A 57,671-nucleotide genomic window follows, 5' to 3' on the forward strand; every position below is an offset into this window, starting at 1 on the left:
CGAGCGGCTTCGATCGTCACGTCAAATTTAGATCTGAGCGAATGGGGCGACGCGTTTCCCGACAACCGCATCCTGGGCGCCGCGACGCTGGACCGGCTACGCCACGGCGCCTATCGCGTCGTGATCGAGGGCGAGAGCTTCCGCAAGCCCAAACCGATGCCGGCGAGCAGTGAAAACGCGGTTGCCAAATCGGGCAAAAAACGGCATTCTTGAAGCCGTTCGAATCTGCGCTTTACCCCCGTTTCTGCTGGCTCCATTACGCCGCCCATCCCCGGCTCGATTACGCCGCCCCGTGACAGGCGTGAGATTCGTCAACGATGCGCGCAAGCCGTAATACTCTCTCGCGAACCTGTAGACCAGATACGGAGCCGCTGACCCAAGTATCGCGCCAGCGATCGCTCTCACAGGGTCATGCGGGAACCAGTAAAGAAAATCCGTTAACAGACCAGCAAGCAGCAAGCCAAGGAAACCGTCGGCACCAACCAGTAGCGTGCTCAAAAGCCGTATGCCGGAAGGAAGGAATATCCAGTTGATGCCCCGTACAAACGACGTATGCGCAAACACCTCCTGATTGATCCAGAGTGACGCCACAAACGCTATCAGGGTTGCCGCGATCGACCAGAAATGTATACGTAAGCTCAACATTACGATGAACTCCCTTTCCCTTCGGACTATGACTGGCCAATCATAGCGCCCGCGTGTGGTTCTGCGAAATGCATCTTCAACAGTCTATGCGCAAACTGAAGGTTAGTGCCCGGGTCGCTATGCTGACCGCTGCGAATCTCGCGACGCGTGAAGTCATCGCAACCAGAGACAACATCAGGGGAGTTGCGCGAGAGGAGGGGCATCATCGCGGATGGCATGGTTATCATCATGCCGGTGATTACGCAGTCCGCAGGGTTCTATCATGATGGTATTCGCGGCCACAGCATGCTGCGTGTCGTTGGAGGAAACAGGTACGCCGCGTGCTGTCATGCATGCGTAATGGCTTCGAATCTGGGGCACAAATGGAAATCGATACCATAGGATGGTTCCCATTGGACGACTATGCGCCGGCCCGTGAGGGCTGGTACGAAGTCAGGCTCACGACCGGAGATACGGCATTCTCCCGCTTTATCGACGGACATTGGACGGAGCAACCCGTGGTTCCGTTCACGCACTGGCGTGGTCTGAGTGCGGATCCGGGGGACTCGGCCGACAGCGAGCACATGGACGCGCAGGCTGCCGCCGCACAGGGCGTACGAGCGGTGTGGAACGCGTTTTTCCCCGTAGTGGGGGATACGCATCCACTCAAGAAATAGCTGCTGTCACTTGCCCATGCAGCAGAGCCGTCATTTGGGCGAAATCGATGCATGGCGCACGAACAGCCTGAATTTCCAGAGAATGATCCGATCTGGGCAGAAGCAGGGTGCTCGAAGCAAGCATCCGCGCGAGGAGACGCGCGCAGGGAAAGAAGAATCCTCAAGATCTTCCTCTATGGTGCGACGAACTGATCTTACCCCCGGGGGGGGTGAAGGGGAACCTTGAGCGTCATTCGTTGTAGACGCACCTTCTACTCGCATTACGAATTGCGTCGTTCACGTTGCCGAAACTCAGAAGGTGTCAGGGAGAATCGCCGCCGGAAGATCTTTGCGAGACGATCCCCGTTTGTCCAGCCGCAACTTTTCGCGATTCTGTCGATTGAGAAATCGGTCTCTGCCAGCATGCGCGAGGTCAGATCAAGTCGTGCCTGCAGCAGGTACTCGGAAGGCGTGACGCCTATCTCCTGCTTGAAGCATCGAAGGAAATTGCGCTCGCTCATAGCCGAGATGTTGACCGCGTCGCTTACAGATATCGGCCGATTGCAGTTCTCCTTAAGCCAGCGAGCGGATGCACGGACCTTCTCAATTGCAGTGTCAGCTCGCGCGTCAGCTATTAGAGGGGTAAGCGTTGCAAAACCATTTCCAGAGAGCTTGCGTGAGATGTCTCTCACTGCTTCCGGACCGAGATCCCATCCGATAAGCGCAAGAGCCGTCTTGGTCGGTTCATAGCGATTTCCCCGGCTGGTCGGAATTTTTGTGGGAGACGCATCAGAATCGAGTTGAAGCAGACCGCTGTGGTACGAGTCGGGACGGAGCTGCATCATGTCGATCAGATCCGCCGCCTTTCCAATTCCGGAAACGATTTTCGTTGCCGGAATGGTGACCCGAAGCCATTGTCGAACACGCTCGTCGCGCGTCACTTCGATCAAGTCGCTGCCGTCCGCGATAAATAGTGCATCAAAGCCCACACTTTTCGTCGTGTCGCATTCCTGTGTCCACACGTTGACAGAGGACGAGCACTCAACATCGCCACCCTGTGCGGAATATAGCTTGACGTCATAGAGTAATCCGCCATTGCATTGTTGCTTCGCGATTTCATTGGCGAGCTGAAAGATCTCAGGAACGACTCCGATCGAGAGTAGGGAAAAGCCTCTGTAGAGCAGCACGCCGATGCTTCTCGTGGCTCCGGATTTCGGCCCTCTCGCGCCAGAAACGACATTTCCCCTCTCAGCACCCCCGGCACCGATGTCGCCCATCTTCATCCCTCTACTGTTATCAGGTGCTTGAAATTGATATAACCTGTGACGATGACTTAATTTTCATCGCGATGCATCATACATGGGCTATTAAATTCGACGGATGCTTGGCCGATCAGACCAATATATTGGCGGTTTAAACCACATGCATTGCAACGGGTGCTATCTCGCTGGAATATCTACTGTCTGCACAACAGTGTGCCATGCGATGTGCATGACGAAACTGCATAGTTTTGGCGGAAACGGATAACGTATTGGCTGGTATGAATCACGTGCCTCGGTGGATTTCATGGCATAGTCAGAGAAGAATCGGAAAAGTTGGAATCGTAGAAGACCATCAGGAACACACAGAGAAAAAGGATGTCCTTTCGCCTTGGGAATACTGGCCTTCGTGACGTTAAAGTATTCGAGCCCCAGATTGAAGCCCGATCAACAGGCGCGTTCTTTAGAAGCTTTGATCAGGACTGGTTCAATGCGAACGTCTCCTACGGGTATCTTTTCACTCATGATGAGCAGGCTGTTTGCCCCCATAATGCGTTGATCGGACTGACCTACCAGGTTCAAAATCCGCGCGGCGTTGTTTTGAGAGTGCTCTCCGGCGAAATATACGCCGTGGCTCTCGATCTGCGTCGGACGTCAGTTGCTTTTGGGCGATGGACGGGCGAGTCCCTGTCAGCATCAAACTGTCGCCAGCTCTGGATACCGCCAGGATTCGCGCATGGGTACATCGTTCGATCAGACGTCGCGGAGGTGCTTTCAAAGGCATCCTCGGCGCGTCTGCCTGATTCGGAGCGCACGATTTGCTGGGATGACGCAGATCTCAACATCGATTGGCGTATTGCGGGATTGCCTGTCACAGACAGGAGGCAGCGCAATTGTGTTGACTTTAATGTTGCGGAGTACTTTTAGCACAATGAGTCCGCAGCGCGTGACGACCGATCGGTACAAAGGCGTGTTTAAGCTGCCAATTCCTGGACGGTGCGTTCCCGTTGGAAAGCGATCGTTAAGCGATCACTCATCCATGACTACAAGCTCTACGATATGAGCCATTCAATCGATATCGCGAAAATAGCCAACCATGACTCGCGATCGGGTGCAGGCGCGTGTCCTGAAGTCGCACGCGACGCGCAGTTCGATAAATTCAGCGCTGTAGAGGTCTCTTGCGCGGCACTCTTTGAGCGTTGGTGTACGGAGCGTAATGTGATTCCACTTGCGTATCTGATGCACGTATGGCCGATCGCTAGACCAACAGACCTGGAGATTCGACAGGTCGGCGACTCGATGGCGGAACTCTTGCGCGGACACGCAAACGTTCTCGACGTCGAGGACAAGATGCTGATTAATATTACACTCTTGTCGGTTCAAGCTGTGTTAGATATTTAACGTCGGTCAGGTATTAGAGGCACGCATGGCAGGAGGCTTTGACTAGGCGCTATCACGCGTCTCTGGGCGGCATACCATACCAAATCTCGGACCCGATTGAAGCGTGTACGTAAGAAATGATGTTTGATCAACCCCTTTCCCCGAAAGTTGCTCGATACCGGGGAGACCGAACGCAATGGAAATTTCAGGAAAAAACTCTTCCTTCAGCTTCCGTATTCCCGAAAATGAATTCGACGATTCAGTCTATGTGGCTCACTATTCGAGAGATCTCTACGTCTTGCTCTCTCGCATGGACTCGGAAGCGATGGTAGTCGCCTTCGAGATACCGAGAGTCAAACTGGCGAGGAGTCGTCGGTTGTCAAGTGAAGCACTTGTGAGAACCGCGATCGGACAGGGAATTAGGGATGGGGTGTTTGAGTCGGCCGGTAGCTCATGGCGGGAGTTCGACCTGGACTCGCCAACATGGACTGGTGATCTCCTGGCAAGCGACCTTCCATAGCCGTCACGGCACTTCTAGGCGAACGCGCCGTGCTGTATGGAATCACATCATTTGACTGCTCGGAGCACGCATCGCGTAGCACGGACCGCTGCTCAGCGCATGCAAGGGAGCGAGAGACGCTCCTTCGGAGAGCGGCTTGTTCACGTGGACGTCCGCTCCGCATTCCAGACCTGAGTTAATTACACCGCACGCGGTCTGAGCCGAAGTGAGCAAGACGATAGGCCCGACGAATTCGCGTCGGGCGAGATATCGCAGTGTTTCATATCGTCTGCGGTCCGGTTCACTCCAATCAAGCAGGAAGAGGTCAATTGAAACGTCTTCAAGCAAGCGTCGCAGCCCTTCATCACTCCTCGTCCCGAAACATAGGTGCCCCACGGAAGAAAGTATTTGAAGGGTATGGTCAAGTTCGCCAATGTCTGGCTCGAGGATTGCAATTATCTTGGCAGACGTTGATAGCCGGTGCGACTTTGTGGATAGTCGAAAGAGGGCATCTGGGTGGGGCCCGCTGTACCGGCATAGTGCAGGATTGATCAGTCGCACCGGACCCATGGCGCCCAGGCAGCTTTCACCCGCAAGCACACGGAAACGCTCCGTCAGGCGCCCCCAATGGGACTCACAAAACGAGGGTCCCGATTTCAACCACAACGCATAAGATAAGCGAAAATCCTCGAAACCGGTACGTCAATCTCTACCTGATTTCCGCCACTCTCCTGGCATTCGCGAGTGTCTTCATTTCCGCAAACGACGGGGGAATCTCCCGTTTCGCGTTGCACGGCACAGACCGGCGCCGAACCGGCATTTATGCTGGCGGGCCCCATCTGCCGCAGGATTCCGGCAAAAGGGATGCTACCCAACCGTATGACCGCGTCTGGTCCGATACTCCGTCGGTGTCGTGGAGAGATGTTTGCGGAACAGTTTCGCGAGCCGTCCGCCAGTGCCAAGCCCGCATCGTCGCGCAATCTTGTCGACGGGTAGGTCGGTATCGACCAGCAAGCGACAACTCATATTGATCCGCATGTGGAGCAGGTAGTCCGAGGGAGTGATGCCCATTTCGATCTTGAAGCGACGCAAAAAGTTGCGTTCGCTCATTGCGGCGACCTGTGCCGCGTCTTCTATCGTCACCTGGCGATCACCATTGGCTTCCAACCAATGTACGGATGCCTGGATGCGCAGGCTCACCCGGCCTGAGACATTCGTGCGGATCGCCGCGGTAGGACCGGTCCGCGGGTGACGCGGCATGACCTGGCTTGCCACCTCGCGTGCAAGATCGCTTCCGAGGTCCAGTTCGATCAGCAAGAGTGCCTCTCGCAGGAGGGCAGTGTTCGTGTCCGGGAACTCGTTTTCGATAAGGCAGTCCCGAGCGTTTGTTCGCATCGCGCAATCTAACGCGCTGCCAGCCCACTCGATTCCTGCCGCTTCTAGCAGCGCTCGGCCTTCCCCGATCGGAACGACAGCCTCGCAGCGCGAGCATTCAAGGCGCAGCCAACGTAACACGCGCTCATCGCGCAGCACGTGTCGCAGTGCAACTCCGCCAGCAATGAACAGCGTGTGAAATTTTCCGGCATGATGCCGATCCTCAACCCTGTCCGTCCAGACAGACACGGAGGATGAACTTTCGACACGCCCGCCGGTAATGGATAGCAGGGAAACATCGTATTCGGCATGTCCATTGCCGGCATAGTTCGCGTGTGCCAGCGCATTGGCTGACTGAAACAACTCAAGCACGGACGCCAGTCCGGAAAGCGAAAAGCCGCTACAGAGGAATGCTCCAATCTTCCTGGCTGTGCCCGGTTCGGGCGAGGCACAAAACTCCACGACGCGACTTCGTTGACCGCCACCTCCGCACTCCATCAGTACCCCGCTTTTCAATGGTCGTATTGGCTTACGTTGAGTCGAATACCCAAGCCAATGGAAAAAGAAGAAGAATCACCACACGTTCGTGAAGTGTCTGGCGGCATTCGCCGCATGCTGAACGCACTGCGCAGATTCAGAAATTATTTATGTATCTATTTTGAACTGAGATCGGATCATAAGCAATAAATATGCTATTCGCCACTATTGCTCGATATCTTTCGGGAAATGTGGACCACCCAACAGTCAAGGTGTTGAAATACCTTATTGCGAGTGAAGCGCGAAAAGTATCCAGAATCGCAAATATCGCGGCAACTCATTCCGGCCGCATGCGAGTGCGCTCGCTGTGGTCATCTGTTACCGGCACGACCACTTACACTTGCCGATGCGGTGGCAAGGCAGTTACAGGCTCTCTGGCATAGCGCTGAAAGCCACCTGTATGAGCTCATCAAGGGAAGTGTCCACCCGGGGGCGAAGCCACGCACACGCTCGGCACGTCCGTGAGCGCATGACGGGCTTCGGGCAGACTACGGAAGATCAGCAACGCTGGCTGGGCAAACGGGAACGGCCTTACATCATCGTTGAGGGGGCGGGTGTCTCTGCGGGAGCGCGTTCCTACCATCGGCGCTCACATGACGTGAGTGCCTGCGGCGAAAACCGATGGGAAGCTGTCGTTGCTCAAGGTGTGCAGGCACGTGAGTGAGTCCACGCCGCGTACCGGTTTTTCGAGCACTAGGCTTGCACCACACTGCATGCCGGAGTTGATCACGGAATCAGGAGTATGCGGTGCAACGCACAACACGACGGGTACACCGGGCGCGCACTGCGAGAGGTGGGTAAGCGTCTCGTAGCGCACACCGTCGGGATCCGTCCAGTCGATAAGAAACAGATCGACCGACACATCGTCAAGCACCCGCCGCACGCCGTCATCGCTCCCCACTCCGAAACACAAATGCCCGGAGGCAGAAAGCATTTCGAGGGTTCTGTCTAACTCTTCGACATCGGATTCAAGGATTGCGATTTTCATAGGTCATTGGCACCCACAGGTGAAACGTAAGGCGGTGTTTCATCAACCGCCACACGGACCCGCTTGATGATGCCCTTCCGGAAGGACCGCGCGCAATTGAATACCAGGGAGTCTACGCGATCTCGACCGTAAAAAGTGTCAGAATTAATAATTCCTGGGAATTGTCCTGGGGCACTCCCGAAAACCCTAAATTTTTATCTCCGGATGCCGATAGCACACCGATGCCCGTTTGTCGTAACAAGCAGGGTTCGCTATTTCTCATAATCTGGGAATGTCCGGCACCGAGCATCGCGGACAATCGAGCACGCGGGAACCTATTGCCCCTGCACCGATATTCCATGGGGCGCTCCTCTCCGTATTGAAGAAGACTCATCTCAGGTTTGCCGCGTTGTTGGAGAGGGGCGGTTTATCTGATGTCGCATCGGCATCCTTACGAATGTGGGCTGCCGGCTGCTGCTTCGCCGATTGTTCAATCTCGCGCGGCGTCAGCCGCTCGCCTCGAGTTGGGCGCGTTGACAGAGGCCGTCATTCGGTGGCATTGCAAGGCAAAGTGCGGCCGGATTGGATCGGGTAGCACAGAAAGGACCGCATGCGCTGCGGCTTGCTCCGCAACTGCCGTTCGCGCCCGAGCATGGGTTGTGGACTGATTTCGTTCCGATTACACGCGCTCGAAGCATTAACGAGCACTTGCTCCACGCCGGAACACTCCGGACTTTTCGCCTTCGCTGCCCGGATAACTGCGAAAACCTTCCGTGGCGCTCCTGCGCAGCGTTGGATTCGAATGCTGACGTCCGCTGCAGGAAGCTTTGACACAGCCTTCTCGCGGCGCTCTTGCCGCAGCATGTCCAGCCTCACTGCCATTTCGTCCGCGGCGCCACCACACGTGCTGCTCGCCGTGCAGCGCCACGAACGCCTCTTCCAGGCGCTGCATGCTGCCTTGGCTCGCGCCGGGCAACCCCGGCGCACTGCGCGATGCCGGCACTGAGTTTCGTGTGCCAGCGGCGGGCCGTATCGCAGGCCATGGCTACCTCGCGCTCAAGCCGCAGTTGCTTGATGTCGCGCAAACCGACTTGAGCCAACGATACAAGTGCACCGCGTAGTCGATGATTCGTCTCTGGGGACACGTGGCCGTGATAGCGCGCCCTGTCTTTCTTATTCCCGCCAGCCCCGGACAATGTGATAAAGCCACGATCGCTGGCCGCACATTAATTTGGAAATATGCTAATAGCATATCGCGGACTGCCTGGCTAAAAGGATAGCAGCATTGCATAAAATGCAGAAAGCATGTGTGTGACGATCGAAATTAAATGGAAGGGCATCAGTTAGCATTCGACAGGTAAAAAATACTGAAAATCTCCTCAAGGCCAACGCGAAGTAATCGCTAACACACTGTATTTAAATGCTTTTGCGTGATCTCGAAAACTTTGGCTTTCTTGTCGATTAGTTCTAGTCCGACAAGACGTGTAACTATTTCGCCACCGATGGCGGGAAATGACTGTAAGTTAGGTACGATAGTGCCTTCGAGGAATTCGGCTAAATGAAAGCCGAAAATAGGTCTAATATCGGGGTGTGCGATGGTGAATTTCGTTAGTCACAGTATTGCTCGCGGTGGCCACTCAGGCGAAGTTCCAGTTCCGGGGTTGAGAAAGAGGATAATTTTTCTTCTCTTCTCAGGATTCCGCCTCTCCGAGGTTGCGACGGTCCTTGAGGTATTCCATGCAGCCAATCGCAACTCCTTATCCCACGATGCGAGGAGCGTCCATCCGCTCTACGACGTTCATCTAACGTCCCTCGAGGGCGGGCGACTCGAGAGCTCATCGGCGGTGTCTGTCTGGACCGAAAGTCTCGAACAAACGGATGAGGGTGATCCAATTGATGCCCTGTTCATCGCCGGACCCGGAAACAGTGCGCTGTCCGGCAACGAGACGACGTTGGAACGCATCCGGATTGTCAGCAGCCAGGCCGCCAACCTGATCCCCATGTCAGACTCGAAGGTGCTGCTGACAATCGCCGGGGTTTCAGCTCAGTCGGGCCTGTGGGCCGCCGGCAGAAACGCCGACGACGGTATCGCGCGCAGGCCCGCTCACGCCTATATCGAGCCATTCAACGGGCCAGTCCAGCGTGCGCTACAACTCATCAGGCAAGACCTTGGGGCGACTATTCCGAGGGCGATTACCGATATCACGGTGCCCGGTCGTCAAGAAATCGGATTGATGTCAGCAGCGCGTGAGCGCGCGTCAAACAGTGCGAGCGAACGCATACTCGAGTCTGCCCGATGGATCGAAGAAAACGGCGAAAGATCAGTCTCGATTGCAGAGGTCGCGCAAATCGCAGCGATGAGCGAGCGCAACTTTCTGCGCCGGTTCAAGATCGAAATCGGCATAACCCCTTCCGAGTACCTCATGTACTCCAGATTGGAGCTCTGCTGCCAGCTGCTGGTCGAAACCGACTTGCCGGTTGAAAAGATTGCCCGCCGCTGCGGATTGAGTGGTGGTGGCTCTCTCTCAAAGCTTTTCCGAAAGCACTTTTCACTGACGCCAACTGAATACCGAGAGAAAAAGAAACTGGCGTGACGCAGCGACTCGCTTTGCGGGCGGTGTTGGTATGCGTCGCTTTTTTTGACGGTTCGCTGCAGCTTGTTGAATTTCCGGCTCGTCTCCGAGACCGATGCGCGCCGGGAGTCCGGTGAGGATTTTCGCACAGGAAAAGGTGCGGTCGATCGTCGTTCAACCTCCTGATCGCTTCCGGTCATGCTCCATATCCGAATGCTCCACACGGTACTCGGTTGGCGTGAGTTGAAGATGTTCGCGAAAGAGTTTCGATAGTCTGCCCCCGCCGTTTATCCCGCTGCGTCGCGCAATCTTTTCGACCGGAAGACGGGTCTGCGCAAGAAGCCGACATGCCATGTCGAGGCGGACTTTCAGTAGATACTCCGAAGGCTTCATTCCCACCTCCTGCTTAAACCGCCGCAGGAAATTACGACTGCTCATAGCGGCGATTTGCGCTACCTCGTCCAGCGAGATATCCCGATTGCCATTCGCACAGATCCAATGTGCTGCATCCTGAATCGGTTGACTGAGTGTCGCTGCGATGCCGCGTCGGATGTCATCCGTCAAACCCGGGCTGAACGGTGGATCTATGGACTTCGCAATTTGCGTGGCAATAACATCGCCGTGTTCGCCTTTGATGACCGCGAGCGCAGCCGAAATCGCACCGTCGGCGGAAATCACCTGAGTCTGGCGATTCTTGCAGGGATGACTGTTCAGGCTTGCAAGCGCGATATCGTGTGTCAATCTTCCCATCTGTGCGAGGGCAACGCTGCTCTCGCCAATCGCGACGAGCAGATCGCAGTTCTCCTGCACGCGATGCAACCACCTCGAAAATTGATTGTCTCGCAGTAAGTCGCGGATTCCACTACCACCGGAAAGCATAATCGCGCGGAACGAGTCCGCGGCAACGAGGCTCTCAACGCTATCCGTCCAGACACATACCGAAGACGAACTGGTTATCCTGCCGCCCGCCGAAGAGAGGAGTCGTACGTCGTACCGGACAGCGTGTGTCTCATGCCTCATCATGGCCGCGTTCAAGGCACGGAAAGCTTCGACAATGATAGCCATATCGGCCAGTGCAAATCGATCGCATAAGACAAGACCGATTTGCCTTTGCTCCCCACCTTGGTATTTGCCCGGCTGCAACGTCCCGGAATTCCCGATCAAAGGCCCCATCTTCATCCCATTTTATTGAAAATCTTTATGACCGATCCGACCTTCGGCCTCACGACCGGATCATCCTACTTAGCGAAAATTATCGAAACCCGACTGTGGCGAGATCAGTCGAAGTTTTGTCTGTTTTCGACAATTCAATCGCTATCGTCCCGTGGTCTAACATACCGACCGATAGCTTCGACTATAACTGCGCGAGTCGAACGTGCAAGTGGATGGAGCGATGCGGTCGTCGAGCGATATCCGACGTTTCAATCAGGAAAATGGCGGAATTGAAGAACGTTTTGGCGATGTGGGAGAAGTATTGCCGATGATATAGTCGCCCAGCATACGGAGACTATAAACTGGCCGGCTGTCCGACCTTTTCCTCTCCATAGACTGGATCGAGCCGGGAACGTATCGGAAGAGCCCTTCTGCCAAACCCAGAGTCATTCCAGGTGGACTGATTTCTATAGAGTCGTACATTCATAGGGTTGCAAGATGAAATACAAGATCGCTGCCGTAGCAGTTCTATCTGCTAATTTGACGACGGCAGCCCAGGCGCAAAGCAGCGTCACCCTGTATGGCCTGATCGACGCCGGCTTCACATATGTACGGGGCGGCGCCAATACGTGGCAGGTGAAGAGTGGAACGGTCAATGGCAGTCGCTGGGGGTTGCGTGGTTCGGAGGATCTTGGCGGTGGCCTGAAAGCAATCTTCACTCTGGAGAACGGCTTTAGTATCGCGAATGGTACTGCCGGGCAATCCGGGCGCATGTTCGGAAGACAAGCGTTTGTCGGTCTCGCGAGTGATCAGTATGGGGCAGTGACGATTGGCCGGCAGTACGATAGCGTGGTTGACTACCTCGCGCCTCTCTCAATCACAGGTAGCCAATACGGCGGCACGATCGCCGCGCATCCATTCGATAACGACAATCTGAACAACTCAGTCAGATTCAATAATACGGTCAAATACATCAGCCTCAACTACGCAGGATTCAAATTTGGCGCTACCTATTCATTCTCGAACAGCACGCAGTTCGCGAACAATCGGGCCTATAGCTTTGGCGCGTCCTACGCGTGGAGTGGCCTTACCGTCGCCGCCGGCTACCTCCAGTTAAACAACGATATTACCTCGACCGTGTTCGGGAATAGCGGGCCGAGTTCCAGCGCAAGCGGCGCACAGACCGGTGAGTGGACCTTCCTTGCTGGTCGGCAACGTACCTTCGGTGGTGGGTTGAGCTACGCATTTGGTCCGGTTGTCGCCGGCGTGGTCTACACGCAAACCAACCTGTCAGATGCGCTCGGCGGCGGAATCTCCTCGGGCCAATCCGGTGCGTCCGGCGGCATAGCTTTCCGGGCTAATAGTGCGCGCTTCCAGAATTTTGAAGGTAACGTGCGTTACGCGTTGTCGCCCGCTATTAGCTTCGCCGGGGCGTACACCTATACGCGTACTGACCTTGGCGGTGGCGTGAATCCGATCTACAACACCGTATCGGCGCAGGCAGACTATGCGCTGTCCAAACGCACCGATGTTTATCTGCAAGGAAACCTCCAGCACGTCAGCCGGAATTCCGGCCACGTGTCGGCTTATCTGAACGGACTGAGCGCGGACTCGAACACACAGAAGCAAGGCGCGGTCACGATCGGCATGCGCCATCGGTTCTAGACCTCGCAGTTTCTTCGAAAGATCAAGGCGCCTCCTGGCGCCTTTTTTATGTCACTCTGCTTCTCACCTGTCCGTCGTCGTTCTTTTGGCCTAAGTGATTTGCTACCGGAAATGAGAAATCGCGTCTTTGGATGAAAAGATAACGTAGTATCACGAACCAAATTTCGACGAATAGAATATATGCTGATATCGCAGATCAAGATTTACAGATGCGCATCAGACGGCCAATTCATTGGCGGGTTCAGACAGGGTTATTGCGCCATTCGAGAAAGAAGTTATGATGCGACGCAACGACGATGATTCACTTAGAGATATTTTTGAACCGAAAGATGAGCTGTCGGATCGATCAAGACTGACGATCGCGAAGTGCGCACTTGCCGGTCTCTGTGTTCAAGGAATTTCTCACCTCGTCTCGAAGGTGTGCCGATTTATTCTGATCGGACCAGCACGTTCGAGCCGTGTGGCGGCGCGCGTTGTCGATAGCCCGCTTCAATTTGCATTTGATAGTGCGGATAAGTGCAAAGCACCCAGGAAAGGCTTAACCGGTGGCTGGAAGCGCTCCGATGCGTCAGTGATCGACAGGGGATCCATATGAGTACGCGGGTGAGCAGCGTGGCGGCTATCAAAGACTCCGCACTGATGTCTGTATCTAGTGGCGATGGAAGCAATGCAATGCAAACGATCACAAACGGGATCGTTTTGAATTATCGAAATCGTCCAGGGAGAAAGGTACAGCGGGAGGCACGAATTGAAGGACTGATGCGGGTATCCGCGAGAAATCTCCAATTGGCCTGTGGAAATCGAGTGTCAACAGCAGAGGCGGCACAGCGCGCGGCCATGAGGGAGCGGACCTTCCTGAGGCGTTTCAAGCAGAAGATAGGGGTGTCTCCACGGGAATTCTTGCGACGTGCTCGTCTTGAGAGGGCGTGCTCGCTGCTCGCACAAACGGACCTGTCAATAGAGAAAATTGCGCGTCAGACGGGATTTGTCGGGGGAAATTGCATGGCGAACCTGTTTCGCCGTCACCTTGGGACCACTCCGACTGAATATCGCGCTGGGGTGCGCAGCACAACAGGCGGCTTGTTCAACTGCCCAACGCAAGCAGGTGCGGTAGAAACGACCCACGTACAACTGAAGTCTGAAGTGTGACCAGGTGGGGTGCCACACCTGACGCAGCAATCATGTGATGTACCTCCTTCCATGACGTGTATGAATTGATCTGGTGATCTACGGATCGCTAGCGCTCGCTTGCGTTCGATTAGGATACCGAAATTATGAACTCGATATTCAGAAGAGCCGTAGATGTCGGATTGATCGTTCTCGGATCAGTTGTCCCGCTTTTCTGCGGTACGCTGGAAGGACCTGAACACCACGTATTTGATGGCTCGCTTGTTGCGTTCGCCGCGGCGCTGGCGCTATCCGTATTTCCAGCTTGCGGCATCTACGACTCTGGCTCGAGATATTCGCCGCTCAACCTGTTCAGCCGAACGGTTCTCGCGTGGATCGTTGTTCAGGGAGCGACAACTTTGTTGCTGTATGTCTTGCACAAGGCGCAAATCCTGTCGAGTCTGTGGTTTGCATACTGGACGGTTACGAGCGGCATCGGGCTTCTCATTTTCCAAGCGCTTACGCTCGCGATCTATGGAAAGATCGAGCGCGTCGCACGCTGCCGACCCGCTGTGGCAGATGGTAGGGATCCTGCTCATAAGAGACAGGGCACGGTTGGGGCGGTCGTAAACCGGATGATAAAGCGTGGTGTGGACATCCTTGGTGCCGCGGCACTGCTGATTCTGCTTTCCCCCGCGCTGCTCGGACTCGCGTGGTTGGTCAGGCGTGACGGGGGAAGTGCAATATTCGGTCATGTGCGGGTTGGCAGAAACGGACGCCGCTTTAAGTGCCTGAAGTTCCGCTCGATGATTCCGAACGCGGACGTGGTCCTTAAAGAACTTCTCGCGCGGGACGCCGATGCCCGTGCCGAATGGGACAGAGAATTCAAGCTCAAAAATGACATTCGAATCACGTCAATCGGCCACTTTCTTCGCAAGACCAGTCTCGACGAGTTGCCACAGCTGGTGAATGTCCTGAAGGGCGAGATGAGCCTGGTGGGTCCGCGACCAATCGTCGAAGCCGAACTCACCCGCTATGGGACCGATGTCGGGTACTACCTGATGTCCAGCCCCGGAATGACCGGACTTTGGCAGGTCAGCGGGCGCAATGACACCGATTATGCGACGCGCGTGGCACTAGACGTTGCCTACGTCAAGAACTGGTCGATATGGCGCGATGTATCGATTCTCGCCAGAACATTCAGCGTCGTACTGCGTGGTTCGGGCGCGTACTGATGTCAACAGCTGACCACCGTTGGTCCGATCCTGGTTCCGTGCCAACCGGCGGAAGCTAGCGGGAGTGGTGCGTTTCTTCGCTCAGAGGCGTCGCGCTTTTGTCGGGGGGGCGGGCAGGTGCATTACAAGTCTGATCTCTGGTCCGCTCGCCGTATTCGCATTTTCGGATCGCGAGCATGCCAGAACTTCAACACAACAGATACGAGTGGACGAGTGTACGAAAGACGAATGCGAAGTGTGTGGCAAGGGGCGTGCTATTCCCTTGATAAGCTCCGCCGGGGGCGGAGCGGGTTGACACTAATGGTTTTGTCGGTGGCGGCCGCGTTGTCCGCGTGCTCACTTTCGCCGGGTATGCGCATGGAGCAGCCGGCGACGCTTTCAGCTGCCAGTCAGATCGGACCTGACGGAAAGAATGGGCAGACGGCGGCCCTGGGTGTGCCCGTTACGAATATCGACATTGCGTTGATCCAGAAGTTGAGGGACGCGCAGGCGGCTTCCCCGAACGGCACCTCGGCCATCTCGGTTGTCCCGCGCCCGTACACAATCGGTCGAGGCGATGTACTACAGATAACGGTTTGGGATCACCCTGAACTCGCGGTCGCGGCCGGCGCGCAACCGCAGGCGACAACGCGCGCCGCCGACGCGCCGCCGGGCTTCGTCGTTGACCAGGACGGGACGTTGCAGTTCCCTTATGCGGGCAGAGTACGCGTTGCCGGTTTACAGCCGGAGCAGATACAGGTGCTGTTGACGCAGCGGCTCAGCAAGAGCTTCCAGGACCCACAGGTCAGTGTGCGGGTCGCGTCCTACCGTGCGAAGCAAGTCTATATCGAAGGCGAAGTACATACGCCCGGCTCACAGCCGCTGAACGATATTCCCATGACGTTCTACGACGCTGTCAGCCGTGCAGGCGGGTTCGAGTCAACCGCTGATCAGAGTCGCGTCGTCCTGGTGCGCAACGGCGTATCGGAGCGCATAAACCTGACGGAAATGGCGGTTCGGGGGCAGAACCCATCACGCATCCTTCTTCAGGACGGGGACCTGCTCCGTGTGCTACCGCGCGAAGACAGCGGCGTATATGTCATGGGGGAGGTGAACAAGCCTGTTACGGCTTTGCCTATGCGCGACGGGCGGTTGACGCTCAGCGAGGCAATCCTTCAGGCCGGCAGTATCAATTCAAACACTGCGGATGCGGCACAGGTTTATGTGATTCGTGGTGGAGTAAAAAAGCAACCGGAAATTTTCCATCTGGACGCCGCGTCTCCGGTCGCCATGATTCTCGCAAACCAGTTTGAGCTGCATCCGAAGGACGTTGTGTATGTCGATGGCAATGGCCTGGTGCGCTTTAGCCGCGTGTTGAGCCTCCTGTTGCCAGCCATTAACGCTGGTCTGACCGCCGCGATCGTCACGAAATAATGAACTCAATCCTGGTTGTTTGTGAAGGGAATCTCTGTCGTAGCCCGATGGCTGCCGCAATGCTTGGTTCGCTTCTCAAGGAGCAACAGGTAGCCTCAGCAGGGCTGAACGCACTCGTCGGGATGCCCGCTGCGCAATACGCGTGTGATGTGATGCGCGAACGTGGCCACGATATCACCGGTCATCGTGCGACACAGATTGCGCGCTCCCTGTGTTCCTCGGCCGACGTAATTCTTGCAATGGATGGAGCGCAAAAACGTCAGATCGAAAGCCAGTTCTCCTTTACACGGGGCAGGGTGTTTCGCCTCGGTGAGTTTTTGGACATTGATGTCGAAGATCCATACCGCCGACCGAAATCGGAATTCGAGCGTTGCGCCGAACTGATTTCAGTCTGCCTTACTGAGTGGACGGCTCGCTTTAGTGCGCTGTGATCCGAGATATCCGGGGGGCAACCCCGTCGTACGTTAAAAAGACATGACTAATACACCTGTGCCAACGCCGCAGACCGCAGACGATGGTGATCGAGACCTCTTTGTGGTGCTCGATACCCTGCTTGAGAACCGATGGCTCATCGCGACAATAACCGCGTGCTTCCTGGTGGCCGGTGTCGCGTATGCGCTTCTCGCAAAGCCAGTGTTTGAAGCAAGCATCATGGTCCAGGTCGAGGACAGTCCGGATACCTCCGCGGCGAAGAGTTTGCTCGGTGACATCTCATCGCTCTTTGACGTGAAATCGTCGGCTGCGGCAGAAACCCAGATCGTCGCTTCGCGCCTCGTAGTTTCGCGAACGGTCGATGCCTTGAAGCTCTATATCGATGCCCAACCGAAGCGCTTCCCTGTGATAGGAAGCTTTATCTCACGACACTATGACGGTCTTTCGCAGCCGGGCATCGCTGGCATTGGAGGCTTTGCCTGGGGAGGAGAGAACATCGCAGTATCGCAGTTCGACGTCCCCCGGAAATACGAGCAGGACAGGTTCAAGTTGACCGTCCTCGACGCAAACCGGTACTCCCTGAGCGGAAGTGACCTCGACCAGGACTTCATCGGCCAGATCGGTCGCAAGGAAGTCATCACGACGCCGCGCGGCCCCATCGTGCTTCACGTCAATTCCATTGACGCGAACGCTGGCGCGGTCTTCGTGCTGGTCCGAAATTCGAGGGAACGGACCATTGACGATATCCAGGACCGACTGGATGTGCAGGAGAAGGTCAAGCAGTCGGATGTCGTCGTCGCGACGATCCAGGATACCGATCCGTTGTGGGTGAGCTCTACGATGAACGAGATCGGCCACCAGTACATCCGCCAGAATATCGAGCGGAAGTCAGCCGAGGCCGCTCAGTCACTTGACTTCCTGACGGGTCAACTTCCTGCCTTGAAGCAGCAGCTTGCTGATTCTGAGGCGAGGCTGACCAAATTCCGGAATGAGCGCGGTACGGTTGATCTCACCGAGGAAGCCAAAGTCGCGCTCGCGCAGTCTTCGGATGCGAAGACTCGTTTGCTGGAGCTCGAGCAAAAGCGCGCTGAACTTTTGACGCACTATACCGCGACCCATCCGAGCGTAATTGCCATCAACAGGGAGATCGCAGCCCTCGACGGATATGCGAGCTCGACTGAGCAGGAGATGCGTCGACTTCCCGAGATTCAGCAGGAATTTGTCCGGCTCATGCTCGACGTAAAGGTCAATACGGACCTGTACACGGCATTGCTGAACAATGTCCAGCAACTGCAACTCGTGCAGGCAGGCAAGGTCGGCAATGTCCGCCTCGTTGACGTCGCTGCGATTCCGGAGCTCCCTGTCAAGCCGAAAAAGCCCCTCGTCGTAATCGCATCGCTCCTGTTGGGACTGCTCGTGGGCTGTGGAACGGCGATCGCACGTTCGATGTTGTTTCACGGAATCACCGACCATAACGAGATAGAGCGTCGTCTCGGCCTCAGTGTGTACGCGACGTTGCCGTACAGCGAGCACCAGAACGATCCTGGCGACGGAAAGAAAATGCAGAGGCGGGGCAAGGCGACGGTGCTGTCAGTCGACTTTCCTGGTGAACCCGCTGTCGAGTGCGTGCGCAGCCTGAGAACCGCAGTGCAGTTTGCAATGCTCGAGGCGAAGAACAATATCGTGCTGATTGCAGGTCCAACGCCAGGTGTAGGGAAGACCTTTATTTCGACCAATCTCGCGGCGGTCATTGCGAGCGGTGGCAAGCGCGTCCTGCTTATTGACGGCGACATTCGGCGCGGTCGCGTGCACGATTATTTCGGCGTGGCGCGTGCCGGTGGGTTGACCGATCTGATCGCCGGTCAAGCGGAGCTCGACGATGTTGTCCACCGTAATGTCGTAGACGGGCTTGATTTCATTACAACCGGGACGATTCCGAAGAACCCGGCGGAACTGCTACTTAAGCGCCGGTTGTCGACTGTGCTCGACGATCTGTCGAAGCAGTACGACATTGTGATCATGGATACTGCACCGATTCTGGCGGCGCCTGAAGCGGGTATTCTCGGCGGCTTTGCTGGTATCACCTTTGTTGTGGCACGCGCGGGGATGACGCGTCTCGGCGAGATCGCGGAGTCGACCAAGCGCTTTTCGCAGAACGGCGTCAAGGTCAGTGGTGTGATATTCAACGGCGTCAACCCTCGTCTCGGCCAGTATGGCTACAAGTATGGCGGCTATCGTTATGTCGCGTACCAGTACGGTACGGCTGCAGAAGAGTGACGCGTGCACGTCTCAACGCGCATCGAACCCGGCCTGTCGGGTCGACTTTGCCGGTTCTCACCCCGGAGGTAATTTAATGGTCAACCCGAGGGACTCGCTCATATCGCTCCTGGGTGTCGTGTCCGGGCAAGCGGCATTGTTCGCGTGCATCTTCCTGATTGGCCGCTGGGACGGCCCTGGCGCGCTGGGGGAGTTCAACTACCAGCTCGCACTTGCGACGTTCGGCGGGACGCTGCTAGGGCTGAGGTACGAGCTCGCGTGCGTCAGCGACAGTCCGCGCGAGTCCTTTGGCGCACTTGTCAACGTAATGGGTCTTGCGCTTGTATTGGCAACGCTCCTCGCAGGGGTCGTCGCCGTCGCTGGGCGCGCAGAATATTATGCGCTCGTGGGCTACGGATTCGCCGCGTTCACGCAGATCGCCGCTGGCGCATTCCTGAACAGCATGCGGTGGTACGGATGGATCACAGTCTCGAGGGTGGTCACAAATTGCGGCTTTCTCGCGTACCTGCTACTCGGTCAAGTCTGTACCGCTTGTGCGAAGGTTGGCCTCTTTGACGCGTACATGGTTTCGACGGCCAGCGTCGCGATTGTGATGGCAGCGGGGATCGCAGTGATCGGCAGCCGACGCGGATACGCTTTCAAGCTGTCGCCCAGATTCTTTGCGGACAACAGACGATTTGCTGCGTACATCCTGCCGTCGACGATCTGCGCGTCCGTGTTGACTTATGCGTTGGCAATTGTGATACCGCATTGGTATGGCGCGCGCGTTGCTGGGTATTTCGCCCTCGCGTACCGGCTGGGCTTCTTCCCCGTCTCGCTGATTGGCCAGAGTATCGGAGGGGTCTTTAGGCGTGATGCTATCGGTGCGATCGCTCGCGAAGATGCACGAAGTGCGTTGCCTAACGTCTACCGCATCTACGCGCGCTCGCTGGTTGGAATAGCAGCTCTCTACGCAATTGGCGGCCTTGTGCTATTTGAGCCGGTTGTGACGTGGGTCTTTGGATCGAAGTGGTACGGTGCCGTTCGATTTTTCAATAGCCTCATACCGCTATTCGCGCTGCAACTCATCTACGTCCCGCTTTCCCAGATCTTCCTCGCGACGCGTGCGCAGCGGACCGACTTCATGTTTCAGCTCCTGTCTGGAATCTCCCTGTTGACTGCTCTATGTATTGCGAGATGGTTTGACCTGTCAGCAGAAGCAAGCGTATTCACATTTTCGCTCGCAGGTGCAGCACTAATGGCAGGCGGAATAGGAATTACGTATCGCGTACTCAACGCGAATCTGGTGCGGCTGAGCCCAGCTGTCTAATCGAGAAAGGGAAAACGGAGATCTACCGATGATTCTGATAGTCGTTGACTCTCTCGAGAGATACTACTTCGCCGCGAGGCTCGTGCATGCCGTTAGAGGGGAGTATGACTTCCTGTTCCTGACGAGTGAGCCGGTTGCCCATCTTCGCCTGAAGTGTGCTGGCTACCGTTCATACTACATACGCAAGGCCAGAAATCTTTCACTGGACGTGGACGAATACTGTACAGAATATCCTTACGATCGCTCGATTGAGGTGCTAAACGGGCAGGTGAGTCGGGAACGCGCGCGCATAGAATCCAGCGCGGTTGTGCGTTGTGTGTCGTCGGTCCTGACTCGGTTTAGCGTGACCCAGTGTTTTATGTGGAACGGTCAGCAACTGGTCTGCCGGGCTGCTTCTCACGCCTGCCTGATACATGGGGTTCCGCGGAGGTTTCTTGAGATATCCAATCTCCCCGGCAAGCTCTTCGTGGATTCGTCGGGTGTCAATGCACTTTCCAGCATCTGTCGGGATCCGGCTGTGATTGATCGGCTCCCGTTGCCGGAAGAGGAGACGCACCGGCGTTGGCTGACGAATTACGAAAGCGCCAAGTCCAAACCGTTGCCTCAGGCTCGAACTTCGCTGAAGCGAAAGCTCGTCTCGGGAGTGAACTACGTTCTGAAGTTCGCGAGTTCGGGTGTTGGGCGTAAGCGTCTTGCAAGCGTTCGTGCACGAAATGGCGGTCGGAGACCAGTTGACATCAAGAACTACGTCGCCTCCGAGCTGTCGACGCAGCGCTACGTGTTTCTGCCTCTTCAGGTCTCGGGCGATACACAGATCAAGCTGCATTCAGAGATCGATAACCTGGGGGCGATCCGGCATGCGTTGGAGTTCGCAGCTACGCTGGATGCTGCGTTGCTGGTAAAACTTCATCCGGCGGAAAATGACGAGTCTGCGATCAGTGCAATTGAGGCTATGCGGGATAGGTGTCAGTTTACTCTGGTGTCGTCGCCGACGACCGATCTTATCAAGCATGCACAGGCAGTCGTGACGATCAACTCGACAGTAGGACTCGAGGGATTGCTGTACGGAAAGCGTGTGATTTCACTTGGGCGCTGCTTCTACAAGAACTTCGACCGGACGCGGCTGCTGAAATACATACATTCATTCCTGATCGACGGAGTTGACTACTTCTCTTCGGACGGTATTTCTCCGGAGTCCGCCCGCAAGGTATTTTCTATCGAGCATTGAAATGACAGTTACGCTCAGAAAAACACTTGACTCAGTCGCATCGGACTACGTAAGGAATCCGTATTTCAAGACGCGATTTGTGATGATCTTCTTCCGGATTGTCAATTATCTCGCCTGCAGGAGCGTCGTGACGCTCATATGCGGGGCACCCCTCATCGTCCTGTACATCTTCATCTGCGATTGGCTAATGGGAATCGAGATACCAGTTAAAACGAGGATTGGAAAGGGACTCGCCTTGTTTCACGGAACTGGAATGGTGATCAACGGATACGTCGTCATCGGCGAATACTGCACGCTGCGCCACGGCGTCACACTCGGAAACACTATCCAGCGGGATGGCTCGATCAGCGGCGTGCCGAAGATTGGCGACCACGTGGAGTTCGGCGCCCACTGTGTCGTGGTTGGAGATGTGCTGGTTGGGGATCATGCGCGCATAGGCGCAGGGGCAGTGGTGCTCACTGACGTCCCGGCGCGCGCTGTCGCCGTTGGCGTACCGGCGCGGATACTCGAAACGGGGGATTGCATCCAGTGAGCGTATTTATCCTTCATCCAGGTAAAGCGAACTATCCCGAGATCGAGGCATATAGCGATTGCCTGGCGCAACGAGGCGTCCCTGTCGAGCACGGGGATCTGAGCGCGCTCAATCGCGTAGCGGAGAATCGTCGAGCAGTCCTTTGGTGCATCATGGGGCTCTATCGTGCGCTGCCGCCCGCAAGATTTGTGGTTCACGACTATCGGTCTCTTTCTGTTGGCCGGATGGCGTTCGTCAAAGACTGGATCAAACGCGCACTGAACGCCAGGCCGAATCTCCGCATTTTTCAGAATGTGCGGATGCGGGATGCTATGGGCTTCAGCGACGGTGTTCCATCCTTGCTGCTCCCTATGGGTGTTCCGGACTGGATCTTTGATGTCACCGACGACGATGCGACATCAATGCCGGCTGGAAAGTTTTGCTACATAGGCGAAATGAGCCGCGAACGCGGATTTCATAAGGTGCTGGGGGCATTCCGCGACGCTCGTCGCGATCCATCTGAAGCATTGATTCTGGTCGGGCGACCGGAGCCATCGATTCTTGATGAGTTTCGGGACGTCCCGGGGATCGTGTTCACGGGTCGCGTGCCGCAGCAGGATGCACTGCGTATCGTCCGACGCTCCGACCACGCGATCTGCTATTTCCCCTATCACCGGCCGCATTGTTTCCAGACGCCGACGAAGCTTCTCGAGTACGCCGCGCTCGGAAAATCAATCATCTGCAACGACGCTCCGTCGAATGTGCTCGCTGCGCGCGAACTCGATATTCGGTGCCATGTAACCGGACCGCGGATATTCGATGAACTGTTTTCAGGCGCTCCGATAGCGCTGCAGCGGAACGACCCGAGAAAAATCGTATCGCTCGAATGGAGCCGGGTTATTGAGCGCTCTGGGGTGCTCGAACGCATCGGCGCGGCTACGGGGCAGGCACCCCTGATGACGCATCAACGGGTGAGAGTCAACGAGGGAGGGCAAACGCGATGAGGATCGTACATATTCTGGAGTCGACTGCAACCGGCACATTGTCGATGGTTTGTTTGATCGCGAATGGGCTTGCGCGCGAGGGCCACAAGGTCGATGTGATTTATTCAATCCGTCCCGACACGCCCGCAGCGTTACCTGGCTTATTCGCCAGGAATGTCAGATTGCACCATGTGCAGATGAAGGATGTCTCGCTTATGCGCTCTGTCTCGGCGCTGCGCTCGAAGTTGATCGGCCTGAATCCGGACATCGTGCATCTGCATTCGTCCTTTGCCGGATTTCTTGGGCGTATCTCCACACTCCTCGCACTGCCTCGGACAGCGTTCTTCTATAGTCCTCACTGCATCTCGTTCATGCGACGCGACATCTCAACTCCGAAGCGGTTGCTATTTGTGGGTCTCGAGCGCGTCGCCGCACTGCGACGTTGCGTATACGTCGCTTGTTCGGAGAGCGAGCAGCAAGTTGTGCGTCGATGGTTGCGGCAGCCCGTGAGGCTTGTCGAGAATGCGGTAAAGGCGCATGCGGCGAAACCAGGTGAGAACGAAGAGCAGAAAGAGAGCCAAGATTTTTGTGTCGTGACGGTCGGTGGCGTGCGGCCCCAGAAGAATCCGGGCCTGTTCGCGGAGATTGCCCGGCGGCTTGACCGTCCTCACGCCCGCTTCGTGTGGATTGGGGACGGGGACGACGCCCTGAAGCAGGAGCTACGTGCTGCCGGGGTGATCATAACGGGGTGGCTCTCCCGCCGTGACGTACGGTCGTGGCTTGAACGTGCCGATGCGTATCTGTCGACCTCGTCATGGGAAGGCATGCCGGTTTCAGTCGTCGAGGCAATGATGGCGGGAAGCGCCGCGATTGTGTCTGATTGCGCAGGGAATGTCGATGTCGTTAGGCATCTCGAAACGGGCGCCATTTTCTCGAGCGCCGCTGAAGGAGCAGAATTGCTTGGACGGGTTATCGATGATCCGGAGTTCCGTGCGGGCCTCGCGTCGCGCGCGCGCATCGAGGCAAAAGACCGGTTCACGGAGAAGCGATTCTTTCAACAACTCGCGCCGGTATATGAGGACGAGTTGAAGCGCCGGCAGCGATCAAGGCACCACAACGTCGACCGCACAATCTTGCGGCAGCACACATCGTAATTCCTCGGGGAAAATGTAAATGAGCGTATCGATCAGCGCCAACGTTGAAGTCGGAAATCAGTTGCCGTTTGTGTTATTTGGCGGCCTGAATGTTCTGGAGAGTCTCGAGTTCACACTTGAAGCTTGCGAAGTTTTCGTCGATGTCACCAGGAAGCTTGGAGTTCCCCTCGTCTTCAAGGCTTCTTTCGACAAGGCAAACCGTTCGTCAATCCACTCATACCGCGGCGTCGGAATGGAAGAAGGACTTTCCATTCTGGCGATCGTCAAGGACCGCTTCGGGGTGCCCGTCATAACCGACGTACACGAAGTGGCGCAGGCTGAAGCGGTTGCTGACGTCGTTGATGTGCTTCAGGTACCGGCGTTTCTCGCTCGTCAGACTGATCTCGTGGTCTCGATCGCAAAAACTGGGCGCGTCATCAACGTCAAGAAGCCGCAGTTCATGAGCCCAGCTCAGGTCAAGCACGTGGTGGCGAAGTGCCGCGAGGCTGGTAACGACAAAGTCATCCTGTGTGAACGTGGCGTGGCATTTGGCTATGACAATCTGGTTGTGGACATGCTGGGCTTTCGCCAGATGCGGGAGGCGTCTGGAGATTGCCCGGTAATATTCGACGTTACCCATAGCCTCCAATGCCGCGATCCGCACGGCGAGGCGTCTGGCGGGCGGCGCAGCCAGGTTCTCGACCTGGCGCGCGCCGGCATCGCACTTGGCATTGCCGGCCTGTTCCTCGAAGCCCATCCCGATCCCGATCGTGCGCGCTGTGACGGGCCGAGCGCGTTGCCATTGAACCTGCTCGAGCCGTTTCTTGCACAGGTGAAGGCCATTGATGATCTTGTAAAGCGGTTTGAGCCGCTCGACATCCGATGAGCGCCGTCGTCTACTCGGGTGGAATATCAGTCGTCGTGTTCGACGTCGATGGTGTCCTGACTGACGGTCGTCTCCATGTAAGCGCTGACGGCGAACGCGTAAAGAGCATTCACGCACACGACCTGGTCGCGGTCGCGTTGTTGCGTGCGCATGGGATCCGTTCCGCGATCCTGTCTGGTAAGCACAGCGAGGCGCTCACCAGGCGCGTGACGCAACTGCGTGTGGACGCTGTGGTCACCGGGTGCCACGACAAGCGTACAGGATTCGAATCGATCAAGCAGCAACTCCGCGTCGACGACATGCAGACTGCGTATGTCGGAGACGATGTGAATGATTTCTGCGTGATCGAGCGCGTGGGCGTGTCGTATGCCCCTGCGGACGCGCATGCGCTGGTTCGCTCGCGTGTCAGCCACGTGATGTCATGCGCGGGCGGTGAAGGAGTCGCTCGCGAAGTAGCTGATCATATTCTTACGTGTGGAGGGCTGTCGCTGGAGGACGCGTACCGACCGCTCTTTCAACTCTGGAGTCGTCATGATGTCACCCAGTGAACGCCGCGCACTGCGAATCGTGATCCCCTCGCGCTTTGGTTCTACGCGTTTGCCGGGAAAGCCTCTCGTAGATCTGGGCGGTGAGCCGATGATCGTGCGCGTGTACTCGCGGGTTCGCCGTGCTCTTCCGGAAACGGAGGTTGTGGTAGCGGTTGATGATGAGCGCATCGCTGACGTGTTGAGGAGACGACAGATAGCGTTTGCGATGACTGACTCCGGACATCAGTCTGGTACCGACCGCGTAGCGGAAGTTGCCAAGGCCTCCGGATGGCTACCGGACGACATCGTCATCAATGTGCAGGGTGATGAGCCGTTGGTGCCAGTCGCTCTGCTGCAGGAGTTTGCCGTGTTCTGTGAAAGCGTTCCCCGCTTTGAGATGGCGACGGTCGCTTGCTCTGTCAGGGACGCTATCCAGATTGATGACCCAAATATCGTGAAGCTGGTCGTCGACAGGGAGGGGCACGCTCTGTACTTTTCCCGGGCACCGATTCCGCTTTGCCGGGACGGTCGGCCCGCGGCGGTGGAGGGCGCCTTCCGCCGTCACGTCGGAATATACGGATATCAGAACGCTGCGCTGCAACGGCTGGCGACCACTGAGCCGTGTGAACTCGAATCGCTCGAAAAGCTGGAGCAGCTACGTGCATTGTGGCTGGGACTGCAGATTCACGTCATGCATTGGCCTGAGACGCCGCCTCACGGCGTAGATACGCCCGAAGACGTTGAGCGCATTCTTACTATGTTGAAACGGCAAGGTCATGAATCAATTGAACTATATTGAGTCCGCCCGTGAAGTGCTGGAAATTGAGGCGCGTGCGCTTTCAGCACTGGCAGGTCGACTTGACGAAGGCTTTTCGGGCGCGGTCGAGACCATCCTGGCATCCAGTGGGCGCGTGGTGGTTTGTGGGATGGGCAAATCGGGGATCATCGGTCGGAAGATAGCGGCGACATTCGCCAGCACCGGCACGCCAAGCTTCTACATGCACCCAGGAGAGGCCTATCACGGTGATCTGGGAATGGTCGTGCCGGCAGATACGTTTTTTGCGATCTCGAATTCGGGCGAAACCGACGAGGTGATCAAGCTGATTCCATTCTTGCGAAACAATGGAAACCGGCTGATTGCACTGACCGGTAATCGAGCGTCAACGCTCGCGAGCGCGGCACACATTCACCTTGACATCGGCGTAGATGCAGAGGCCTGCCCTTTCCAGCTGGCCCCCACGGCATCGACAACTGCAACGCTCGCCATGGGCGACGCGCTGGCGATCACGCTGATGAGAGTCCGGGGGTTTCAACCGGAAAACTTCGCGCGCTTTCATCCGGGTGGATCGCTCGGTCGGCGGTTGCTCCGCACAGTAAGTGACGAGATGACCCATAGCGATCTGCCTTTCGTCAGCCACGAAACACCGGCGATCGACGTGCTGCAAGCTATGACACGTGGACGTCTTGGGCTCGCGATTGTGCGGTTCGATACCGGCTGGGGCGTCGTGACCGACGGAGACGTGCGTCGCGCCATCGAGCGGCACGGCAACGAGGTTTTACGAACCACTGCGGCGAACATGATGTCTGTTGAGCCAGCAATGGTCTCTCCAGAGGCGCGGGTTGAGGATGCGCTGCTGGTGATGGAGCAGAAGAAGATCAACGCGTTGCTTGTGTTCGATGGAGCCGATGTCGTCGGGGTGTTCAAGAAGTGAGAGAGAGGAGCGAGCGCGTGGCGTTGCCCTTTTCAGACGGGAAAGCCACGTGAGACATGATTCATTTGTCGGAGGATGTATGAGCGGTTTGTCATTGAGTGGCTTCTCCCGGCTATCGGAAGAGAACTCCGGATTTATCCACTCGTGCCGTGGTCTGGCAGCACTCATGGTGGTGGCAACGCATATCGAGCAGGTGTTTGTCGCACCGCACTGGTCCGGGATTCACGCGTATTCGCTCATCCTCGGCCAGGCCTCTGTCATGTTGTTCTTTGTATGGAGCGGATTCCTGATCTGCAAATCAATAACATCCAGGATATCTGAGGGCGATTATCGCCTTCTCGACTATGCCGCTGCCCGTGCCTGGCGCATCGTTCCGCCTCTGGTGCTTTCGCTTCTCCTGATACTGGCCCTTAGCCTTTTGAGTCCGGCGGTATTCAGTTCCGGGTCAACCCATTTCTCGCCGGAAAGATACCTCGTTGCCGATGGCTTTCAGATCGTCCCAGAAGAATTATTGGGAGCAGCCTTGTTTCTGAACGGTTTTGTCACCCATACGCCACGTGTGAACGGGCCGCTATGGAGCTTGTCGTTTGAGGTGTGGCTGTATGCGATCGCAGGTGCAGCGGTGGCCTTCAGACAGGCGCCCAGATATTGGCCGGTAGTGCTTGCGTTCATTGCATTGCTTGGCTTTCGGGACATGAAGTTCGTTGCGTATGGTGCAGTTTGGGCTGCCGGATTCCTGCTTTGCGTGCACCACAATTCCGGCACCAAATCGCGAATACTACGATGGCTCGTTTGTGCCGGCGTAGTCCTTTTCGGTGGGGCATCGATCGAGTTCGCAGGCTGCTTTGTTCACAGCTTTAACGCAGCTGGAGGGCAGGCGGGAGCAAACTGGCACTACATCGTAGCTTTCAACTTCTTCATAGGCTTACTATTTGCTTGCGTGATAGCGTTGATCCTGGACCGGCGATCGCCATCAAACGCGCTCCTTTCGAAGAGTGCAGAATATTCTTACACGCTTTATATCATTCATTTTCCAATCCTGCTTTTTGTGTTTGGCGTGACCCAAGCGGTGCTTAGAGGGTCACCGACAAGCCGGATTCTGATCGGGATCGGGACGTTCGCTTTGGTGATCTGCATCGCACGCGTTGCGTCGACTCTGGTTGAGAACAAGGCGAGATTGAAGCAGCTTCTGTCTCGTGGATTCGCGCTGAGGTGAAGGCTGCAGGGCGCGGCAGCCAGTTTGCACTGCACTGGATGAAAGATCTGACAAGGCAATCCGCGACCAGCCAAAACGGTCGGATCGCCAGCAGGGGAAGTAAGCAACCGATTGTCAGGGGGCGATTGAGGTGGGCGCGAACCTCAGCCCCCTGTCCCGTAGCGGTTTCCGAAGTTCGGGTCATTGTTTTCGACGGTAAGCGAGCTCGATGCAGATCCACTGGGTGGCAGCGACCCACTAAGGGTGCTTCAGCAGGCGACTGGCGGCTTTCCGTTTCGATGGGGCGGGTGCGGCGAGTCATATCGACGATGTTCCTGAGAGGCAGCAGTTTGCGTTCAATGTGAGTGGGACACGTGGTGGTGGTCCCTAAGTAATGAGGCAGGCGACCAGGCTTGGGGGGAGGCGTTCTGTGATGTGAATTCCAGAGCGCCCTTCGGTAGGGATACCGTGCAGGTTGATGGCATGCGCTGCAGCGGCGGTACGGCGTTAGCCAGGCTTGCGCCGAGATGGGAGTTCGGCGCGCATGAGGTCTATGTGGTTCATGTCGCACATGCCTCTGCGACGCAGACAGTGGTATCGCCTGGTGAAGATTGGTGGTTTTCCCCCCGCATAGCAGAAGACGGTGCGCCCTGCGATCGCCGGCAGGACGTTGGCAGCAGGCTGCCTTCTGTGAGACTTCGGTGCGAACCGCGGCGGAAGACCATCTGATATCGAGGTGTGGTCCAGTCAGCGACGACCGGAAGCGCCGGCCGTGGGCTTCAAAATCATAGGTGATAGCGTTGATATGAAACGGCAAGGTGCGGCGCTGAAGTGCGACGACTGGCGTCGTCCGCGTTCATAGCCACAAAGAATTGCCGTTAATGCGTGTCCCGGCGAAAATCGGGAAACCTCGCAAACGTGATGTAGTTGGAATTATGTTGACTTTGCGCACCGCCTTCGGGATCGTCGAAGGACGTGCGTATCACCGCAATGATATCGTCACCGCTAAATTGCCAGTCCACGTATTGAAAGCCGTGTCGCTTCACGTCAGGATGCCGCATGACGACAGAGGAAACAGACCAGTTGTGCAGGTCGGGGGACGAAATCAATGCAAGGGTATTGCGAACGCGTTCGAGGCTTTCATGTCCGTCGTTCGCAGGTACAGCGTTTGTCAAAGACCAGTACCGTTGTGAGGTTGGGTCAAACCGAACGGTGAACTTCTTGCCTCCACCAGGCATGTCGACGAAGTCGCGCGTTGGGTCAAAGCTCAGCGTCGTCTCATCGGACCCAACGTGGACGATCGCTGCTTTCTCAACCCCGTTCCGGGTATTGACGCGGAGCAGGATTCCTGGCGGTCCGTTCTTGAGAAGAACTACGCTGCCTTCCTCCCACGAAATGAACTTTCCACGCAGCCATGCAGGGTTAGAAGCTTGATGTTCTGATACGATCCAGTTCTGCGTATCCAGGAGGTTCGAGTGTTGCGGGGCGGACATGACGAGTGAACGCAAATCTCCGCCTTCGACCACGTCGTAGGCGCGCCAGACGCGACCCTGGCTCACCACGACAGGAACTGCCCCTGTGATGTAACGCCCCGGCAGATTGAATCGTCCCGTAGACGCGTCAGTTGCATCAGTCCATGTGACGCCGCGGTCGACGGATCTGCGAATGGTGGGCGTGCCCATTGCCCGATCAGTTCCCATCAAATATAACGCGTTGTCCAGGACGAACAGCGATGACCAGTACTGGGCGGAGACCGTGCTCTGTTTAGTCCAGTTCTGACCTTTGTCGCGCGACGCCATGACGTTCACGTAATCTTCCGTTGAACCGGGCCCAAACGTGTCGTAGGAAGCGACATAGGTGCCATCGGGTAGCACCGCCAATGCCGGGGATCCAAGGAATACGTTTGTGGATGCAGCACTATGGGCGATTACGCGACCTGGGGGAGCGATATTCGTTGGCCCTTTTGCGGAGGCGGCCACCCCGCAGGCGCAAAGGACACTGACGAGCATGAGCGAAAGCCTGCAACAGAGGCGAGCAAGGTGCTTGCCTGCCTGGCGACTCCGATCTGGCAGGCTCGACTTACGCGTGCTCATAGCTCGAGTGGGCGTCACAGGCATGATTGACATTTAGATACGGGAATTAGCCGCGATGGCACGAGTGCCAGGACGCTTGGCCGAGAGGCGGCGGTTGGGGATCGAAGGTGCAGTGCTTTGCTCGGCGAGGACGACGAAGAGCAGCAGCGTCATCCAAAGCATCCCATAGAGCACGTGATACTTGAAGAGCATGATTGGCAACAGGTAAGCGAGATATCGCCACTTGTTGCGATTGCGGAACATCACCCCAATCGTACCAAAGAACATAGAGGATCCGACAACGCCTACGCTGAACAGGACGTAGACGTAGAAGGAACTGTCTCGTGCCTGATATCCACGCATGTGTGTTTTGCCGACGTTATTCCGGTCGTCCCAGAATAGACCGCTTCCGAAGGCACCCGCAGTGAGATCACGATCCTGGAGTTCGGTCAGAATCAGCGTCCGGCTGCCCACGGCGTCATAGTCGACCGACTGGTTAACACGTTGGTCGTAGACGTTGTACATGGCGGGCGCGCACACTAACGCGGCCATAATGACGAACAGCTTGAGACGCAGGTTCCCGCGTTCGAACATCACATGAACGAATCCAAGCACTGCACAGACTACCATCGACGCAACCGAGAAACTGATCAGCGCGGTGCCGAATGCAATGACCGAGGCGAGCGTAATCCGACGTTTCACCAGAAGTAAAAGAACGCCACACGGAATGACCGTCATTGCGTAGAAGGACGGTTCAGAGTAGAGGCCAAGCGCGCGGATGGAGATCAGGCTGTCACTCAGTGCTTTCGTTGCATAGAGGGCGTCGGCGTCGGACTCGCGAATATAGCTATCAAAGTCCACGAACACACCAGTGGCCAGATAGTACAGGAGCTGGAAAAGAAAAAATGCACCATGAATATAGATCAGCGCCGTGCATGCTGACTCGATCGACTTGAGCGAAAGGACGTCGCTGCTGAACATCCAGTAAAGCAGCACAATATAAGTCTGGATCAGTACAAATTTGATGAAAAAGTTGAGATAAAAATCGCCGAACGCAGAAAAAATAAACGATATCGTGATACACCCAAGCCAGTATGTCAGCATCCCGCGGGCGTTGGCTCCTTTCTCGAGAAGGGTGGGGGTCCGGAGGAATAAGAGGACGCACGCGAAGAAATACGCTGCGAAGGTTGCTCGGACGCTGAATGCGTTCAGGGAGAAAAAGAATACACTTGCGGTGAACAGAAAGGTCGACATAAGGGCATTTCGGATCGTAAGCTGTACCTTGATAGCAATTGACGTTCAGACGCGCCACGCAGGTCGCCAATCCGTCTGGGGCCGACGTTTCAATCGCAGTCCATGGATCGGTCTCCTGGTGGCTTCAGGAGACTTGTTCCGCGGGGCGCCCGCAGAGGATAAATGGACGCTGGCGCGTCGCGCTGCCCTCGTCCGATTCAGTCAAGCTTATGTCGGCTAACGCCTGGCAGTTGGGAAGCCTGCCGAGGGGATCTCATTACCTTTTGAAGTGATAGGAGGCGCCACGCATCCGATCCAGTATTCACCTTCCTCCATCGAGGGAAGGTTCATCGCGGGAGTACGAGTTTCACTCGATCGGCTAGGCCCAGTGTTCGCAAAGCCACGGTGAATACATGTCGATCGCCCCCTGGATTGGTGCATGATGGCCGTACGCGACTGCCGAGACAGCAAACAGCGAGGCAGCAGCAATCGGACGCAGGCGTGGCGGAACGATAGGAGCGCCGTTCCATCGAATCAGAAGTATCGTCACGAGCATGCCAAGCGACCATCCCGAGACCACTTCCGAAACAGTATGAGCCTCGTCGAAAACGCGCGAGATACCGATAGCCGTCGCGAACACGATGCCTGGCCAGATGGCGGCGCCAGGTTTGATGCGCGAGCCGTCGTTCAGGACGATTAGCCATGACATCGGCCAGATTGCAGAAGCGAGCATTGTGTGTCCGCTGATCATGCGGAAATCCAGCGAGCGAATCTGTATTCCGCATCCTGCATACAAGATCTTTGTCACGCCAACGAGCAGCATTGCTGCCGAAAGAAGCGCGGCCCATGATATGGCAACGCGCGCGCCGGTCGGCGAACGCGTTAGCCACACGAAGCAGACAATGGCAAGCGGGATCGTCAACGCTGCGTCGCCCAGATTACTGATAGCGGACCACATGCTGCATTCCGAAAGAAGAAAGGTGCCCACTATATCAGGCGATGTTGGCTTGCTCCCAGTTCGCAACGTATCGAGCCATCGAATCGATGGGAGAGACGATTCGCCGGCGACCCTCACATAAAGGAGTTCGGAAGCCGGGGCGGTCGGAGCTAAAGGTGGAACGTGTGATCCATTTAGATGTCGCACGGCGTTTGGGTCTTTGCGAAAGAAAGCTGAAGTGTTGGAAGCGCACAGAATTCCAACCTATGTTGTGTCTCCGACGTTCGCTTTGAACGATTTGTGGCGACGCAAACACTCAGGCCTACAGATTATGTCATCCACATCCGTCAAAATCGGAACGTATTCGGCCACTTGCACCACCTGGCTGAAGGACGACGTTATGCTTTCGCCCGATATCAGCGCTTTCATCATGGAGTTCGTATGCTTAAGGTCACGAAGGCCGTTTTTCCGGTAGCTGGTCTCGGTACACGCTTCCTCCCCGCCACGAAGGCAAGTCCGAAGGAAATGCTGCCTGTTGTGGACAAGCCGTTGATCCAGTACGCAGTGGAAGAAGCTATTGCAGCGGGCATCACTGAAATGATTTTCGTGACCGGGCGTAGCAAACGGGCGATTGAGGACCATTTCGACAAGTCGTACGAGATTGAGGCGGAACTGGAAGCGCGCGGCAAGAAGCAACTGCTGGAACTGGTCCGTGGTATCAAGCCACGCCATGTCGATTGCTTTTACGTTCGCCAACCGGAAGCGCTTGGGCTCGGCCATGCTGTATTGTGCGCTGAGAAGCTCGTGGGCGATAACCCGTTCGCGGTTATTCTCGCAGATGACCTGCTTCATGGTGAGCCGCCCGTGACGTCGCAGATGGTGGATCTGTTCAACCATTACCACAGTTCAGTGCTCGGAGTGGAGGAGATCCCGCGAGCGGACACGCGGTCATACGGAGTTATCGACGGAAAGACGTGGGAGGAGAATATCGTCAAGCTCTCAGCGATTGTCGAAAAACCCGCACCCAATGCGGCGCCGTCGAACCTCGGTGTTGTCGGTCGCTACATACTCAAGCCGCGGATCTTCAAGCATTTGCGCGCATTGAAGCCAGGTGCGGGCGGCGAACTGCAACTCACAGATGCAATTGAGTCCTTGCTCAGCGACGAACAGGTCCTCGCCTACAAGTACCGTGGGAAGCGGTACGATTGTGGTAGCAAGCTCGGCTATCTGAAGGCCACGGTTGAGTTCGCGCTCCAGCACAGCGAGGTAGGTTCTGAATTTGCTGAGTACCTGAACCTGCAATTGCGACGCGTTGATCAGCGCGAAAATGAAACGGAGGATGCGCGCGAGAGCGTGAACGCTGTCTGAGGACGTCAGCGGCCGATACTATCGGCTAACTGCTTGTTCGAGTGCATTCAGCTTTGCGCCAATCGGTACCCTAGGATAGTCCCCCGCTGTCCTGGTTTCGCCTGCCATGTTCTGGACATGGCAGGCTTTTTTCCCATCCTGAATCAGTCTTCGATAAATGTCCAGCTATAAAGAATTGCGTGAACAGCTCGCAATGCTTGATCTCAAGATCGCCGAGGTATTCAAGCATGAGCGAGAGATTGTGATTCGGGAAATTCGGAGAAAATTGGAGTTACATCAGCTTACAGTTGATGATGTCCGAGGTAGATCCCGCCAGTTGATTGCGAAAATTCGTGACCCAAAGACGGGTCGCGTGTGGTCCGGACGCGGCCGAAAGCCTTCATGGGTTGACGCTGCGCGCAGTGGGAAAACTTACCCCCTACGCGGCAAGAGTCCACGTTCTGACATTCGGGCCGCTCCTGGGCAGACAGAGCTGTCGTGAGGCGACGTGAGTAGGGGGCTCACATCTGGCGCGGATACGCGAGAGGTTCTTGTGGCAACGGGCAGGGTGGAAACTTTCGACTGTTCGAAGGCTCAATTGGCTGTGCTTGAAGGGAGCAGCCAGCGGAAGCGTGGCGCGCTGAATCTCAAGTCGTTCTCGCGGACATCGGCGCGAAGGTCAATGAATGTGGGTATTCCTGGCGCGACATCTTTGGATCTCATAGTGTGTCCACGAGCAGGATGTCGAAAGGTAAGCCACCAGCGAAGTCCCTTTATCCAAAGACAGGAGCGACATGGTCGGGGAGAGACGGGGATCCGGCCTGGATCACGGAGGCGAAGAATCGCGCGCGCTTCCTGACAAAGCGATGGTATTTACGTTAGCTCGGGATGCGGTGAGCGCTCCGACTGGACTTGATCGTTAACGCAATTCATGGAGGTCGATATCCGGAGACGCCAATTTGGCGATCCGAACCGGTAGCATTGACGGGATTGCTCTGCAATTGAGGGGCGTCTCGATCATGCTATCAGTATCGAGCGGTAGAAATACTCGGTGTAGCAGCGTCGGTTTATCGATGACGGAGTGTTCGTTCAGGAGGCTTTTCGCCCAACTGATCGAAGATGCAGACAGATTGGGTGCGTGTCTAACAACCGTTTCCAGTGCAGCAATATGCGCGCTCCAGAAGTCGTTTAGCTCTTCAGGATCTGGATGTCGCGCGAAGAGGCATTTGATGGCCGCCATTATTGTACAGAGCAGAATTCCACGGGATTCTTCGTCGATCGAGTGTGTGCCTTGCTTTGAAGATGGATGTTCACCTTCGTCAAGTGCCTTTGTGCAGTTGAGCTGATCGAATTCTGACATAAGTGTGTCCAGCTCGGATTGGGCGGCTCTCCAGTACGCTTCGGACGAGTCGCTACCCTTGGAGGACACGAATATCGCCTCCGCGAAGCACCTAAACGTTTTGGCAGAGGCGCTCCGATTTGTGCGGTTGGTAGCTATCTTCACGATCTCGGAAAGTGCGTGCATGTGTATGTGGAGTCTAAGCTCAAGCGCCGCATTCTGATCTAACAGTTGATGGACTTTTTCCTCCAGATTACGGATGCGATCGACAGGTGAATCATATTGATCATTATTCATATAGCGTGATAGTGTTAGAATTATGCTGTTTTATAAATGACTGATCTGGCAGTTGATTCATTGCGACATTTCGCCCGGATCTCGGTCACGTTGCCGACGAGCTGTCTGATCGATAGCATCAACGTATTGCGGTGAAGATTGGTGTGCCTCAAAGTCGAGCGAACGTTTCGGTGTTTTGTTCGTGAGCTGTGCGTAAGTGGATTCGACGGCGCCTGTTAAAGTGGATTCCGTGCGGTTCGATTGAAGGAGATCGCGAGTATTTGTTGAACGTCCGGATGACAGAATAGGACGCTGACTGAGCAAGCGGGAGGATCTCAACGTGCACCCAATTCTGGCCAGTTTGCTTGTTGGCACGGTTGTGCTGGTCATCGCCACATTCAGGGTTGCAGCCCGCTGGCGCCGCCAACGGCGACGCGACGAACTGATGCGCAACCTTGATCATCACGAGTGGTACCACGGTTCGCGGCCCCGGCCAGGGCCCCGGCGCCGGGGCGGGGCAACGCGCTAGCGCTGGGTCGTCCATGTGGGGCGAGTTTCCCGGTCAGTTTCGCGTACCTGGCATAGGGGAGGTCGGCGCGAAGGCGAGAGAGGGCGGCGCACGGAGCACACATGCAACTCTCGCCGGCATTGCCTTTCGCAAGCCGATTGATGCGTGTGGTGCCAGTGACGCAAGTGTGAGCGCATGCATTGAAATGCTATGCATATCCATACGGGTTTTTTTCTTGCCAGCGCCAGTGATCGATGCACATGCGCTCGATGCCGTATTCTGCCTTCCAACCGATGAGTGATTGTGCCCTGGCGGGATTGGCATAACACTCGGCGATGTCGCCGGGACGGCGGTCTACGATTTCATATGGCACAGTACGTTCGCACGCCTGCTCGAAGGCCTTCACGACTTCGAGGACGGTGTAGCCGCGTCCAGTGCCCAGGTTCACGATGAAACCCTGGTCACGCGCAGCCAGCGCATCGAGCGCTTTTAGATGTCCGTTTGCCAGATCCACAACGTGGATGTAGTCCCGCACGCCAGTACCGTCTGGCGTCGGGTAGTCGCCGCCGAACACGCGCAGTTTTGGCAGCTTGCCGACAGCCACCTGCGCGACAAACGGCATAAGGTTGTTCGGGATACCCGGGGTCTTCGCCAATCAGGCCGCTCTCGTGCGCGCCCACCGGATTGAAATAGCGCAACACCGCGATACGCCACGACGGATCTGAGATCGCGACGTCACGCAGGATCTGCTCGGCGATGAGCTTTGATTGTCCGTATGGGTTGGTTGCGGTGAGCAGGTAGGTTTCGTCGATGGGCGAGCGCTCCGGCGCGCCATACACCGTCGCCGAAGAACTGAACACAAACTGCTTGCAGCCGTATCTGCGCATCACGTCCAGGACCGTGAGCAGACATTCCAGGTTGTTGCGATAGTACTCGATCGGTTTGGCCACAGATTCGCCGACGGCTTTGAGTGCCGCAAAGTGGATCACGCCAGTGATTTTATGTGTCTCGAAGATGCGCGTAAGCGCCCGTGCGTCGCGCACATCTTCTTCGTAGAAGGTGAGTTGTTTTCCTGTGATCTTCTGGACGCGCGCGAGCGATGCCCGGTGGCTATTGACGAGATTATCTACGACGACGACGTCGATGCCTGCCTCCAGAAGCGCCACGCAGGTGTGTGAGCCGATGTAGCCGGCGCCGCCAGTGATGAGGATTGTCTTTTGGAGTTCGTCGCCGAGAAGGAGTTTGCTGGAGTCATCAGATATTTTTAGAGCTTCATACCGGGGGATCGCGGATCTGTTCTGGCAGATTCACGGATCTGCGTCGCAGCGCCTGTACGGTGGCAAGGAGCCGCTGAAAAGCAACCAACTGGCCGCTCACTTGCATAGTTTGACTGGCTTCTAACCTACCACATACTGTCAGGCTAGTTGGAGTGATTGCCGCAAAGTGGAATGTTTTGTCGTGTTTGGTCTACGTGACCCGATTGGATGAGTTTTGGTCGGTTACGCGTGAAAGCGAGCCGCTGGATTTGACCTTTTTCCTAACCTGAGAAGCGGGGCGGGACACTTCAGACGACAAACGGAAAGAGATTCCCTTGCAATGAATATACAACATCGATCCTCGATTGGTCGCGACTACCTGGTTGCCGTCTATCAATCGTCAAGCGGAAAGTTCTTCGAACCGTGCACGCGGTGGCGAGGTTCAGCCCGAAGAGAGCTAAATCTTTTGTCATTCAAGCAATCCGTCAGAACGATTGGTGAGCGAAAAAAACCGCCAGGCATTGCCAGCCTGGCGGTGCGAGTCCGGGTTCGATCTAGTTCGGGGGGAACCGACCCGGTGGACCACATTAAGCTCTGGGCAGCACGAGCCAAACGTGATCGGGAATTTAACAGACAGGTTCGCCGCGTCGATTTCAATGGCGTTCATATGCCAGATTTTGGCCGGCCGGTCCGGGTCCTGCGAATTTGACGGCATCTTTACCTTATGAGCGATGAATATCCGTCATCTGTGAATGGCTTGAGAATCGCGTGTCATCTTTTCGGTTCCCTTTGCCGCAAGATATGTAGGTTAGATTCTCGAGCCGGGAAACTGCAGATATCCTGCTCGGCACGATGAGCCCATGCTCTAGCTGTGTCGCGACAAACCGCAAACGTCGTTCCATTGAATATGTCCCGCTGGGGAAGCAGCCTTCGCGCTGATCGCTCTTTCGATGGCATGTGACACAGAATCTGAAGCGTGTTCGCGGTGCCAATCCCGCCCCCCGAAGCCGCTGGCGAAATAGAAACAATAGTTAGCGAATATCACGCACAGGTAGCATCGCAGCAAGCCGGTTTCGACTCGCTCACGAAGTTGTTTCGGCAACAATCGGTGACGCGCTTCTACTAGTACTGATCGGACAATACCGTCGACCTTTTCGCAAGAGATCGAATAGCGCAAGATGGCGTGGTAGTTTGAGAGCTCTCTCGCTGACGGGTATCGGCAACCGGTCACCACCCGTCAGCTCCCTTGCCGCACCGTCGTCGGTGACGGTGCGGCTTTTTTGGCTGAGCATAGTCTTCCGCTGTCCCGACAGCTAATAGCAGCACGGTGTCCTCGGTGTTCTTCACTGGATCCGGAAGCCGCCCAGTTCTGCATGGAACCAAGCCTGCCTCGTTAGCCACTCAGAATCAGCAATATCCGCGTCGCGCTCGCCCAAGGCAAAACTATGTTGATCGCTATAGCGAGTCGGGATTTGTAGCCCCCGTGGTGCCAAAAGGTAGTGAGGCTACTGCGCCGATCTGTCAAGATTGGCGGCGCACGATCGGAGCGCTTGTGGCGAAAATGCACAGCACAATTTCCCTCCTGAAAACGCTGGCTTGCGATTGCTTATACTCTGAGGACCTCTTTCTCCGAGGCGCTTCGTATGCTGCAAGAATGGCTTGAATTTTTCCCGCGACCTGGCTGGAATACTCCTATTACTTTGGCGCTAACGTCGGCGACGGTCGGCAGTGTCGTAACGCTAGTATGGATCGCAGCGCGAGATGGCCGAGAACGCAGGCGCCGCCGACGTGACACTTCTTTGGAGCTGGCGTTAGCGCTGGAAAGCTACGCTCGGACCTGTCGTACGATGATGCATAAGGCAGCCTGGGCAGCGTCGGAGCCAGTCGGTCCCGCGATCCGCGAGGCCAGCAAGGGCGTGTCCGTTCCCGCCTTTGCCTATCCGGACAAATTGCGATGGGACGTTCTGAGCCGTGGACTCATCTCGGAGTTGCGCGAGTACCCGGCAACGGCGCACGCCGCTCGGGAGTATGTAGAGGCATACCGCGAATTCGGTGAGCCGATCGACTTTTGCGGTCAGGTGGGAATCGAATGTGCAAAAGCTGCGAGAGGAGCGTTAGCGCTGGCTCGGACCACGCGCCGGCGGCACGGAGCCGCGACGTGGAAGCCGGGCGCCAAAGATTCGGCCATGGAGCGTGAGCTGTCCGACTTCATCGCAATCGCCGAGGAAAAGCGAAAGCAATTGCTCGAATGTCGGACGGGACCAACAGTCGGAGTTGGCTGGGAAGCTGACGTACAACCACTCAAACGCCAGTTGAGCGTGTGAGGGCTCGATGGGGGAAAGCGGCATCAGTCCGCGAGCCGCTTTGCGCACTGGTTGTTCAGCGTATCCGAAAGCAGTCGTTCGGCACTGTAGCCTACGAAAAGCTGAGAGCTTGTGAGATGGCCTGACAATTGCAGCACCGCTCCAACAATGATCAAGATGCTAGGCCGTCTTCTTGGGCGCAACCCCACTAGAAGTCTTCTGACAGTGACAGAGACCCTGGCTGATCCTGGCGGTCAGCGTAAGCTCGATATCGTGGGCTGGTTGCTAGCGCTGCCGTCGGACCGCGGCCGGTGGCGCGCTGAAGACTGGCAACTCTTGCGCCACAGCGATGCGTTCTCAACTGTGGATTGGGGCCTCGAAACTGAAGAGATTGTTCGCCAGTGGAACCATCTTCTTGATCCCGAGCACATGATTTCTCTCCCGCCCGTCGTCGCCGCTCTTACGGTCAGACTGAGCTACAGAGGGCATACGTGCGACGTCCCGTCTAGAGCATCGCGAGAGGACTGCTTTATTGCCGTGATGGCTATCGCCCAGCTCGCGAAGGCAGAGATTGATACGCGGCTATGCCGGGACTCGCTGGAAACAGCGAGCTCTGCTTTCTTCCTTTGCCGCGTACGAATATTGGAACGTGTTCCCTCCTATTCTGTAGCGGGAGCGCCCGGTTGCCGGTCGTCGTAACCTGCGCGCTTTTCCTGGTAGCCTATGGGCTGCTGATTGCCTGGCGCAAAGCAGCAGACCCAACATGGGAAGCGCGATATAACTCACGCCCAGCAGCGTAATCACGTCGCTCGACACGGACGACACGAGGCTATTCACACCGAACGCCAGGCCCATCTGCGAGCAGCAATAAATGGCGCCTGCGGCGCCGCGATGGGCCGTAAAGCGGCTCATGCAAATAGCCGACGCGCAAAGCACGATAAAGGAGTAGCTGAACGACACGCCCGCGACGCTCAGCAGAAAGCCGCGCGGGGACAAGCCACCCAGCGTCGAAAGCGTCAGCAACGCAACGCCGCAGAAGATGGCGATGAAAAGCCCGGCGATCATTGTCGGGAGCATCCCGAATCGGCCGATCAACCTGGGCAACAGCAAACGGCTGACGACCAGGCCGCTACCGACCAGCGCGCTGACCCATCCGTACTGCGTGGCGGAATAGCTGAACTGCTGCTGCAGCACGAATGGGCTCGAGCTCGTGTACATGACAAAGCAGGTCATGCCGACACCGGCCACAATGGTCGACGAAACGAACGTCGCATCCGACAACACCACGCGGTAGGCCGCGAAGACATCGCGTGCCGTGATCGAGCGATTCTTGTGCGCGTTCGTTTCACGGCAGCGCAGATAAACCGCGAACATCGCGCAGAGCAGCAACGCCATGACGACAAAGTTGGCGCGCCACCCGCCACGTTTGCACGAAGCTGCCCACCAGCGGGCCGAGCACGAACGAAAGCCCCGTGAACAAGGTGATGTACGAACTGGCAATCGCGTAACGATCGCCTTGCACGATATCGGCCAGCACGATGCGCGACAGGGCGAGGCACACGCCGCTGCCCAGCCCCTGAACGAAGCGCGCGAGCAAAAAGCCCGTGATCTTCGCAGCGAACACGGTCCAGAGATTACCCATGATCGCAACCGCGAGGCCGATCAGAATGACGGGCTTGCGGCCATGCTTGTCGCTCATCGGTCCATACACGAGCGCTCCCACGCCCGTCCCGAAGAGAAAGACGGAGATCGACGCCTGCACATATTGCTGCGAGGCGTGCATGACGTTCATGATTTCCGGCAGCGACGAAAGATGAATGTCCGTGCCGAGCAGACCAATGAGCAGCAACGCCGTGACCACCACGACGACCTTCATTTCATCGCGGCTAAAGCGCACTTTTTTCGATGGGGACACAGACCGTCCTTGCAATGTTTCGGGCTCGAGCGAGGTGGGCTGGGGCATCAGGCGAGGCACTCCTGCTCGTGCCTTTGCAGATGACGCGCGATGATCTGCGCGCTTTCGCGACTCATGATGCTGTGGTGATCGCCCGGCACGTGCACGACGTCCAGCGCTTCGGCGAGCGCGCCCCAGCCGAGGTCGGGTTCGCCGAACTGCCGCGCGAAACCTTCCTCGCCACAGCACAGCAGCACGCGTCCGCTAAAGGGCGCCGGACGATACGTGCGAAGCGCTTCGTCATTCGCGGCGATCACCGACAGCACCTGCCTGATCTGCCGCTCGCCTGTGCAGGCCGGCAGCAAGCCTTGTTGCGTTGCGGCCTCGAGCACATGGCGCCAGTGCACGTCAGCGGGCACATCGCGCAAGTTCTCCCAATCGAATGACAGCTTCGGCATGAGAATACCGAGCATCACGGCGTCGTCGCTGAGCCATTGCCGGGCCGCCATCTTGCCGTAGGTACCGTTGCGGTACAGCGGTTGCACGCTGGTGTTTTGCGCGCGCGAGTCCAGCAGGGCCAGCAGCGCCACGCTTTCGCCGCGTCGCTCAAGCTGCTGCGCCATCTCGTACGCAATGCATCCGCCCATCGAATGCCCGACCAGCCGGTATGGGCCCTCGGGCTGCACCGATTTCATCAGGTCGATGTAATCCGAAGCCATCGCTTCGATGCTGCGCAGCGGGGTCGATTCGCCTTGCAGGCCGCCCGCCTGGATGCCGTACACGGGCTGGTCGCCGCCCAGGCTGCGCGTGAGTTCGACGTAGTTGGTCGTATGGCCGCCATACGGGTGAATGCAGATGAGTGGCGGCAACGCGCCCGTGGTGCGCATGCCTACCAGTTGCTGGCGGCGCGGGTCGCGCATCGTTTGCAACGAAGCGGCGAGCGCTTGCACCGTGGGGCTTTCGAGCAACGCCGCCGCCGGCAGTTGATGGCCGATCAACTGTTCAATCTGCAGAATGACGCTTAGCGCCGAAAGCGAGGTGCCGCCGAGTTCGAAGAAGTTGTCGGTCACGGCAACCGACGGCATGCCGAGCACTTCCGCGAAGATGCGGGTCAGCTGCGACTCCACGGTGTCGTGCGAAGAAGCCGCGGTCGACGCATCGTGGGATGCGGCTGCGTCCGGTTCGGTCGCGGATTGGCGAGGCTGCAAAGCCACAGCACGCGCCGGGCTCGTGCTTCGTGCCTGCGGCCAGAAACGTTGACGCTCGAACGGATAGCCCGGCAACGCGGCACGCCGCCGCTTGGCGCCTTCGTGCAGCTTATCCCAGCACGGCGCGACGCCAGCCACCCACAAGCGCCCCACGCTCAGCGCCAGCGCGCCGCAATCGGACCATCCCGGCGCGCCGGAGAGCGTGGCCGTTGCGACTCGCGCATTCGCACTGTCCGCATGCCGCCGGACGATCGAGGTGAACGCGTGCCCCGGGCCCACTTCGACAAAGAGCCCGTCCGGTGACTGAAGCAACGTGTCCAGCCCCTCGGCGAACCGCACCGTCTGGCGCATATGGCGCACCCAATGTGCAGGATCGGTGGCCTGCTCGTTCGTGACCCACGTTCCGGTCACGTTGGTGATGTACGGAATCTGCGGAGCACGCAACTCGACCTGGCTGACGAGCGCCATGAATGACTCGAGCGCCGGATCGAGCATCGCGGAATGAAACGCGTGCGACGTTGCCACGCGCTTGCAGCGCAAGCCGGCGTCGTCGAGGCGCACCTGCACGGCGTCGATCTGTTCGGCCGGACCCGCGAGCACGCTAGAGCGCGCCGCGTTGACCACAGCGAGATCCACGCCGTTCGCGACGTAGGGCGCCAGTTCCTGCGCCGACGCTTCGACTGCGAGCATCGAACCGGCGGGCAAGGCCTGGATTAGCTGGCCGCGCAGGACGACGAGCTTCAGCGCACCGGCCAACGACATGACGCCGGCCACGCACGCGGCCACGTATTCGCCGAAGCTGTGCCCCATCATCGCGTGCGGGCGCACGCCCCAATGTTCCAGTTGTCGCACGAGCGCATATTCGACCACGAAGAGCGCGGGCTGCGTGATGGACGTCTGCATGAGCCGCTCGCGTGCGGCATCGGTTGCGCCGGGTACATCGACTGGCGGATACAGGACCGTGCGGATGTCGAGGTCCATGAGCGGCTGAAGCAACTGCGCACAGTGGTCGACACAATCGCGGAACACGACTTCGGACGCGTAGAGATCGCGGCCCATGTTGACCTGCTGCAGACCTTGTCCGGGGAACAGGTAGGTGACGCGCGCGGACGGCGCGGTCACGCCCGTGCCGCTGCGCGTTGCGGGCAGTGCAGTGAGCGCTTCGAGCGCGGCGGACGCACTGTCGCACACGACGACGCGCCGGTGCGGGAAGTGCGTGCGTCCCAGTTGAAGCGTGTAGGCGATATCGCCCAGATCGGCGGCAGGATCGTCCCGCAGGTGGCTGGCCAGGTTGTCGGTCATCGCCTGCAGCGCACGCTCCGATTTCGCCGACAACGCCAGCACGTGAAACGCCGCATCGCCTTCGCGCTCGCGCGCGGCCTGCGACGGCGCTTCCTGCAGAATCACGTGCGCATTCGTGCCGCCAATGCCGAACGAACTCACGGCGGCGCGCCGCGGCGTGGCGGTGCGCGGCCAGTCGGTCAGCGTGTTGTTCACCCAGAACGGGCTCTTTTCGAGTTCGAGCTTCGGATTGGCCGACTCGAAATGCAGCGTCGCCGGAATCTTGCCGTGATGCACGGATAGCGCAGCCTTGATGAGGCCGGTGACGCCCGCCGCTGCGTCGAGGTGGCCGACATTCGACTTCAGCGACCCGAGCGCGCAGAACTGCCGCGCATCCGTATGGCGGCGCCACGCGCGCGTGAGCGCATGAACTTCGATCGGGTCGCCCAGCGGCGTTGCGGTGCCATGCGCCTCGACGAAGCCGATGCTTGCCGGATCGACGTCCGCACGCGCGAGCGCATGCTCGATCACGTCGGCCTGGCCGTCGGTGGCCGGGGCGGTGAAGCCCACCTTCGCGTTGCCGTCGTTGTTGATCGCGGAGCCCTTGATGACCGCCCACACATGGTCGCCGTCTGCGAGCGCTGCGGACAAACGCTTGAGCACGACGATCGCGCCGCCGCTGCCGCGCACCGTGCCTTGCGCGCGGCTGTCGAACGGACGGCAGCGCCCATCGGCCGAAAGAATGTGCCCTTCCTGATGCAGGTAACCGGTGCCGTGCGGCATTTCGAGCGACACGCCGCCTGCCAGCGCGATATCGCATTCGCCGAGCAGCAATTGCTGGCAGGCCACATGAACGGCGACGAGCGAGGTCGAGCACGCCGTTTGCACGGTCAGCGCCGGGCCGCGCAAATTGAGCTTGTACGCGAGCCGCGTGGAGAGAAAGTCCTTCTCGTTGAGGATGGTGGTCTGGAACAGTTCGGCAGCGCTTTCCGGATGCGCGTCGAGATAATGAAGCAGATACCCCGAGCGGCCCGTGCCGCCGACCACGCCGATCCTGCCGGTGTAGCCCGCGTTCGCATAGCCCGCGTGTTCCAGTGCCTGCCAGCCCGTTTCGAGGAAGAGGCGCTGCTGCGGATCCATCAGGAGCGCTTCGCGCGGCGGGTAGCCGAAAAACGCGGCGTCGAATCGATCCACGTCGTCCAGCACGCCCTTGCGCTTCACGTAGCGAGGGTCGTCAAGCAGGGCGGGATCGACGCCGGCCGCGAGCAGCTCGCTATCGCTCAGCGCCCTGACCGATTCGACACCGGCCACGAGATTGCGCCACAACTCCGCAACGCTCTGCGCACCGGGGAAGCGGCCCGCCATGCCGATGATGGCGATGTCGGTGTCCGCATGATCGACGCCATGCGGCACGCGCGCCGCTTTTCGCGCGATGTATTGCGCAGGGTTGGACGGCGCGGCAACGGCTGCCGGTCCGGACGCGCCGCGCAGGTGATCTGCCAGCGACCGGATGTTCGGAAAGCGGAACAGGTCCATCGTCGGCACGTGTTGCCTGAGTGTCTGTTCGAGTTCGATCTCCACGCGAACGAGATCGAGCGAATGACCGCCGACTTCGAAGAAATTGTCGTCAATCCCCACGGCGTCCAGCTTCAACACCGCTTTCCACACGTCGGCAATCTGCTGCTCGAGCGCGTCGCGCGGGGCGAGCACGCTGTGCGGGGTCACGCGCTCGGCGTCGGGCAATGCCGCGCGATCGATTTTGCCGTTTGGGGTGAGCGGCCATGCGTCGAGCAGCATGATCGCCGAGGGCAGCATGAAGTCGGGCAGCTTGCCTTGCGCATGGGCGCGAATGTCAGCAGCGGTGATGGCGCCCGCTTCGTGAGCAATGGCGTAAGCCAGCAGCGATGGCGCGCCGCCGTTCGTCGCCCGCGCGATCACCAGCGCTTCGCGCACGCCGGCGCATCCGGCGATCACCGACTCCACTTCGCCCAGCTCGATGCGAAAGCCGCGAATCTTCACCTGATGGTCGAGGCGCCCGAGGTATTCGAGGCTCCCGTCGGGCAGAAAGCGGGCGAGGTCGCCCGTTTTATACATGCGCGCGTGCGGGCCTCCGAACGGATTGGCGATGAATCGCTCGGCCGTGAGGTCGGGGCGGTTCAGGTAACCGCGTGCAAGACCGGAGCCAGTAATATGGATCTCGCCCGCAATTCCCACCGGCACCTGCTGCAATTGCGCGTCGAGCACGTACACGCGCGTGTTCGCGATCGGCCGCCCGAGCGACACGCGTTCGGCGTCCGGCTGCAGGGGCGCAATGGTCGCGCACACCGTCGCTTCGGTCGGCCCATACGCGTTGAGAAAGCGGCGTCCAGGCGCCCAGCGCTTGACGATATCGAGGCTGCATGCCTCGCCGGCAGCGGCAACAGTGCGCAGTGTCGGCACATCTTCGGGCTGCAGCAAAGCGAGAACGGAAGGCGGCAGCGTGATCACCGTCACTGCGTGGCGCGCAATGGTGTCGATCAGCGCCGAGCCCGGCATCATGTCCGCTTTCGACGCGAGGCACAGCGCGGCGCCCGCGCACAAGGTGCTGAAAATTTCCGCGACCGACGAGTCGAAACTCGCCGACGCGAACTGCAGGAGGCGGCTGTCCGGGCCGATTTCGAACAACGCGGCCATGGTATGGACCATGTTGGACAGGCCGTAGTGCTCGAGCATCACACCCTTCGGGCGTCCGGTGGAACCGGAGGTGTAGATGACGTACGCGAGATCGTTCGGCTTCGAGGCGATCTCGAAGTTCTGCACGGACTCGCCGGCAATTGCAGCGGCTTGCGTATCGACGCACACGCGCCGTACCTTCGAGGACGATGCCATCGCGCCGGCGCCCTGGCCCGTGAGCAGCAAGCTCAGCCCCGAATCGTCCTGCATGTAGGCAAGACGCTCCTGCGGGTAGCTCGGGTCCAGCGGCAAATACGCGCCGCCTGCCTTCAGCACCGCGAGAATCGCGACCACCAGTGCGGGGCCGCGCTCCATGCTCACGCCGACCAGCTCGCCGGGTTTCAAGCCGCGGCGGCGCAGATGATGCGCAAGCTGATTGGCGCGCGCGTTGAGTTCGGCATACGACACCGTCTGCGTTTTGTGAAGCAGCGCCGCGGCCTGCGGCCGGCGTTGCGCCCAGTCTTCGACGAGCCGGTGTGCGGGCGTCTGCGGGAAACGGTTTTCGGTTGCATTCCAGGCGGCGTAAGCGGCGCGCTCGCGCGCGCTCAGCATCGACAAATGCCTAAGCTCCGTGTGCGGCGCATCGACGGCGCTCGCGATCAACGTCTGGAATTGATCGACCAGATAGCGAATGCTCGGCGCGTCCCATAGGGCCGTGTTGTACCAGCACACCGCGCGCAGGGAGCCGCCCACCTCTTCGACCACGAAGTCGAGATCGAACTTGACGCCATGCTGTTCGAGCGGATAAGACGCGAGCGGCAAGCCGGCCAGATCGAGTTCCGCGCCACCCAACCCCATTCGTGCAGCCGCCACTCCGCGCATATGGTCGAGATGGGCTTTCTGGTACGTAAAGGACACCTGAAAAATGGGGCTGCGGCTCGCATCGCGCGCCACGCCCAGTTGCTCCACGAGCAACGGGAAGGGATAGTCCTGGTGTTCCTTCGCGCCGACCAGCACCGCGCGCACGTGCTGGAGAAACGCATTGAACGTGTTTTCGCCGTCCACACGCGCGCGCAGCGCGCAGGGGCTCGCGAAGTAGCCGACCGTGCGCGCGTAGCCTTGCGGCGGCCGCCCGAAGCGCGGCGAGCCGACCACGATATCGTCTTGCCCCGTATAGCGGTAGAGCAGCACGTAAAAGGTGGCGAGCAGCACCGTGTAAAACGTGACGTCCTGCGCGCGCGCGAGGGCGCGGATCTGCTGCGTGAGCGTTTTGCCCAGCTCGAATGAATGACCCGCGCCAACGTGAGTCTGAACGCGCGGACGCGGCCGGTCGGTGGGCAGGTCGAGCACGGGAAGCTGGCTCAGCTGCCTTTTCCAGTAGGCGGCATGCGATTCACCCACGGAGGACGCGAGCAGGTTGTCCTGCCACTCGACGTAGTCGACGTAAGACAGCCCGGTGGACGGCAATTCCGCCGTCTTTCCGTCAACGCGCGCCCGGTACAGCAGCCCCAGTTCTTCCATCATCACGATGAGCGACCACGTGTCGGCGGCAATGTGGTGGCAGTTCAGAAACAGCACGTGCGTGTCGGCAGCGCGTGAAAAAAGGCGTGCGCGGAAAACCGGGCCGTTTTTCAGGTCGAATCCTGTGTCAGCCTCTTGGGTCAGGCGCGCATGCAAGGCGGCAGCGTCCCATTGCGACGCATCGTCGTGCAGGAAATCCGGCTGACCGTGCGCGTGGATCAGCTGGACAGGCTCGCCTTCGGGTGCCGCGTACGTCGTGCGCAAGACAGGATGCCGTGCGACCAGATCCTGCAATGCCCCGCGAAAAGCGTCCAGGTCGAGCGCAGCGTGAATGGACCACGCCATGGGCAGGCCGTACTCCGCACCATTCGGATTCAGGCTCCACAGAAACCACATGGCGCGTTGTCCGCGCGAGAGTTTCGCCATTGCGGGGGAGGGCGAAGACGGGGCAGCGTGGTCGGGGGAAGTGACGGCTTGGTTTGTGTAGCGATTCTGCGGTTGCATGCGGTAGTTAATTACTTGTCTGGTCTTATTGAGTCGTTTCAAGTTCACGACGCGGATCCGGGCGGTCGGCCGACGAAATGTTGCAGGGCGCGGCCGCGGAATCCGCGTCAGCGATCGACAGGCGATAATCGGCGGACGATTTATACCGAACGGAAACGCATATTTGATGACGGCCGACGTTGCACGATCGAACCATCGGGTCCGCAAAAGGGTTGACGCGATGAGTGCCGTGCTGACCCCGCCGGGTCGTCGTTCGACCCCACTGAAAAAAACTTTCGATGGCGCGCTTTAACGATGGCTTTCGCTAGGCTCTCTACGCGATTCGCCCAATCGGACGAAGTGATGCAGTGTGCAGAAGGAAAAATGGCTTGGGTCGATCGCGCCTGCCGCTGGTTAACGACAGCTATCGCCAAACCTGAATGTCTATTGCGGGCGGTTGCTGCCAGCGGTCCGCGGATTCGATCAAGCGACCTCGGTTAAGGCATTTATGAAGGTATTTGGTAAGCTAAAGGGTGAGGAAATCAGCGAACGCTTAGATTCGACACGCAAATCGAAGCATCGGCGCTCGAATGTTAGCGTTCCATGTTCAGGAATTACTGGTCGACCACCGGACACGCGTCAGGTACTGCAACGTCCGCATCGGCGCGATCAATTAACCTGTCAGTTGACCGGGTTCGCGACGGACATGCGATAGATCTGACCGGCGCCGCGGCATTCGCGCATTCGAATCGTGTGCTGGAGGGGTAGCACTTGCCGGACTTCCTGAGAGTTCGCGCGAGGGCAGAGCATTGCCAGCCAGGACGCCATTCCTTCGCCGAGGATCAGGCCGCTGGCTTTTTGCAGGCGATGACCATCGATCGCTCGTTCGTCTTCGCGCCGAATAGGCCACTTCGGCTCGCGCCCACCGCATCCGCGTCTTCGTCGCTTCGATCGATCACGTCGAAACCAGCCGTCTTGCAGATATCCCCAGCTGCCTCGAAGCACTTGTCCCAGCCGCGGGCGAAGCCGCTGCGGTTCAGCGTGTAGGCAGGTCGCCCATCCGGGGCAAAACTTTCGTGAACCGTGGCGCATGAACCAAGCGTTAGCATCGCGACGAAACCCGTCAGTCCTCGTTACATTGCCCGCTCCCGGCTTTTCGTTATTCCCACTCGGCGACACCGTGATGACGCGAACACGTGCCCGAGTGGTGCTGGCTGAAACTGTATGTCCCGTCGCCACATCTTGCCGTGGCACCGACCGGCACGGCGCCGTTTCGGGAGTGCGCAGGCGAATGCACGACATGCCCTTCGTGGTTCACGTAGTGGCCGTGCTCCTGTAGTTGGGACTCGTCGGGCGACGATGGCTGGTAGGCATGGGCGATGCCTGCGAGCGCCAGCAGTGCAACGAGACTGCCGCATCGAGCTGTGATCAGCACGCGCACGGCGGCACGATTGCGACTCATGCGGATCCCTGTCGTCCTCGTTCTAATTCTGGGCGCCCGTCGCAGCGGACCATCGTCGGCATACGACGCACAGGGGGCAGTGGCCATTTCAATGTCCATCATTGGTAGTTGCGGGGGGTATTAAAAACCCGTCATGCAGACGGGTGTATGTGAGCAAAGCGTCGGTTGCATCGTTACTTCTTTTTGGGCGGGGGTGCCGGTTGCTTCCTTGCCCGGCTCAAGTCCGAACCCGCGACCGACTTCTGGTTGGGTGTGCTCTTCTTGTTCGAAAGCTGCTTGCTAGCGAGCTTGGCGTCTTTCTTTCCCGCAGCCATAAACACCTCTCAACTGGTTGTGATTTGTACTGCTGAGCTAATGTAGGAAGAATTTAGCCAAATGTGCGAATAGCGTTTACCCGTGCCTGCCGGGTAAGTCGCACCTGAAACGTCGGGCAGTGGCAGTTTGAAGCGCTCAATCGCGCCTCCGTAGGCTGAGTCCTTGGGCGAAAAAATAATGAGATCGCCCACAAGATCAAGAACATCTTCCTGCTTCCGTGGGCAGAGGGCGGAATCGTTGCGGCCAAACGGTGGCAGACATCCACGGCAGCTAACGGCGCCATCCGGTCATCCACTTCGATTTCTCGTGGACCACAGTCGGCCATTGCTGACATTGAGGTGCGCCAGGTGGTACGTCAGCAACGTGGCGGTTTGCTGACAGTGGCTGCATCGAGCAACCCGACGTCAGCTTCTTGCATCAGCGAACTCACACTTTCGTTAAGAATGGAATGAACGTCCCCCACCCGTCGGTGTGGCGACATAGTGAGCGAATCCGCACGCGCTGACGGGCCCAGAAATTTCCAGTTGGGAGATGATGAAGGTTTCCCGCGGCAAACCGGAGGATGCGAGATGAGCTATATGACCGTCGGCGTAGACATCGCTAAGAATGTGATGCAGATGCACTGGGTCGAACCGGAGACCGGTGAAGTCTTCAACAGATCGATCAAGCGCGCAGCATTCCTCGAACACTTCGCGAATCGCGCGCCTTGTTTGATTGGAATGGAGGGCTGCGGCGGTTCACAGCACTGGGCGCGGCGGCTAATTGAAATGGGACATCAGGTGAAGCTGGTTCCCGCCAAGTTCGCCAAGGCGTTCAACATCGGGAACAAGAATGATGCGGCTGACGCGCGTGCCATATGGATGGCCACGCAAATGCCCAGCAAGAGCGTCGCCGTAAAGAGTGAAGCGCAGCAGGCCGTCCTGGCGCTCCATCGGATGCGCCAACAGAAGCTCAAATTCCGCACGATGCAGATCAACAGCCTGCGTGGTCTACTGACCGAATATGGAGAAGTGATGGGCAAGAGCCGCGCTGCGCTGGACAAAGCAATCCCGCATGTGCTGGCCAGGCTGGCCGACCGGCTGCCGGCCATGTTGATCGAGTCACTGCGCGAGCAGTGGAACGATCTCGAAAACCTGGACCGTCAGATCGCCGACATCGAACGCCGTTTGCTGAACTGGATGAAAGAGAGCAATGCCTGCAAGGCGATAGCAGAGATTCCAGGCGTCGGCCTGCTGACAGCGACCGCAGCGGTCGCGACGATGGGTGATGCAAAGTCATTCAGGTCAGGGCGTGAGTTCGCAGCATGGCTCGGCCTCGTTCCCGCCCAAACGGGCACGGGAGGAAAGGTTCAATTATTGGGGATAAGTAAGAGGGGCGATACCTATCTACGCACTCTATTGGTTCACGGGGCGCGCAGTGTGTTGCACCATACGAAGGAGCCGAGTGAATGGCTCAAACAGATCAGCCTCCGGCGCCCGTCAAACATAGTGGCCGTCGCACTGGCGAACAAGATGGCGCGAACAATCTGGGCAATCCTGGTACATGGTCGTGAGTATGAACGCGCTTACGTGAGCATCAAGCCACACCTGACCGCCTGATGCTCACGTAAGCAGAAATCTGATTTTATGGAGTGAACTCTCAAAGTTGCGCTGGCAATCGTAAGTGATGACGACACAGGTAGGACCGGGACTCGCCAAACCTGGGAATAACCAAGAGCTTCGAGCTCGCGTTAAGAATGAGGTGCGAGTCAGCGGATTTCATAGGGGCCAGCAGCCAGTCAGGCTGTAGAAAAGGCCGGATATAGAGCTGCAACCTTCCTGTCAGTCACTACGAGCGAAAAACCGGTGCAATCCGGGGGACGTTCATATAGGTTTATTCGATGCCTGCCGTCGGCCGCAGGAATGTGCATGCCTCCGCGTGTGTCGGCAGGCGTCGAATAAACCCGATGGAGGAAACCGCGGAGTGCCCCAGTGCGGTTGGAAGCTTTGCGGCTATGGCGAATGATAGGCTGGGATGGTCAGTGGTGTCGGAATTGGCACCGTCAGGCGGGGTGTCGGCGTGTCGCTAACGCCATAGCAAAGTGGTGCAGTCGTGCATTCACGATGAGGACGCGGGCAGGCGAAGTGCTTCGCGAAGCGACACGCGCAAACGTCCGTTCGTGGGCCGCGTTGCCGCAAAGCCGACGGTCGGTTCGGATATCGGGGAACCGTGGAGTTCATGTCTGATCCCGGCGCATTGGCGGTGCGCGGATCGGGGCGCTGCGCGCGAGGATGTCGACGACGATCATCGGTGCGCCGCAGTGCCGGCAGATGAAGACGGGCCGGGTTTCGATGGTGGCGTTGTCCGGTGACGGGCTGATCCGGGGTGCGACGTGTAGCAGATCGCGCACCCTGGCGAGCCTGATGCGGCGCACCGGGTTGGCGAGCAGTCCGTAGTGACGGATGCGATGGAAGCCGCCAGGCAGCACATGGAGCAGGAAGCGGCGCATGAATTCGCCGGTTTCGAGGGTCATGGTCTTGTAGCGGGTGTGCCCCTTCGCGCGGTAGTCCTTCCAGCGGAACGTCACACCGCGCTCATCGAAGGCGACGAGGCGCTGGTTGGAGATGGCAACGCGGTGCGTGTAGCGTGAGAGGTACTCGAGCACCGCCTTCGGCCCGGCGAACGGGCGCTTGGCGTAGACCACCCATTCGCAGGCACGCAGCGGCGCAAGCCATCGGGCAAAGGTGGCGGGATCCGCGAGCCCGGTGTACTCGCCGAAGAACTGCAGCTGGCCATGCCGGTGGGCCACTTCGAGCGCGTCGAGGAAGCGACGTCGGAACAGACGCGACAGGACGCGCACCGGCAGGAAGAAGCCGGGCCGGCACGCGATCCAGCGCTCGCCGTCGGGTGAGAGTCCGCCGCCGGGTACGATGCCATGCACATGCGGGTGATGCGTGAGCGCCGAGCCCCAGGTGTGCAGTACGAGCGTGGCCCCGATCTGGGCCCCAAGATGCTTCGGATCCGCAGCGATGGTACGCAGCGTGTCGGCGGCGATGTCGAGTAGCAGGCCGTAGATGATCCGTTTGTTGTACCAGGCGATTGCGCTGATGGGTGCAGGCAGGGTGAAGACGACGTGGAAGTATTCGACGGGTAGCAGATCGGCCTGGCGTGCCTCCAGCCAGCGGTGTGCGGCGCTGGCCTGGCACTTCGGGCAATGCCGGTTCCGGCACGAGTTGAAGGACACCTCTGTCCTCGCGCAGCCTGAACAGCGCAGCAGATGTCCGCCCAGTGCCGCCGTGCGGCACCGTTCGATGGCCGACATGACCTTCAGCTGCCCCAGGCTCAGGTGTGCCGTGGCTCGCCACGCTGGCCCGTGGCTGCGGAAGATGTCCGCAACCTCCAGCATGAGGCGCTACAGCGCGCGGGCCTACTCGGAGGGCAGACGGTCCAGCGGACTGGTGACCTCGTGCAGCAGGTCGGTGGCCACCTGGACGTAGAGCGCGGTGTTCTCGAGCTTCGCATGGCCGAGCAGCACCTGGATTACGCGGATGTCCACCTTCTGTTCGAGGAGATGTGTCGCGAAGCTGTGCCGCAGCGTGTGCATGGACACGCGCTTGTCGATCTGCGCGGCCTCGGCAGCGGCATGGATGGCGCGGTTCAGTTGCCGCGTGCTGAGCGGGTCGACGGGATCGAGCCCAGGAAACAGCCACCCGCCATCGAGCATCTTGCCCTGCGCCCGCGCCACGTGCCACCACACACGCAGGCGCTCGAGCAGCACCGGCGAGAGCATCGCATAGCGATCGCGGCGGCCCTTGCCCTGCTCGATACGCAGTGTCATGCGTTCGCTGTCGACGTCGGTGACCTTCAGTGCTACCACTTCGCTGGCGCGTAGCCCCGCGCCGTACGCGACCGACAGCGCGGTCTGGTGCTTCAGGTTGCCGGCCGCCTCGATGAGTCGTCGCACTTCACCAGGACTGAGCACGACGGGTAATACGCGGGGAACGCGAACTGGTTGCATCCTGACCATCAGCTCGGGCCGGTCGAGCGTGACGGTAAAGAAGAACTTGAGGCCGGTGATCGCGTGGTTCAGCGACACGGCCGATGTGCCGTGGTCGACCAGATAGAGCTGGTAGCGCCGCAGGTCCTCGACGGTGGCCGTGTCAGGTGAGCGTCCGAGAAGCCGGGCGAACTCACGCACGATGTGCAGATAGATGTCCTGCGTCTTGGGAGCAAGCTGGCGCATGCGCATGTCGTCGATCATGCGCTGGCGCAGTAGGCTGGCGTTTGCCGGTAAGGAGGTCATGATTCGGCTCCTGTTGAAGAACGAGGCGGATTGCCTCATTCGCCAACATAAAACCGCGTGACCGGCCTCTCCCTGACCACCAGCGTCGGACCGTAGCCCCTACCGCGCGAGCGGTTTAGGCAGTATGACTTTCCGTGAGGTGCTGGCTGGCCCGCCGTGAGAAATCAGACGCGGGTTAACATTGCTGCCAGAGCCGCATGGTGTGCACGAGGGCGACACCCGGCGATTTCCACCACGGAGGCCAGCATGGGACACGATAGCACGGTGTACGTCGGTTTGGATGTCCACAAGGAATCGATCACAGCAGCCTACGCCGTCGAGACAGGCGAGGTGGAGTTGCTGGGCAAGATTGGCACCTCGAAGGCGGACATCGATCGCTTGTGCCAGCGCATGCAGTCCAAGGCACCGCACGTATGCATTGTCTACGAAGCAGGTCCATGCGGCTACGGCCTTTACCGGCAACTGCTGCAGAAGGGATTCGACTGCATGGTATGTGCCCCTTCGCTGATCCCGAAGAAACCCGGCGAGCGGGTCAAGACCGACCGCCGCGACGCACTCAAACTCGTGCGCTCGTTGCGCGCAGGTGATCTCACGGCAGTCTACGTGCCGGGCGTCGAAGATGAAGCATTCCGGGACCTGGCTCGCGCATGGGCCGCAGCAAAAGCGGATCTCAAGCACGCGCGCCAGAGGCTCAAGTCCTTTCTACTCTCCCATGGCATCCGTTATACCGGCAGCGCGAACTGGGGTCCGGCACACCGACGGTGGATCAGCGCCTTTGCGTTCCCCAACCACTGGCAACAACTGGCCTTTGACGAGTGCCGCCGTACCATCGAAGACAGGCTCACACAATGCGACCGCCTTGAGACGGCACTGCGCGAGGCTGTCGTCAACTGGCGCTTCTATCCAGCCGTACTGGGATTGCAGGCAATGCGGGGCATCCAGTTCACCACAGCCGTAGGCATGCTCGCCGAACTCGGCGACCTGTCGCGATTCGAGCATCCGCGCTAGCTGATGGCCTGGCTCGGGGTGACGCCTTCCGAGCACTCTTCCGGAGACCGGCGCCGTCAAGGCAGTATTACAAAAAACGGGAACAGCTATGCAAGAAAGCTGCTCGTGGAGGCTGCGTGGAGTTACAGATACCCCGCCCGGGTGAGCCCGGATATCCAGCGCCGCCATGAAGGAATCCCGAAACCGATCATTGATCGCGCATGGGATGCTCAGCTGCGACTGTGCCGGCGATATCGCAAGCTCGCAGCGCGCGGCAAGAATGTGAACACCGGTGTGGTTGCCGTTGCGCGAGAGCTCTCTGGGTTCATCTGGGACATCAGCAGACTGGCGATGTCCCTCGCCATACCGAAGGATGCCAAACCAGTCTGACACCACATTAACGAGGATACGAGGAGTTTCCTGAAGGCGGCGTAGCCCGGCACCCGAGTAACCCGCGATTGGACTATGTAACACATCTCATGCGACTTGCGACTTTAGGTAGCGGCAGGCTCATAGGGCGGACCACAGTAATGCGGTAACCAACCCGCGGATATCAGTGTGACCCACCGTCGAGACGTACTGCTACGTCGCCCTCAGGAAATTCAGATGCACCAAACCCGAGAACCGATCGAGATTGACACAGAAAGTCATATCAGTCCGTCGACCCTGAACGGCCCGTCGCGAGCACAAGACGTCGATGACCGCTTCCGAAGTACTTCGGACGCCAGCTGACCAACCAACCGCGAAGCTCAATTCAAGAAGTCAGCGCTGTTCCAACTGGGATTTGAGTAATAGCACGGCCAGCATGCTTGTTAGCAGACCGCGTAAGGTTCAGGCCCGAGCCAAAGAACCGGTAGCGAGCCGCTCGCGCCAGGCAATCCAGCCCACAACAATCGATAGTGTCGCCGCGACAAGCGGCGCCACTCCGTGTCCGTATTCGCCGTGCACTGCGACGGTTGCCAGCGCAGCCAACATTACGGTGCAGCCGAGCGCCGAGCCCCACAGCCGCGTCCGTGGTCGCGCTAGCAGAAGGGCAGTCATGAGTTCCAGCGAACCAGTTACGAAATGGAACCACTGCGGATATCCCCACTTCAGGTATTCCTCAAAGATGGATCGCGGGGCGACGATGTTGCTGAGCGATCCGACGACGAAAAAAGCGGCAAGAACCAAAGGTAATACCTGGCGCCAGGAAATCTTGGACATTCGTTCTACCTTCTCTGTTGAGTGCACAGCCGAGGATTAGTGCGGCCGTCTGTTCGACGAGACGGCCGTCTCCGTTGTTCATGCCGTATTGGCCTTGTAGGCCGCCGCAAAGACATCGCGAGGAGACGTCGTGCCCGCGATGTGCTCCGTACCCGCGACGCCGAGATCCATCCAGCCCGCGTTGACGGCGTCGAACATCGCTTCGGCGGGCCCGGTCTGTCCCTTCGGGACGCCGAACTGTTCGAACGCTGCTGGCCAGCCGGCACGCGGGATGGAAAGGGCCTTGACGTCGCGCTGCAAGACTTCGCCCAGTTGGGCCGCGACTTCGTCCGCGCTGACCATCGAGCCAAGCTCGACGACGCGATGCCCGGACCACGGCTGCTCGGTCAGCAGCGCCGCCACTTCGGCGCCGATATCGTCGGTCGCGACCATGGTCGACTTCCGACTCGTCGGGTTGTAGTAGACAGGTAGCGTTCCG

The 57,671-nt window shown here is 58.3% G+C and carries 43 protein-coding genes and 3 pseudogenes (1 of these 46 running past the window's edge); 27 read left to right on the top strand and 19 right to left on the bottom strand.

Annotated elements, in window-relative coordinates:
* A partial coding sequence (locus tag BFD71_RS35650) for an ATP-binding protein (protein WP_176732986.1) occupies positions 1–213 on the top strand: 213 nt, incomplete at its 5' end.
* An 84-nt stretch (positions 214–297) separates the two neighbouring features.
* On the opposite strand, the pseudogene BFD71_RS42475 reads toward BFD71_RS35650, so the two are convergent.
* Positions 298–645, bottom strand: a pseudogene (locus tag BFD71_RS42475) (hypothetical protein); the annotation flags it as partial.
* Between the two features lie 362 nt (positions 646–1,007).
* On the opposite strand from BFD71_RS42475, the gene BFD71_RS35660 reads away from it, so the two are divergent.
* Entirely contained in the window at positions 1,008–1,301 is a 294-nt protein-coding gene (locus tag BFD71_RS35660) for a hypothetical protein (protein WP_069268912.1), read from the top strand.
* A 260-nt stretch (positions 1,302–1,561) separates the two neighbouring features.
* Here the strand turns inward: BFD71_RS35660 and BFD71_RS35665 are convergent, their stop codons facing one another.
* Entirely contained in the window at positions 1,562–2,557 is a 996-nt protein-coding gene (locus tag BFD71_RS35665; protein ID WP_069268948.1) for a GlxA family transcriptional regulator, read from the bottom strand.
* A 360-nt stretch (positions 2,558–2,917) separates the two neighbouring features.
* Here BFD71_RS35665 and BFD71_RS39825 point away from each other — a divergent pair, with 360 nt between their 5' ends.
* Together BFD71_RS39825 and BFD71_RS41015 are read left to right on the top strand one after the other, a co-directional pair.
* Complete coding sequence (locus BFD71_RS39825; RefSeq protein WP_083245658.1) at positions 2,918–3,466, top strand: dTDP-4-dehydrorhamnose 3,5-epimerase family protein; 549 nt, start codon at positions 2,918–2,920, stop codon at positions 3,464–3,466.
* Positions 3,467–3,598: 132 nt separating this feature from the next.
* Positions 3,599–3,940, top strand: coding sequence for a hypothetical protein (locus BFD71_RS41015; protein WP_141710911.1), 342 nt, complete (start codon positions 3,599–3,601; stop codon positions 3,938–3,940).
* Between the two features lie 1,345 nt (positions 3,941–5,285).
* Here BFD71_RS41015 and BFD71_RS35670 read toward each other — a convergent pair.
* Both BFD71_RS35670 and BFD71_RS35675 read right to left on the bottom strand, forming a co-directional pair.
* Positions 5,286–6,164 (bottom strand): helix-turn-helix domain-containing protein, encoded by an 879-nt coding sequence (locus tag BFD71_RS35670; protein WP_256095062.1) that lies wholly within the window; start codon positions 6,162–6,164, stop codon positions 5,286–5,288.
* A gap of 754 nt (positions 6,165–6,918) precedes the next feature.
* Entirely contained in the window at positions 6,919–7,317 is a 399-nt protein-coding gene (locus BFD71_RS35675; protein ID WP_069268914.1) for a response regulator, read from the bottom strand.
* A 929-nt stretch (positions 7,318–8,246) separates the two neighbouring features.
* Between BFD71_RS35675 and BFD71_RS41705 the strand changes: the two genes are divergently transcribed.
* Together BFD71_RS41705 and BFD71_RS35680 are read left to right on the top strand one after the other, a co-directional pair.
* The gene (locus BFD71_RS41705; RefSeq protein WP_176733004.1) at positions 8,247–8,417 is read left to right on the top strand and encodes a hypothetical protein; all 171 of its coding nucleotides are present in this window, start codon (positions 8,247–8,249) and stop codon (positions 8,415–8,417) included.
* Positions 8,418–9,140: 723 nt separating this feature from the next.
* Positions 9,141–9,890, top strand: coding sequence for a helix-turn-helix domain-containing protein (locus BFD71_RS35680; protein WP_176733005.1), 750 nt, complete (start codon positions 9,141–9,143; stop codon positions 9,888–9,890).
* 153 nt (positions 9,891–10,043) lie between these two features.
* Here the strand turns inward: BFD71_RS35680 and BFD71_RS35685 are convergent, their stop codons facing one another.
* Positions 10,044–11,048, bottom strand: coding sequence for a GlxA family transcriptional regulator (locus tag BFD71_RS35685; RefSeq protein ID WP_083245660.1), 1,005 nt, complete (start codon positions 11,046–11,048; stop codon positions 10,044–10,046).
* A 471-nt stretch (positions 11,049–11,519) separates the two neighbouring features.
* Here BFD71_RS35685 and BFD71_RS35690 point away from each other — a divergent pair, with 471 nt between their 5' ends.
* From BFD71_RS35690 to BFD71_RS35760, 16 genes are all read left to right on the top strand, one after another.
* Positions 11,520–12,686 carry a porin gene (locus tag BFD71_RS35690; RefSeq protein ID WP_069268916.1) on the top strand — a complete coding sequence of 389 codons (1,167 nt, stop codon included), beginning with the start codon at positions 11,520–11,522 and terminating at the stop codon, positions 12,684–12,686.
* A 759-nt stretch (positions 12,687–13,445) separates the two neighbouring features.
* Positions 13,446–13,835 (top strand): helix-turn-helix domain-containing protein, encoded by a 390-nt coding sequence (locus BFD71_RS42920; RefSeq protein WP_370684340.1) that lies wholly within the window; start codon positions 13,446–13,448, stop codon positions 13,833–13,835.
* Between the two features lie 125 nt (positions 13,836–13,960).
* On the top strand, positions 13,961–15,028 hold the full coding sequence (locus BFD71_RS35695) for a sugar transferase (RefSeq protein WP_069268917.1): 1,068 nt from the start codon (positions 13,961–13,963) through the stop codon (positions 15,026–15,028).
* A 300-nt stretch (positions 15,029–15,328) separates the two neighbouring features.
* The gene (locus tag BFD71_RS35700; protein WP_256095063.1) at positions 15,329–16,441 is read left to right on the top strand and encodes a polysaccharide biosynthesis/export family protein; all 1,113 of its coding nucleotides are present in this window, start codon (positions 15,329–15,331) and stop codon (positions 16,439–16,441) included.
* Positions 16,438–16,872, top strand: a complete 435-nt coding sequence (locus BFD71_RS35705) for a low molecular weight protein-tyrosine-phosphatase (RefSeq protein WP_069268919.1) — start codon at positions 16,438–16,440, stop codon at positions 16,870–16,872. Before BFD71_RS35700 ends, BFD71_RS35705 begins: the two co-directional genes overlap by 4 nt.
* Positions 16,873–16,915: 43 nt before the next feature.
* The gene (locus tag BFD71_RS35710) at positions 16,916–19,150 is read left to right on the top strand and encodes a polysaccharide biosynthesis tyrosine autokinase (protein WP_069268920.1); all 2,235 of its coding nucleotides are present in this window, start codon (positions 16,916–16,918) and stop codon (positions 19,148–19,150) included.
* Positions 19,151–19,226: 76 nt separating this feature from the next.
* On the top strand, positions 19,227–20,459 hold the full coding sequence (locus tag BFD71_RS35715) for an oligosaccharide flippase family protein (protein WP_069268921.1): 1,233 nt from the start codon (positions 19,227–19,229) through the stop codon (positions 20,457–20,459).
* Positions 20,460–20,487: 28 nt separating this feature from the next.
* Entirely contained in the window at positions 20,488–21,687 is a 1,200-nt protein-coding gene (locus BFD71_RS35720; RefSeq protein WP_069268922.1) for a capsular polysaccharide export protein, LipB/KpsS family, read from the top strand.
* Between the two features lies 1 nt (position 21,688).
* Positions 21,689–22,219 (top strand): serine acetyltransferase, encoded by a 531-nt coding sequence (locus BFD71_RS35725; RefSeq protein WP_069268923.1) that lies wholly within the window; start codon positions 21,689–21,691, stop codon positions 22,217–22,219.
* Positions 22,216–23,202, top strand: coding sequence for a glycosyltransferase (locus BFD71_RS35730; protein ID WP_069268924.1), 987 nt, complete (start codon positions 22,216–22,218; stop codon positions 23,200–23,202). The genes BFD71_RS35725 and BFD71_RS35730 overlap by 4 nt, the downstream gene beginning before the upstream one ends.
* Positions 23,199–24,335, top strand: coding sequence for a glycosyltransferase (locus BFD71_RS35735; protein ID WP_069268925.1), 1,137 nt, complete (start codon positions 23,199–23,201; stop codon positions 24,333–24,335). The genes BFD71_RS35730 and BFD71_RS35735 overlap by 4 nt, the downstream gene beginning before the upstream one ends.
* 19 nt (positions 24,336–24,354) lie before the next feature.
* Positions 24,355–25,200 (top strand): 3-deoxy-8-phosphooctulonate synthase, encoded by an 846-nt coding sequence (gene kdsA, locus BFD71_RS35740; protein WP_069268926.1) that lies wholly within the window; start codon positions 24,355–24,357, stop codon positions 25,198–25,200.
* On the top strand, positions 25,197–25,748 hold the full coding sequence (locus BFD71_RS39840) for a KdsC family phosphatase (RefSeq protein WP_083245662.1): 552 nt from the start codon (positions 25,197–25,199) through the stop codon (positions 25,746–25,748). The genes kdsA and BFD71_RS39840 overlap by 4 nt, the downstream gene beginning before the upstream one ends.
* Positions 25,732–26,526 (top strand): 3-deoxy-manno-octulosonate cytidylyltransferase, encoded by a 795-nt coding sequence (gene kdsB / locus BFD71_RS35750; RefSeq protein ID WP_069268928.1) that lies wholly within the window; start codon positions 25,732–25,734, stop codon positions 26,524–26,526. The genes BFD71_RS39840 and kdsB overlap by 17 nt, the downstream gene beginning before the upstream one ends.
* Positions 26,504–27,439 carry a KpsF/GutQ family sugar-phosphate isomerase gene (locus BFD71_RS35755; protein WP_069268929.1) on the top strand — a complete coding sequence of 312 codons (936 nt, stop codon included), beginning with the start codon at positions 26,504–26,506 and terminating at the stop codon, positions 27,437–27,439. Before kdsB ends, BFD71_RS35755 begins: the two co-directional genes overlap by 23 nt.
* A 79-nt stretch (positions 27,440–27,518) precedes the next feature.
* Complete coding sequence (locus BFD71_RS35760; protein ID WP_176733007.1) at positions 27,519–28,655, top strand: acyltransferase family protein; 1,137 nt, start codon at positions 27,519–27,521, stop codon at positions 28,653–28,655.
* 857 nt (positions 28,656–29,512) lie between these two features.
* Here BFD71_RS35760 and BFD71_RS35765 read toward each other — a convergent pair.
* The 3 genes from BFD71_RS35765 to BFD71_RS35775 all read right to left on the bottom strand — a co-directional run bounded on the left by BFD71_RS35765 (position 29,513) and on the right by BFD71_RS35775 (position 32,897).
* A complete protein-coding gene (locus BFD71_RS35765; RefSeq protein ID WP_069268931.1) occupies positions 29,513–30,643 on the bottom strand; it encodes a sialidase family protein in 1,131 nt (376 codons plus the stop codon).
* 117 nt (positions 30,644–30,760) lie between these two features.
* Positions 30,761–31,960, bottom strand: coding sequence for a hypothetical protein (locus BFD71_RS35770; protein ID WP_069268932.1), 1,200 nt, complete (start codon positions 31,958–31,960; stop codon positions 30,761–30,763).
* A 358-nt stretch (positions 31,961–32,318) separates the two neighbouring features.
* Positions 32,319–32,897 carry a phosphatase PAP2 family protein gene (locus BFD71_RS35775; protein ID WP_069268933.1) on the bottom strand — a complete coding sequence of 193 codons (579 nt, stop codon included), beginning with the start codon at positions 32,895–32,897 and terminating at the stop codon, positions 32,319–32,321.
* 420 nt (positions 32,898–33,317) lie between these two features.
* On the opposite strand from BFD71_RS35775, the gene galU reads away from it, so the two are divergent.
* Positions 33,318–34,244, top strand: coding sequence for a UTP--glucose-1-phosphate uridylyltransferase GalU (galU, locus tag BFD71_RS35780; RefSeq protein WP_069268934.1), 927 nt, complete (start codon positions 33,318–33,320; stop codon positions 34,242–34,244).
* A 193-nt stretch (positions 34,245–34,437) separates the two neighbouring features.
* Complete coding sequence (locus tag BFD71_RS42925) at positions 34,438–34,725, top strand: H-NS histone family protein (RefSeq protein ID WP_441830783.1); 288 nt, start codon at positions 34,438–34,440, stop codon at positions 34,723–34,725.
* A gap of 417 nt (positions 34,726–35,142) precedes the next feature.
* Here the strand turns inward: BFD71_RS42925 and BFD71_RS35785 are convergent, their stop codons facing one another.
* Positions 35,143–35,583 carry a hypothetical protein gene (locus BFD71_RS35785; RefSeq protein WP_141710912.1) on the bottom strand — a complete coding sequence of 147 codons (441 nt, stop codon included), beginning with the start codon at positions 35,581–35,583 and terminating at the stop codon, positions 35,143–35,145.
* Between the two features lie 971 nt (positions 35,584–36,554).
* Positions 36,555–37,608: pseudogene (gene galE / locus BFD71_RS35790) on the bottom strand (UDP-glucose 4-epimerase GalE).
* Between the two features lie 1,841 nt (positions 37,609–39,449).
* Between galE and BFD71_RS35795 the strand changes: the two are divergent.
* Positions 39,450–39,926: a hypothetical protein gene (locus tag BFD71_RS35795; protein WP_256095064.1), complete on the top strand. Its 477-nt coding sequence runs from the start codon at positions 39,450–39,452 to the stop codon at positions 39,924–39,926.
* A gap of 561 nt (positions 39,927–40,487) precedes the next feature.
* Here BFD71_RS35795 and BFD71_RS35800 read toward each other — a convergent pair.
* From BFD71_RS35800 to BFD71_RS35820, 5 genes are all read right to left on the bottom strand, one after another.
* Positions 40,488–41,300 carry an MFS transporter gene (locus BFD71_RS35800; protein WP_083245666.1) on the bottom strand — a complete coding sequence of 271 codons (813 nt, stop codon included), beginning with the start codon at positions 41,298–41,300 and terminating at the stop codon, positions 40,488–40,490.
* Complete coding sequence (locus BFD71_RS35805) at positions 41,251–41,820, bottom strand: MFS transporter (protein ID WP_176733008.1); 570 nt, start codon at positions 41,818–41,820, stop codon at positions 41,251–41,253. The genes BFD71_RS35800 and BFD71_RS35805 overlap by 50 nt, the downstream gene beginning before the upstream one ends.
* Before the next feature lie 47 nt (positions 41,821–41,867).
* Complete coding sequence (locus tag BFD71_RS35810; RefSeq protein WP_083245668.1) at positions 41,868–48,965, bottom strand: hybrid non-ribosomal peptide synthetase/type I polyketide synthase; 7,098 nt, start codon at positions 48,963–48,965, stop codon at positions 41,868–41,870.
* Positions 48,966–49,786: 821 nt separating this feature from the next.
* Positions 49,787–50,053 (bottom strand): hypothetical protein, encoded by a 267-nt coding sequence (locus BFD71_RS35815; protein ID WP_069268940.1) that lies wholly within the window; start codon positions 50,051–50,053, stop codon positions 49,787–49,789.
* A gap of 50 nt (positions 50,054–50,103) precedes the next feature.
* Positions 50,104–50,406 (bottom strand): DUF3761 domain-containing protein, encoded by a 303-nt coding sequence (locus BFD71_RS35820; protein WP_069268941.1) that lies wholly within the window; start codon positions 50,404–50,406, stop codon positions 50,104–50,106.
* An 884-nt stretch (positions 50,407–51,290) separates the two neighbouring features.
* Here BFD71_RS35820 and BFD71_RS35825 point away from each other — a divergent pair.
* A complete protein-coding gene (locus tag BFD71_RS35825) occupies positions 51,291–52,319 on the top strand; it encodes an IS110 family transposase (protein ID WP_069268942.1) in 1,029 nt (342 codons plus the stop codon).
* A gap of 617 nt (positions 52,320–52,936) precedes the next feature.
* Here BFD71_RS35825 and BFD71_RS35830 read toward each other — a convergent pair.
* Positions 52,937–54,106: an IS91 family transposase gene (locus BFD71_RS35830; RefSeq protein ID WP_069268943.1), complete on the bottom strand. Its 1,170-nt coding sequence runs from the start codon at positions 54,104–54,106 to the stop codon at positions 52,937–52,939.
* 21 nt (positions 54,107–54,127) lie between these two features.
* Positions 54,128–55,003 carry a site-specific integrase gene (locus tag BFD71_RS35835; RefSeq protein ID WP_069268944.1) on the bottom strand — a complete coding sequence of 292 codons (876 nt, stop codon included), beginning with the start codon at positions 55,001–55,003 and terminating at the stop codon, positions 54,128–54,130.
* Between the two features lie 246 nt (positions 55,004–55,249).
* On the opposite strand from BFD71_RS35835, the pseudogene BFD71_RS35840 reads away from it, so the two are divergent.
* Positions 55,250–56,380 (top strand): annotated as a pseudogene (locus BFD71_RS35840) (IS110 family transposase).
* Positions 56,381–56,821: 441 nt separating this feature from the next.
* Here BFD71_RS35840 and BFD71_RS35845 read toward each other — a convergent pair.
* Together BFD71_RS35845 and BFD71_RS35850 are read right to left on the bottom strand one after the other, a co-directional pair.
* Positions 56,822–57,193, bottom strand: coding sequence for a DoxX family protein (locus tag BFD71_RS35845; RefSeq protein ID WP_069268945.1), 372 nt, complete (start codon positions 57,191–57,193; stop codon positions 56,822–56,824).
* A gap of 78 nt (positions 57,194–57,271) precedes the next feature.
* Positions 57,272–57,671: the end of an NmrA family NAD(P)-binding protein gene (locus tag BFD71_RS35850; RefSeq protein WP_069268946.1), read on the bottom strand. The gene runs 473 nt beyond the window's last position; the window shows 400 of its 873 coding nt (coding positions 474–873); its start codon lies beyond the right edge, outside the window; the stop codon is at positions 57,272–57,274.

The sequence above is a fragment of the Paraburkholderia nodosa genome, assembly GCF_001718195.1.
In the GTDB taxonomy this organism is placed as follows: Bacteria; Pseudomonadota; Gammaproteobacteria; order Burkholderiales; family Burkholderiaceae; genus Paraburkholderia; species Paraburkholderia nodosa_A.

What these genes read in the sequence shown, in the direction of transcription:
- BFD71_RS35690 (WP_069268916.1), top strand. Translation starts at nt 11,520, where the DNA reads ATGAAATACAAGATCGCTGCCGTAGCAGTTCTATCTGCTAATTTGACG.
- BFD71_RS35775 (WP_069268933.1), bottom strand. Translation starts at nt 32,897, where the DNA reads ATGTGGTCCGCTATCAGTAATCTGGGCGACGCAGCGTTGACGATCCCG.
- BFD71_RS39825 (WP_083245658.1), top strand. Translation starts at nt 2,918, where the DNA reads ATGTCCTTTCGCCTTGGGAATACTGGCCTTCGTGACGTTAAAGTATTC.
- BFD71_RS35815 (WP_069268940.1), bottom strand. Translation starts at nt 50,053, where the DNA reads ATGCTAACGCTTGGTTCATGCGCCACGGTTCACGAAAGTTTTGCCCCG.
- BFD71_RS35765 (WP_069268931.1), bottom strand. Translation starts at nt 30,643, where the DNA reads ATGCTCGTCAGTGTCCTTTGCGCCTGCGGGGTGGCCGCCTCCGCAAAA.
- BFD71_RS35700 (WP_256095063.1), top strand. Translation starts at nt 15,329, where the DNA reads ATGGTTTTGTCGGTGGCGGCCGCGTTGTCCGCGTGCTCACTTTCGCCG.
- BFD71_RS35755 (WP_069268929.1), top strand. Translation starts at nt 26,504, where the DNA reads ATGAATCAATTGAACTATATTGAGTCCGCCCGTGAAGTGCTGGAAATT.
- BFD71_RS41015 (WP_141710911.1), top strand. Translation starts at nt 3,599, where the DNA reads ATGAGCCATTCAATCGATATCGCGAAAATAGCCAACCATGACTCGCGA.
- BFD71_RS39840 (WP_083245662.1), top strand. Translation starts at nt 25,197, where the DNA reads ATGAGCGCCGTCGTCTACTCGGGTGGAATATCAGTCGTCGTGTTCGAC.
- BFD71_RS35800 (WP_083245666.1), bottom strand. Translation starts at nt 41,300, where the DNA reads ATGGCGTTGCTGCTCTGCGCGATGTTCGCGGTTTATCTGCGCTGCCGT.
- BFD71_RS42920 (WP_370684340.1), top strand. Translation starts at nt 13,446, where the DNA reads ATGCGGGTATCCGCGAGAAATCTCCAATTGGCCTGTGGAAATCGAGTG.
- BFD71_RS35720 (WP_069268922.1), top strand. Translation starts at nt 20,488, where the DNA reads ATGATTCTGATAGTCGTTGACTCTCTCGAGAGATACTACTTCGCCGCG.
- BFD71_RS35810 (WP_083245668.1), bottom strand. Translation starts at nt 48,965, where the DNA reads ATGCAACCGCAGAATCGCTACACAAACCAAGCCGTCACTTCCCCCGAC.
- BFD71_RS35825 (WP_069268942.1), top strand. Translation starts at nt 51,291, where the DNA reads ATGAGCTATATGACCGTCGGCGTAGACATCGCTAAGAATGTGATGCAG.
- galU (WP_069268934.1), top strand. Translation starts at nt 33,318, where the DNA reads ATGCTTAAGGTCACGAAGGCCGTTTTTCCGGTAGCTGGTCTCGGTACA.
- BFD71_RS35835 (WP_069268944.1), bottom strand. Translation starts at nt 55,003, where the DNA reads ATGACCTCCTTACCGGCAAACGCCAGCCTACTGCGCCAGCGCATGATC.
- BFD71_RS35795 (WP_256095064.1), top strand. Translation starts at nt 39,450, where the DNA reads ATGATGCATAAGGCAGCCTGGGCAGCGTCGGAGCCAGTCGGTCCCGCG.
- BFD71_RS35760 (WP_176733007.1), top strand. Translation starts at nt 27,519, where the DNA reads ATGAGCGGTTTGTCATTGAGTGGCTTCTCCCGGCTATCGGAAGAGAAC.
- BFD71_RS35675 (WP_069268914.1), bottom strand. Translation starts at nt 7,317, where the DNA reads ATGAAAATCGCAATCCTTGAATCCGATGTCGAAGAGTTAGACAGAACC.
- BFD71_RS35715 (WP_069268921.1), top strand. Translation starts at nt 19,227, where the DNA reads ATGGTCAACCCGAGGGACTCGCTCATATCGCTCCTGGGTGTCGTGTCC.
- BFD71_RS42925 (WP_441830783.1), top strand. Translation starts at nt 34,438, where the DNA reads ATGCTTGATCTCAAGATCGCCGAGGTATTCAAGCATGAGCGAGAGATT.
- BFD71_RS35735 (WP_069268925.1), top strand. Translation starts at nt 23,199, where the DNA reads ATGAGGATCGTACATATTCTGGAGTCGACTGCAACCGGCACATTGTCG.
- BFD71_RS35660 (WP_069268912.1), top strand. Translation starts at nt 1,008, where the DNA reads ATGGAAATCGATACCATAGGATGGTTCCCATTGGACGACTATGCGCCG.
- kdsB (WP_069268928.1), top strand. Translation starts at nt 25,732, where the DNA reads ATGATGTCACCCAGTGAACGCCGCGCACTGCGAATCGTGATCCCCTCG.
- BFD71_RS35785 (WP_141710912.1), bottom strand. Translation starts at nt 35,583, where the DNA reads ATGTCAGAATTCGATCAGCTCAACTGCACAAAGGCACTTGACGAAGGT.
- BFD71_RS35820 (WP_069268941.1), bottom strand. Translation starts at nt 50,406, where the DNA reads ATGAGTCGCAATCGTGCCGCCGTGCGCGTGCTGATCACAGCTCGATGC.
- BFD71_RS35665 (WP_069268948.1), bottom strand. Translation starts at nt 2,557, where the DNA reads ATGGGCGACATCGGTGCCGGGGGTGCTGAGAGGGGAAATGTCGTTTCT.
- BFD71_RS35695 (WP_069268917.1), top strand. Translation starts at nt 13,961, where the DNA reads ATGAACTCGATATTCAGAAGAGCCGTAGATGTCGGATTGATCGTTCTC.
- BFD71_RS41705 (WP_176733004.1), top strand. Translation starts at nt 8,247, where the DNA reads ATGCTGCCTTGGCTCGCGCCGGGCAACCCCGGCGCACTGCGCGATGCC.
- BFD71_RS35845 (WP_069268945.1), bottom strand. Translation starts at nt 57,193, where the DNA reads ATGTCCAAGATTTCCTGGCGCCAGGTATTACCTTTGGTTCTTGCCGCT.
- BFD71_RS35830 (WP_069268943.1), bottom strand. Translation starts at nt 54,106, where the DNA reads ATGCTGGAGGTTGCGGACATCTTCCGCAGCCACGGGCCAGCGTGGCGA.
- BFD71_RS35725 (WP_069268923.1), top strand. Translation starts at nt 21,689, where the DNA reads ATGACAGTTACGCTCAGAAAAACACTTGACTCAGTCGCATCGGACTAC.
- BFD71_RS35770 (WP_069268932.1), bottom strand. Translation starts at nt 31,960, where the DNA reads ATGTCGACCTTTCTGTTCACCGCAAGTGTATTCTTTTTCTCCCTGAAC.
- BFD71_RS35685 (WP_083245660.1), bottom strand. Translation starts at nt 11,048, where the DNA reads ATGAAGATGGGGCCTTTGATCGGGAATTCCGGGACGTTGCAGCCGGGC.
- kdsA (WP_069268926.1), top strand. Translation starts at nt 24,355, where the DNA reads ATGAGCGTATCGATCAGCGCCAACGTTGAAGTCGGAAATCAGTTGCCG.
- BFD71_RS35710 (WP_069268920.1), top strand. Translation starts at nt 16,916, where the DNA reads ATGACTAATACACCTGTGCCAACGCCGCAGACCGCAGACGATGGTGAT.